The 56,324-nt window shown below is 70.6% G+C and carries 52 protein-coding genes and 1 pseudogene (2 of these 53 cut by a window edge); 22 read left to right on the top strand and 31 right to left on the bottom strand.

Translation table 11 applies throughout. The features are described 5' to 3' along the window. Window positions 1-341, bottom strand: partial view of an aldehyde dehydrogenase family protein gene (locus ACIBVL_RS33260; protein WP_399103074.1) — the 5' portion only. It extends 1,150 nt beyond the left edge of the window; 341 of the gene's 1,491 nt are visible here — the first part of the coding sequence; its start codon is at window positions 339-341; its stop codon lies beyond the left edge, outside the window. A 97-nt stretch (window positions 342-438) separates the two neighbouring features. Further along, window positions 439-1,581: an acyl-CoA dehydrogenase family protein gene (locus tag ACIBVL_RS33255; protein ID WP_399103071.1), complete on the bottom strand. Its 1,143-nt coding sequence runs from the start codon at window positions 1,579-1,581 to the stop codon at window positions 439-441. 85 nt (window positions 1,582-1,666) lie between these two features. Between ACIBVL_RS33255 and ACIBVL_RS33250 the strand changes: the two genes are divergently transcribed. The 6 genes from ACIBVL_RS33250 to ACIBVL_RS33225 are packed head-to-tail and all read left to right on the top strand — an operon-like array spanning window position 1,667 to window position 7,027. Continuing rightward, complete coding sequence (locus tag ACIBVL_RS33250) at window positions 1,667-2,422, top strand: SDR family NAD(P)-dependent oxidoreductase (RefSeq protein WP_399103068.1); 756 nt, start codon at window positions 1,667-1,669, stop codon at window positions 2,420-2,422. Window position 2,423: 1 nt separating this feature from the next. Next, window positions 2,424-3,203 (top strand): enoyl-CoA hydratase/isomerase family protein, encoded by a 780-nt coding sequence (locus ACIBVL_RS33245; RefSeq protein WP_399103066.1) that lies wholly within the window; start codon window positions 2,424-2,426, stop codon window positions 3,201-3,203. Between the two features lie 37 nt (window positions 3,204-3,240). Beyond that, complete coding sequence (locus ACIBVL_RS33240) at window positions 3,241-4,395, top strand: CaiB/BaiF CoA transferase family protein (RefSeq protein ID WP_399103063.1); 1,155 nt, start codon at window positions 3,241-3,243, stop codon at window positions 4,393-4,395. 23 nt (window positions 4,396-4,418) lie between these two features. After that, the gene (locus ACIBVL_RS33235) at window positions 4,419-5,330 is read left to right on the top strand and encodes an SDR family NAD(P)-dependent oxidoreductase (RefSeq protein ID WP_399103061.1); all 912 of its coding nucleotides are present in this window, start codon (window positions 4,419-4,421) and stop codon (window positions 5,328-5,330) included. Beyond that, on the top strand, window positions 5,327-5,839 hold the full coding sequence (locus tag ACIBVL_RS33230; protein ID WP_399103059.1) for a DoxX family protein: 513 nt from the start codon (window positions 5,327-5,329) through the stop codon (window positions 5,837-5,839). Before ACIBVL_RS33235 ends, ACIBVL_RS33230 begins: the two co-directional genes overlap by 4 nt. 30 nt (window positions 5,840-5,869) lie before the next feature. After that, a complete protein-coding gene (locus tag ACIBVL_RS33225) occupies window positions 5,870-7,027 on the top strand; it encodes an acyl-CoA dehydrogenase family protein (RefSeq protein ID WP_399103056.1) in 1,158 nt (385 codons plus the stop codon). A gap of 56 nt (window positions 7,028-7,083) precedes the next feature. Here the strand turns inward: ACIBVL_RS33225 and ACIBVL_RS33220 are convergent, their stop codons facing one another. From ACIBVL_RS33220 to ACIBVL_RS33190, 7 genes are read right to left on the bottom strand one after another with little or no spacing between them, the layout of a single operon-like run. After that, complete coding sequence (locus ACIBVL_RS33220) at window positions 7,084-8,199, bottom strand: acyl-CoA dehydrogenase family protein (protein ID WP_399103054.1); 1,116 nt, start codon at window positions 8,197-8,199, stop codon at window positions 7,084-7,086. Beyond that, entirely contained in the window at window positions 8,196-9,443 is a 1,248-nt protein-coding gene (locus tag ACIBVL_RS33215) for an acyl-CoA dehydrogenase family protein (protein ID WP_399103052.1), read from the bottom strand. Before ACIBVL_RS33215 ends, ACIBVL_RS33220 begins: the two co-directional genes overlap by 4 nt. 16 nt (window positions 9,444-9,459) lie before the next feature. Further along, window positions 9,460-10,608, bottom strand: a complete 1,149-nt coding sequence (locus tag ACIBVL_RS33210) for a thiolase family protein (RefSeq protein WP_399103049.1) — start codon at window positions 10,606-10,608, stop codon at window positions 9,460-9,462. Further along, the gene (locus ACIBVL_RS33205; protein WP_399103047.1) at window positions 10,605-11,078 is read right to left on the bottom strand and encodes a Zn-ribbon domain-containing OB-fold protein; all 474 of its coding nucleotides are present in this window, start codon (window positions 11,076-11,078) and stop codon (window positions 10,605-10,607) included. The genes ACIBVL_RS33210 and ACIBVL_RS33205 overlap by 4 nt, the downstream gene beginning before the upstream one ends. A gap of 1 nt (window position 11,079) precedes the next feature. Then, complete coding sequence (locus tag ACIBVL_RS33200) at window positions 11,080-11,991, bottom strand: SDR family oxidoreductase (RefSeq protein WP_399103045.1); 912 nt, start codon at window positions 11,989-11,991, stop codon at window positions 11,080-11,082. Between the two features lie 23 nt (window positions 11,992-12,014). Continuing rightward, a complete protein-coding gene (locus tag ACIBVL_RS33195; RefSeq protein ID WP_399103043.1) occupies window positions 12,015-12,725 on the bottom strand; it encodes a hypothetical protein in 711 nt (236 codons plus the stop codon). Continuing rightward, entirely contained in the window at window positions 12,725-14,047 is a 1,323-nt protein-coding gene (locus ACIBVL_RS33190) for a phenylacetate--CoA ligase family protein (RefSeq protein ID WP_399103041.1), read from the bottom strand. The genes ACIBVL_RS33195 and ACIBVL_RS33190 overlap by 1 nt, the downstream gene beginning before the upstream one ends. Before the next feature lie 161 nt (window positions 14,048-14,208). Here ACIBVL_RS33190 and ACIBVL_RS33185 point away from each other — a divergent pair, with 161 nt between their 5' ends. From ACIBVL_RS33185 to ACIBVL_RS33160, 6 genes are all read left to right on the top strand, one after another. Then, window positions 14,209-14,970, top strand: coding sequence for an electron transfer flavoprotein subunit beta/FixA family protein (locus tag ACIBVL_RS33185; protein WP_399103332.1), 762 nt, complete (start codon window positions 14,209-14,211; stop codon window positions 14,968-14,970). 59 nt (window positions 14,971-15,029) lie between these two features. Then, window positions 15,030-15,992 (top strand): electron transfer flavoprotein subunit alpha/FixB family protein, encoded by a 963-nt coding sequence (locus ACIBVL_RS33180; protein ID WP_399103039.1) that lies wholly within the window; start codon window positions 15,030-15,032, stop codon window positions 15,990-15,992. Between the two features lie 96 nt (window positions 15,993-16,088). Next, window positions 16,089-17,168, top strand: a complete 1,080-nt coding sequence (locus ACIBVL_RS33175) for an amidohydrolase family protein (protein ID WP_399103037.1) — start codon at window positions 16,089-16,091, stop codon at window positions 17,166-17,168. A gap of 37 nt (window positions 17,169-17,205) precedes the next feature. Continuing rightward, window positions 17,206-19,701: a GNAT family N-acetyltransferase gene (locus ACIBVL_RS33170; RefSeq protein ID WP_399103034.1), complete on the top strand. Its 2,496-nt coding sequence runs from the start codon at window positions 17,206-17,208 to the stop codon at window positions 19,699-19,701. Further along, window positions 19,698-20,672 carry an LLM class flavin-dependent oxidoreductase gene (locus ACIBVL_RS33165; protein ID WP_399103031.1) on the top strand — a complete coding sequence of 325 codons (975 nt, stop codon included), beginning with the start codon at window positions 19,698-19,700 and terminating at the stop codon, window positions 20,670-20,672. The genes ACIBVL_RS33170 and ACIBVL_RS33165 overlap by 4 nt, the downstream gene beginning before the upstream one ends. A gap of 76 nt (window positions 20,673-20,748) precedes the next feature. Beyond that, window positions 20,749-21,264, top strand: coding sequence for a PaaI family thioesterase (locus ACIBVL_RS33160; RefSeq protein WP_399103029.1), 516 nt, complete (start codon window positions 20,749-20,751; stop codon window positions 21,262-21,264). Window positions 21,265-21,364: 100 nt separating this feature from the next. Here the strand turns inward: ACIBVL_RS33160 and ACIBVL_RS33155 are convergent, their stop codons facing one another. The 4 genes from ACIBVL_RS33155 to ACIBVL_RS33140 all read right to left on the bottom strand — a co-directional run bounded on the left by ACIBVL_RS33155 (window position 21,365) and on the right by ACIBVL_RS33140 (window position 26,188). Beyond that, the gene (locus tag ACIBVL_RS33155) at window positions 21,365-22,516 is read right to left on the bottom strand and encodes an acyl-CoA dehydrogenase family protein (RefSeq protein ID WP_399103026.1); all 1,152 of its coding nucleotides are present in this window, start codon (window positions 22,514-22,516) and stop codon (window positions 21,365-21,367) included. A gap of 332 nt (window positions 22,517-22,848) precedes the next feature. After that, entirely contained in the window at window positions 22,849-23,685 is an 837-nt protein-coding gene (locus ACIBVL_RS33150) for an ABC transporter permease (protein WP_399103024.1), read from the bottom strand. Beyond that, window positions 23,682-25,244, bottom strand: coding sequence for an ABC transporter permease subunit (locus ACIBVL_RS33145; protein ID WP_399103021.1), 1,563 nt, complete (start codon window positions 25,242-25,244; stop codon window positions 23,682-23,684). Before ACIBVL_RS33145 ends, ACIBVL_RS33150 begins: the two co-directional genes overlap by 4 nt. Further along, window positions 25,241-26,188 carry an ATP-binding cassette domain-containing protein gene (locus ACIBVL_RS33140; protein WP_399103019.1) on the bottom strand — a complete coding sequence of 316 codons (948 nt, stop codon included), beginning with the start codon at window positions 26,186-26,188 and terminating at the stop codon, window positions 25,241-25,243. Before ACIBVL_RS33140 ends, ACIBVL_RS33145 begins: the two co-directional genes overlap by 4 nt. A gap of 125 nt (window positions 26,189-26,313) precedes the next feature. Between ACIBVL_RS33140 and ACIBVL_RS33135 the strand changes: the two genes are divergently transcribed. The 3 genes from ACIBVL_RS33135 (at window position 26,314) to ACIBVL_RS33125 (ending at window position 28,775) form a co-directional block, all read left to right on the top strand. After that, window positions 26,314-27,567 (top strand): sensor histidine kinase, encoded by a 1,254-nt coding sequence (locus tag ACIBVL_RS33135; protein ID WP_399103017.1) that lies wholly within the window; start codon window positions 26,314-26,316, stop codon window positions 27,565-27,567. Continuing rightward, entirely contained in the window at window positions 27,564-28,241 is a 678-nt protein-coding gene (locus ACIBVL_RS33130) for a response regulator transcription factor (protein ID WP_399103014.1), read from the top strand. Before ACIBVL_RS33135 ends, ACIBVL_RS33130 begins: the two co-directional genes overlap by 4 nt. 207 nt (window positions 28,242-28,448) lie before the next feature. Beyond that, window positions 28,449-28,775: a hypothetical protein gene (locus tag ACIBVL_RS33125; protein WP_399103012.1), complete on the top strand. Its 327-nt coding sequence runs from the start codon at window positions 28,449-28,451 to the stop codon at window positions 28,773-28,775. A 211-nt stretch (window positions 28,776-28,986) separates the two neighbouring features. Here the strand turns inward: ACIBVL_RS33125 and ACIBVL_RS33120 are convergent, their stop codons facing one another. Continuing rightward, complete coding sequence (locus ACIBVL_RS33120) at window positions 28,987-29,910, bottom strand: RNA polymerase sigma-70 factor (RefSeq protein WP_399103009.1); 924 nt, start codon at window positions 29,908-29,910, stop codon at window positions 28,987-28,989. 143 nt (window positions 29,911-30,053) lie between these two features. Beyond that, window positions 30,054-30,527: a carboxymuconolactone decarboxylase family protein gene (locus ACIBVL_RS33115; protein ID WP_399103007.1), complete on the bottom strand. Its 474-nt coding sequence runs from the start codon at window positions 30,525-30,527 to the stop codon at window positions 30,054-30,056. Window positions 30,528-30,704: 177 nt separating this feature from the next. Here ACIBVL_RS33115 and ACIBVL_RS33110 point away from each other — a divergent pair, with 177 nt between their 5' ends. Next, window positions 30,705-31,082 (top strand): DoxX family protein, encoded by a 378-nt coding sequence (locus ACIBVL_RS33110; RefSeq protein WP_399103005.1) that lies wholly within the window; start codon window positions 30,705-30,707, stop codon window positions 31,080-31,082. Here ACIBVL_RS33110 and ACIBVL_RS33105 read toward each other — a convergent pair. From ACIBVL_RS33105 to ACIBVL_RS33065, 9 genes are all read right to left on the bottom strand, one after another. Continuing rightward, window positions 31,028-31,342, bottom strand: a complete 315-nt coding sequence (locus ACIBVL_RS33105) for a cupin domain-containing protein (RefSeq protein WP_399103003.1) — start codon at window positions 31,340-31,342, stop codon at window positions 31,028-31,030. The two genes, ACIBVL_RS33110 and ACIBVL_RS33105, sit on opposite strands and share 55 nt — an antisense overlap. A 416-nt stretch (window positions 31,343-31,758) precedes the next feature. Then, a complete protein-coding gene (locus ACIBVL_RS33100; protein WP_399103001.1) occupies window positions 31,759-32,178 on the bottom strand; it encodes a hypothetical protein in 420 nt (139 codons plus the stop codon). Between the two features lie 108 nt (window positions 32,179-32,286). Continuing rightward, a complete protein-coding gene (locus tag ACIBVL_RS33095; RefSeq protein WP_399102999.1) occupies window positions 32,287-33,003 on the bottom strand; it encodes an RHS repeat-associated core domain-containing protein in 717 nt (238 codons plus the stop codon). 131 nt (window positions 33,004-33,134) lie between these two features. Further along, window positions 33,135-34,727, bottom strand: coding sequence for an ATP-binding cassette domain-containing protein (locus tag ACIBVL_RS33090; RefSeq protein WP_399102996.1), 1,593 nt, complete (start codon window positions 34,725-34,727; stop codon window positions 33,135-33,137). Beyond that, complete coding sequence (locus tag ACIBVL_RS33085) at window positions 34,724-36,436, bottom strand: ABC transporter ATP-binding protein/permease (RefSeq protein ID WP_399102994.1); 1,713 nt, start codon at window positions 36,434-36,436, stop codon at window positions 34,724-34,726. Before ACIBVL_RS33085 ends, ACIBVL_RS33090 begins: the two co-directional genes overlap by 4 nt. 10 nt (window positions 36,437-36,446) lie before the next feature. After that, window positions 36,447-36,677, bottom strand: coding sequence for a hypothetical protein (locus tag ACIBVL_RS33080; RefSeq protein WP_399102992.1), 231 nt, complete (start codon window positions 36,675-36,677; stop codon window positions 36,447-36,449). Further along, window positions 36,674-37,675 (bottom strand): cytochrome d ubiquinol oxidase subunit II, encoded by a 1,002-nt coding sequence (locus ACIBVL_RS33075; protein WP_399102989.1) that lies wholly within the window; start codon window positions 37,673-37,675, stop codon window positions 36,674-36,676. The genes ACIBVL_RS33080 and ACIBVL_RS33075 overlap by 4 nt, the downstream gene beginning before the upstream one ends. After that, window positions 37,672-39,069 carry a cytochrome ubiquinol oxidase subunit I gene (locus ACIBVL_RS33070; RefSeq protein ID WP_399102987.1) on the bottom strand — a complete coding sequence of 466 codons (1,398 nt, stop codon included), beginning with the start codon at window positions 39,067-39,069 and terminating at the stop codon, window positions 37,672-37,674. Before ACIBVL_RS33070 ends, ACIBVL_RS33075 begins: the two co-directional genes overlap by 4 nt. A 26-nt stretch (window positions 39,070-39,095) precedes the next feature. Next, entirely contained in the window at window positions 39,096-40,574 is a 1,479-nt protein-coding gene (locus ACIBVL_RS33065; protein WP_399102985.1) for an MFS transporter, read from the bottom strand. A gap of 97 nt (window positions 40,575-40,671) precedes the next feature. Here ACIBVL_RS33065 and ACIBVL_RS33060 point away from each other — a divergent pair, with 97 nt between their 5' ends. Further along, on the top strand, window positions 40,672-41,181 hold the full coding sequence (locus ACIBVL_RS33060; protein WP_399102982.1) for a MarR family winged helix-turn-helix transcriptional regulator: 510 nt from the start codon (window positions 40,672-40,674) through the stop codon (window positions 41,179-41,181). A gap of 218 nt (window positions 41,182-41,399) precedes the next feature. On the opposite strand, the pseudogene ACIBVL_RS33055 reads toward ACIBVL_RS33060, so the two are convergent. Beyond that, window positions 41,400-41,520 (bottom strand): annotated as a pseudogene (locus ACIBVL_RS33055) (ArsR family transcriptional regulator); the annotation flags it as partial. Window positions 41,521-41,690: 170 nt separating this feature from the next. Here ACIBVL_RS33055 and efeU point away from each other — a divergent pair. Together efeU and efeB are read left to right on the top strand one after the other, a co-directional pair. Next, window positions 41,691-43,721 carry an iron uptake transporter permease EfeU gene (efeU, locus tag ACIBVL_RS33050; RefSeq protein ID WP_399102980.1) on the top strand — a complete coding sequence of 677 codons (2,031 nt, stop codon included), beginning with the start codon at window positions 41,691-41,693 and terminating at the stop codon, window positions 43,719-43,721. A gap of 56 nt (window positions 43,722-43,777) precedes the next feature. After that, window positions 43,778-45,055, top strand: a complete 1,278-nt coding sequence (gene efeB, locus ACIBVL_RS33045; protein WP_399102977.1) for an iron uptake transporter deferrochelatase/peroxidase subunit — start codon at window positions 43,778-43,780, stop codon at window positions 45,053-45,055. Between the two features lie 628 nt (window positions 45,056-45,683). On the opposite strand, the gene ACIBVL_RS33040 is transcribed toward efeB, so the two are convergent. The 3 genes from ACIBVL_RS33040 to ACIBVL_RS33030 form a co-directional block, all read right to left on the bottom strand. Continuing rightward, window positions 45,684-47,117, bottom strand: a complete 1,434-nt coding sequence (locus ACIBVL_RS33040) for a glycoside hydrolase family 43 protein (RefSeq protein ID WP_399102975.1) — start codon at window positions 47,115-47,117, stop codon at window positions 45,684-45,686. A 628-nt stretch (window positions 47,118-47,745) separates the two neighbouring features. Next, complete coding sequence (locus tag ACIBVL_RS33035) at window positions 47,746-48,282, bottom strand: hypothetical protein (protein WP_399102972.1); 537 nt, start codon at window positions 48,280-48,282, stop codon at window positions 47,746-47,748. Window positions 48,283-48,754: 472 nt separating this feature from the next. Next, the gene (locus ACIBVL_RS33030) at window positions 48,755-49,621 is read right to left on the bottom strand and encodes a hypothetical protein (RefSeq protein ID WP_399102970.1); all 867 of its coding nucleotides are present in this window, start codon (window positions 49,619-49,621) and stop codon (window positions 48,755-48,757) included. A 1,180-nt stretch (window positions 49,622-50,801) separates the two neighbouring features. Here ACIBVL_RS33030 and ACIBVL_RS33025 point away from each other — a divergent pair. Together ACIBVL_RS33025 and ACIBVL_RS33020 are read left to right on the top strand one after the other, a co-directional pair. Continuing rightward, the gene (locus tag ACIBVL_RS33025; protein WP_399102968.1) at window positions 50,802-51,011 is read left to right on the top strand and encodes a hypothetical protein; all 210 of its coding nucleotides are present in this window, start codon (window positions 50,802-50,804) and stop codon (window positions 51,009-51,011) included. Window positions 51,012-51,524: 513 nt separating this feature from the next. After that, window positions 51,525-53,096 carry a class I adenylate-forming enzyme family protein gene (locus ACIBVL_RS33020; protein WP_399102965.1) on the top strand — a complete coding sequence of 524 codons (1,572 nt, stop codon included), beginning with the start codon at window positions 51,525-51,527 and terminating at the stop codon, window positions 53,094-53,096. A 79-nt stretch (window positions 53,097-53,175) separates the two neighbouring features. Here the strand turns inward: ACIBVL_RS33020 and ACIBVL_RS33015 are convergent, their stop codons facing one another. From ACIBVL_RS33015 to ACIBVL_RS33005, 3 genes are all read right to left on the bottom strand, one after another. Further along, entirely contained in the window at window positions 53,176-54,276 is a 1,101-nt protein-coding gene (locus tag ACIBVL_RS33015; RefSeq protein WP_399102962.1) for a thiamine pyrophosphate-binding protein, read from the bottom strand. Beyond that, entirely contained in the window at window positions 54,273-55,517 is a 1,245-nt protein-coding gene (locus ACIBVL_RS33010) for an MFS transporter (RefSeq protein WP_399102960.1), read from the bottom strand. The genes ACIBVL_RS33015 and ACIBVL_RS33010 overlap by 4 nt, the downstream gene beginning before the upstream one ends. Window positions 55,518-55,591: 74 nt before the next feature. Then, window positions 55,592-56,083, bottom strand: a complete 492-nt coding sequence (locus ACIBVL_RS33005; RefSeq protein ID WP_399102958.1) for an RrF2 family transcriptional regulator — start codon at window positions 56,081-56,083, stop codon at window positions 55,592-55,594. Window positions 56,084-56,251: 168 nt separating this feature from the next. On the opposite strand from ACIBVL_RS33005, the gene ACIBVL_RS33000 reads away from it, so the two are divergent. Beyond that, on the top strand, window positions 56,252-56,324 hold the 5' portion of the coding sequence (locus ACIBVL_RS33000) for an SRPBCC family protein (RefSeq protein WP_399102955.1). The gene runs 473 nt beyond the window's last position; only the first 73 of its 546 coding nucleotides appear in the window; the start codon lies at window positions 56,252-56,254; its stop codon lies off the right edge, out of view.

The raw sequence follows: 56,324 nt of genomic DNA, 5'->3' as shown, positions 1-56,324 counted from the left end.
CAGCCGCCGACGCACACGCCGTTCTCCAGCGGGCAGATCGCCGCGAAGTCGGGGATGTGGTCGCGCAGCAGCCCGGCGAAGCAGGTGAGCAGCCGGCGGCGCTCGGCGGGGCGCATGGTGCCCCACACCTCGAAGGCCTGGCGGGCGGCCGCCACTGCCTGGTCCACCTCGGTGGGCCCGGCGAGCGGGATGTACGCCTGGATGAGGCCGGTGGCCGGGTTGCGGTGCTCGTAGAGCCCGCCGCTGGTGTCGGTGACGTCCTTGCCGCCGATGACCAGACGCGGCCGCGGCAGGTCGTGCTCCGCTCTGTCCTGGTGCAGCTCCACATCGACCGTGACCACGGGGTACCTCCTAGAGACCGCGCAGCACTGCGCACATCAAGGCTAAATAGCTAACCTATTTATCCAAGGTAGTCAATAAATCCAGGACAGGCCGTGCCTACAGACCCAGCGACCGCCCGATGATCTCCAGCATGATCTCCGAGGTTCCGCCGAAGACCCGCTGCACCCGGCTGTCGCGCCAGATGCGCGCGATCTCGTACTCGTTGACGTAGCCGTAGCCGCCGAAGAGCTGCATGCAGCGGTCGATGACCTCCCAGCCGGTCTCGGAGGTCCAGTACTTGGCGGCGGCGGCCTCGTCGGCCGTCAGCTCGCCCTGGAACAGGGCCATGATGCAGCCGTCCACGTACACGCGGGCGGCGTTCAGCTTGGCCCTGATGTCGGCGAGGGCGAACCGGTTGGCCTGGAACTCGCCGATGGGCTGACCGAAGGCGGTGCGGGTCTTGGCGTAGTCCAGCGCCAGCACGTGGGCCCGCTCAGCGGCCGCCAGCGAGGAGACGGCGATGGCCAGCCGTTCGGTGGGGAGGTTGCCCATCATGTGGTAGAAACCGCGGCCCTCCTCTCCGATGAGGTTCTCCGCTGGGACGCGGACCTCATGGAAGAACAACTCGGCGGTGTCCTGGGCCTTCATGCCGACCTTGTCGAGCTTGCGTCCGCGCTCGAATCCCTCGGCTCCGCGCTCGACGACGATGAGGCTGATGCCCTTGTGGCCGGCCTCCGGATCGGTCTTGCAGGCGACGATCACCAGGTCGGCCAGGATGCCGTTGGTGATGAAGGTCTTGGAGCCGTCGATCACCCACTCGTCGCCGTCACGGCGTGCGGTGGTGCGGATGCCCTTGAGGTCGGACCCGGCGGACGGTTCCGACAGGGCGAGCGCGCAGATCGTCTCGCCGCTGATGACACCGGGCAGCCAGCGGGCCTTCTGCTCCGGGGTGGTGAGGTTCATCAGGTAGGGCGGGAGGACGTCGTTCTGCAGCCCGAGTCCGATGCCGACCGAGCTGGTGGCCGCCATCTCCTCCGCCATGATCGCGTTGTAGCGGAAGTCCCGGATGCCCTGGCCGCCGTACTCCTCGGGGAACTGCCAGCCGATGAGTCCGGCCTTGCCCGCCGCCGCCCAGGCGGCCCGGCTCACCTGGCCGTCGCGCTCCCACTGCTCGGCGTACGGGGCACATTCGCGCAGGTAGAAGGTGCGGGCGGTCTCGCGGAACAGCTCGTGTTCCTCGGTGAAGATCGTTCGGCGCATGCTCGACTCCACTCACACATCTCGCTTATTTAGCTGAAGTAGTTATACGATAGCGCTGTATCGGGACCTGGGCGAGGGAGGGCGCGTGAGCGTACGGGACAAGGTGGCACTCGTCACCGGAGCGGGACGCGGCATCGGCGAGGCGATCGCCGACCGCCTCGCCGCCCAGGGAGCTGCGGTCGCCGTCTGCGACCTGGACCCGGAGGCCGCCGCCAAGGCCGCGGGCCGGCTAGTCGAGCGGTACGGAGTGCGGGCGTCAGGGGTCGGCGCGGACATCTCCGACAGCGCGGCCGTGCACGCGGCCGTGGAGCGGGTGATTGGCGAGCTCGGACCGGTGGACGTCCTGGTCAACAACGCGGCCGTCGACGTCATCGGCCGCTTCGTCGACAGTGCCGAGGGCACCTGGAACCGCATCATCGACGTCAATCTGCGCGGCACGATCACGGTGACCCGGGCCGTACTGGACTCGATGATCGAAAGCGGTGGCGGCCGGATCGTGCACATCGCCTCGGACGCCGGCCGCGTCGGCTCCTCCGGCGAAGTGGTGTACTCCGCCACGAAGGGCGGGGTCATCGCCTTCGGCAAGGCGCTGGCCCGAGAGGTCGCCCGGCACGGCATCACCGTCAACAGCGTCTGCCCGGGTCCGACCGACACCGCGCTGCTCGGACAGGTCGCCGACTACAGCCAGAGGATGTACGACGCGACAGTGCGGGCCATCCCGCTGCGCCGCGTCGCCCAGCCCGACGAGATCGCGGGTGTGGTGGCCTTCCTCGCGTCCGACGACGCCGCCTACATGACCGGGCAGACACTCTCGGTCAGCGGCGGCCTGACGATGGTCTGAGGTGAACACCGTGCTGCGCACCGAACTCCGCGACCGAACAGCCGTGTTGACCCTCGACCGGCCGGGGCAGCTCAACGCCATCGGCTCCGAGACCGCGGACCAGCTGAAGCAGACCCTCGCCGACATCGGCGACAACGACGACGTACGCGCCTTGGTCATCACCGGTGCGGGCCGGGCCTTCTCGGCCGGCGCCGACCTCGGTGAGATCGAGTCGTTCACGGCACCCGGGCAGTTCCGTGCCTTCGTGGGGCGTCTGACCGAGGCGTTCGCGCTCCTGGAGGACTTCCCCAAGCCGTCGGTCGCGGCCGTTCACGGGTTCGCCTTCGGCGGCGGCCTGGAGCTTGCCCTCGCCTGCGACCTGCGGGTGGCCGAACGCGGCACTCGGCTGGGCCTGCCCGAGATGAAGCTCGGCGTGCTGCCGGGCGCGGGCGGCACCCAGCGGCTGCCCCGCCTCCTGCCGCCGGCGATCGCCAAGCAGCTGATCCTCACCGGCGAGCCGATCGACGCGGAGCGGGCCCACGCGCTCGGGCTCGTCAACGAACTCGCCGAGCCCGGCGGTGCGCTCAAGACCGCCGAAGCCCTGGCCGCGAAGCTGACCGCCGGAGCCCCGCTCGCGCTCGCGGCGGGCAAGCGGCTCATCGACTACGGGCTCGGCATGGACCTGGAGGCGGCGATCGCGTACGAGCGCGAAACCGTCTCGGTGCTGTTCAGCACCGAGGACCGGGCCGAGGGACTCAAGGCCTTCCGGGAACGCCGACCGGGCGACTTCCGCGGCGTGTAGCAGGCGTACAAGCGCCCGATGATCTGGAGGTGGGCCCGTGCGGCCACTGGAGGGCTATTCCGTGGTCGAGCTGGGCATGTGGGTGGCGGCACCGGCCGCGGCCACCATGCTCGCCGACTGGGGCGCGGACGTGGTGAAGGTGGAGGCGCCGACCGGCGACCCCAACCGGTACACGCTCAAGCACGTCGGGCAGGACATCGACAGCGCTCCACCGTTCGAGACCGACAACCGCGGCAAGCGCGGGATCGTCCTCGACCTGCGCTCGCAGGAGGGCAAGGACGTACTGGAGCGGCTACTGGAACGTGCCGACGTGTTCGTCACCAACCTGCGCCCGGGCGCCCTGGAGCGGCTGGGCCTGTCCCCGGACGAGCTGCGCACCCGCCATCCCCGCCTGGTCGTCGGCACCTTGACGGGCTACGGCTGGACGGGCGCCGAGCGCGACCGGGCCGGGTACGACGTCTCCGCGTTCTGGGCCCGGCCCGGCATCGCGGCCATGCTCAATCCCGCCGGAGAGCCGCCGCCCGGCATCCGGCCGGGCCTGGGGGACCGTACGGCCGCGGCCAACCTGGTCGCCGGAGTGCTGGCCGCGCTGCTGCGCCGCGAACGCACCGGCGAAGGCGGGGTGGTGGACGTCTCGCTGCTGCGGTCCGGCACCTACGCCAACGGCAACGACCTCGCGCTGCAGAACTACTTCGGCAAGCGCGGCCGGACCCGCCACCGCACCGAGCACGAGTCACCGCTCTACAACTCCTACCGGGCCGCCGACGACCGCTGGTTCTGGCTGGTCGGCCTGGAGGGCAACCGACACTGGCCCGGTGTCGTCAAGGCCCTCGGCCGCGAGGACCTCCTCACGGACGAGCGGTTCGCGACCGCCAAGGCCCGGCGCGGCCACGTACGCGAACTGATCGCCGTGTTCGACGAGGAGTTCGCGCAGCGGCCGCTCGAGGAGTGGGCCGAGCGCTTCGACGCCGAGGGCGTGTGGTGGGCGCCCGTGCAGACCCTGGCGGAGGTGGCGGCCGATCCGCAGGCGGACGCGGTCGGGGCGTTCGTCGAACAGCCCGGTATGGGTGACGCGCCGCCGTTGCGGACGGTGGCGACTCCCGTCGCCTTCTGGGGCGTCGACGAGAAGCCGCGCGGCGGCGCACCGACGCTCGGCGAGCACACCGACGAAGTGCTCCGCGAACTCAACTGAACTCTTACATCTGGAGGTACGGCGTGGGCATCCTCGACGACAAGGTCGCCATCGTCACCGGCGGGGGCAGAGGGCTCGGCCGGGCGCACTGTCTGGCGCTCGCCGAGGCCGGCGCGACCGTGGTGGTGAACGACCTCGGCTCGGGCCTACACGGCGAGCAGACCGGCGACTCCCCCGCCGACGAGGTCGTCGCCGAGATCACCAAGCTCGGCGGCCGGGCGATCGCCAACCACTCCTCGGTGACCGACTGGGCGGCGACCGGGACGATGGTCGCGGACACCGTCGCGGAGTTCGGCCGCCTCGACATCGTCGTGAACAACGCGGGCATCGTGCGCGACCGCATGCTGTTCTCGATGACCGAGGCCGAGTTCGACACCGTCATCGCGGTGCATCTGAAGGGCACCTTCGCGCTCACCCGGCACGCGTGCGCGTACTGGCGCGAGGCGTCGAAGCGGGGTGAGCGGGTCGCCGGCCGCGTGATCAACACGACCTCCGGGACCGGCCTGTTCGGCAACCAGGGGCAGTCCAACTACGGGGCGGCGAAGGCCGGGATAGCCGGGCTCACGGTCCTCACCGCCCTGGAGATGCGCCGCTACGGGGTCACCGCGAACGCCATCTCGCCGATCGCGGCCACGCGGATGACGGACGGGCTGGCCGTCGGCGAGTCCCTCCAGGCCACCGAGGGCTTCGACCCGCGCGATCCCGCCAACGCCTCCGGGGTCGTCGTCTACCTGGCCTCCGACAGCGCGGCCTGGCTGACCGGCCAGGTCCTGCGCATCGAGGGGAACCGGCTGAACCGGCTGCAGGGCTGGACGGTCGCCGCCGTCCACCCGAGCAAGTCGGGGCAGGCTCTCACCTACGACGAACTCGTCGACGCGGTACCGCAGTTGTACGGCTCCGTGCCCGCGGGCCGGGCCACGGGTGTCGGCCAGTGAAGGGCCACGACACCGCCGCGCTCGTGCTGCGCGCGACCCTCGGCCCGATGCTCTTCGCGCACGGCTGGAACAAGGTCGCCGGACCGGGCGGGCTCAAGGGCACCACGGGCTGGTTCGAGGCGCTGGGTCTCAAGCCGGCCGAGGTGCACGCCCGCATGGCGGCCGGCACCGAGATGGCCGCGGGCGTCGGTATCGCGCTCGGCGCCGCCAACCCCCTCCCTGCGGCGGCAGCCGTCGGCCTGATGACCGTGGCCGCTCGCACGGACCACCGCGGCAAGGGCTTCTTCGTCTTCAAGGGCGGCTGGGAGTACGCCGGTGTCGTGGGCGGCGCGGCCGTCGCGCTGGCCGCGCTGGGCAACGGGCGGTACTCGCTCGACGGTCTGCTGCGACGCCCACACGGGGGCAGCCGACACGCGTTGCTGGCGGCCTCGATCGGCACGGCGAGCGCGGCGGCACTGCTGGCGCTGTGCTACCGGCCCGAGAAGAAACCCGACGAGACAGATCAATGAGACCGATGAGGGCAACAAGGGAGAGTCGACATGGACGCGGCTGACTTCAGCGCGGTGCTGTCCGAGGTCCGGCGTTTCGTCCGGGACCGTGTCGTGCCGCTCGAGGCGGAGATCGACGAGAAGGACGAGATGCCCGCGGACATCCGCGAGGCGGCCAAGAAGATGGGTCTGTTCGGCTTCGCGCTGCCCGAGGAGTACGGCGGACTGGGTCTGTCGATGTTCGAGGAGGCCCAGCTGATGTTCGAGCTGGGCTACACGACCCCGTCGCTGCGTTCGATGTTCGGCACGAACAACGGCATCGCGGGCCATGTCCTCATGGTCGGCGGCACGGAGGAACAGAAGGCGCACTGGCTTCCGAGGATCGCCTCGGGGGACGTTCTGGCCTCGTTCGCGCTCACCGAGCCCGAGGCGGGCTCCGATCCCTCGACGCTCACCACGAGGGCACATCTCGACGGCGACGAGTGGGTGATCAACGGCGCCAAGCGCTACATCACCAACGCCCCGCTCGCCGACGTCTTCATGGTGTTCGCCCGCACCGACCCGGATGCCCCGCGCACCCGCGGCATCTCCACCTTCCTGGTGCCGGCCGGTACCCCGGGCCTCACCGTGGCGCCCAAGGACCACAAGATGGGCCAGTTCGGTGCCTGGACCGCGGACGTGTTCTTCGACGACGTCCGGGTCCCCGTATCCGCCCTCGTCGGCGGGGACGCCGGCCTCAACCGGGGCTTCGCCACGGCGATGGGCTGCATCGCCCACGGGCGGGTGCACATCTCCGCGCTGATGGTCGGCATGGCCGAGCGCCTGGTCGACGAGTCGGTCGGCTACGCGAGCACCCGCAAGCAGTCCGGGAAGCTCATCGGCTCCTTCCAGCTCGTCCAGGGCCTGATCGCCGACTCGCAGACGGACTACTACGCCGGCCGCGCCACCGTCCTGGAGGCCGCCCGCGCCTTCGACGCCGGCACGGACACCAAGATCGGCCCGTCCTGCACGAAGTACTTCGCCAGCGAGATGGTGTGGCGGGTCGCGGACCGCGCCGTGCAGATCCACGGCGGCGCGGGCTATATGCGCGGAGTCGCCGTCGAGCGCTTCTACCGCGACGCCCGGCTGTTCCGCATCTACGAGGGCACCAGCCAGATCCAGCAGGTCATCATCGCGAAGGCGCTGCTGGGCGAGGCGGCGCGCGGCTGAGCGGCACATAGGTGAAGGCCCCGGATCCCCCGGGGCCTTCACCTATGTCGCGTCTGTCAGATTCCGAGCCGGTCCAGCAGCCGCTCGTGGTACACCGCCGGGCCGCCGAAGAGCAGTTGTGAGGACTTGGCCCGTCGGAAGTACAGGTGGGCCGGGTGTTCCCAGGTGAAGCCGATGCCACCGTGGACCTGGATGTTCTCCATGGCGGCGACCATGTACGCCCGTGAGCAGCAGGCGTGGGCCACGGCCGCGGCGACCGGGAAGTCCGGGGAGTCCTCGTCGGCGAGCCGGGCCGCCTCGCGGGAGGCCGCTTCGGCCAGTTCCACCTGAACGAGCATGTCGGCGCACTTGTGCTTGACCGCCTGGAAGGAGCCGATCGGCCGGCCGAACTGATGGCGGACGCGGGCGTAGTCCGCGCTGGTCTCCAGGCACCGGCGCGCCCCGCCCGCCTGCTCGGCGGCCAGCCCGACCGAGGCGATGTCCAGGACCCTGGCCATGGTGCGTCCGCCCGCCCCCTGCGTCCCGACGAGTGTCGCCGGCACGGCGTCCAGGGTCAGCCGGGCCATGGCCCGGGTGGCGTCCAGTGCCTCCATCGGTTCCGCCGCGAGTCCCGCGGCGTCCCGCTCCACGGCGAACAGGGTGGGTCCGGCGACGGTACGCGCGACGACGAGGATCAGGTCGGCCGTCGTACCGTCGATGACGAAGCACTTGCGGCCGTGTACCGTCCAGCCGCCGTCGCCGTCCGGCACGGCACGCGCGGAGACCATGGCGGGGTCCCAGGAGCCGTGGTCCTCGGCGACGGCCAGGGTGGCCGTGGTCCGTCCCGTCGCGATGCCGGGGAGCAGGCGGGCACAGGCCTCCTCGTCCCCCGAGGCCAGCAGTGCCTGGGCGCTCAGGAGGACGGTGGCGAAGAAGGGGGCGCAGAACAGCGCGCGGCCCATCTCCTCCAGGACGACGCCGAGTTCGACGAGGCCGAAGCCGTCGCCGCCGTACTCCTCCGGGATCGCCAGGCCCGGCAGGCGCAGTTGGTCGGCCGCCTGGGACCACACCGCAGGGTCGAAGCGCGGCTCGCTCTCCATGAGCTTGCGCACCGCTTCCTCGGGCGACTTGGCCTCCAGGAACTCTCGTACGGACGCCCGCAGTTCCCGCAGTTCGCTCTCGTCGGCGGTCACGACCGCACCTCCTTGGCAGCGGTGGTCACCGGTTCCTTGGGCAGGCCGAGGACGCGTTCCGCGAGGATGTTCTTCATGATCTCCTCGGTGCCGCCGAGGATCCGCAACGCCGGGGTGGCCAGGAGCAGTTCGGTCCAGGCGTACGTGCCCCACTGGCCGGTGTCGGCGATGATCCGGGGGCCGAGCACGTCGGACACGAAGTGCGCCGCTCGGGTCAGGTTCTGGCCGTACATCAGCTTCGAGACGGACATCTCGGGGCCGGGCACGACTCCGCCGCGAAGCTTGCGCAGGGCGCGGGCGTTGAGGTGTTCGGTGGCCAGAGCGTCGACGAGGAGTTCGGCGAGGCGGGCACGCAGGGCGCGGTCGTCCCAGGTCCAGGTGGCCCGCATGAGCGCCGAGAGGTGGTCCGGGGACAGGGCGGCGGCCACCGGGCCGGCGCCCTCGCTGCCGACCGTCGCGCGCTCGTTCATCAGTGTGGTCAGGGCGACGGTCCAGCCGCCGTCGACCTCGCCGAGCCGGTGGTCGTCGGGGATGCGTACGTCGGTGAGGAAGACCTCGTTGAAGTCCGCGCCGCCGGTCATCTGCCGCAGCGGCCGGACCTCGACTCCGGGGGCGTCCATGGGGACCAGGAAGGCCGTGATGCCACGGTGCTTGGGCGCGTCGGGGTTGGTACGTGTCAGGGCGAGGCCGATCTGGCTGTGCTGGGCGACCGACGTCCACACCTTCTGCCCGTTCAGCACCCAGTCGTCGCCCTCGCGAACCGCCCGGGTGGCCACGCTCGCCAGATCGGATCCGGCGCCGGGTTCGCTGAACAGTTGGCAGGCGATGGCGTCCCCGCGGTACATCGCCGGCAGCCAGCGGTCCTTGATGTGGGGCTGGGCGTGGGCCAGGATCGTCGGCCCGATCATGCCCAGGCCGATCACGCTGAGCACCCCGGTGTCGGCGACGTCGTACTCCGACTCGATGGCGTCGTAGAGCAGGTCGTGGACGGGCGTCAGGCCCCGGCCGCCGTACTCCACCGGTCCGGTGATCCAGCCGAAGCCGTTCTCGTGGCGGATCCGCTGCCACTCCCGGGCGCGTTGCACGAACTCCCGCTCCTCCTCGGGCGGGAGGCTGCTGAAGTACGCCATCGAGTCGTCGCCCTCGCCCCAGGTGACGGCGGTGCGGTCGGGGGCCTTCGCCACGTGCTCGTCGAGGAAACGGCGCGCCTCGGCGGCGAAGTCCCGCATGTCGTCGGATTCCATCGCGTTCGCTCCGCTGTCAGGTCGAGAGGATCGTCACCGCCGACGCGCCGGGCGCGCCGTACAGGTGGGTGTAGCCGACGCGCGGTGTGCCGGGGATCTGGCGCGTGCCCGCCGTACCGCGCAGCTGGAGGACGATCTCGTGGATCTGGCGCAGTCCGGACGCGCCGATCGGTTCCCCGTTGCCGAGCAGTCCGCCGTCGGTGTTGACCGGGAGCCGCCCGCCGATCTCGGTGGCGCCCTCGGCGATGAGGCGTTCCTGCTCCCCGTCCTTGCAGAGGCCGTTCTCCGCCATGTGGATGATCTCCGACCCGGCGTCGGTGTCCTGGAGCTGGGCGACGTCGACGTCCTCGGGGCCGATGCCCGCGCGTTCGTACGCGTCCCGGGAGGCGTCCACGCTCGGGCTGTCCACGGGCTCCCCGACCGGGAACGACGGGCTCTGCACCTCGAACGCGCCGAGTCTGCGGCTGCGCAGGGCGGTGGCGCGGACCCGTACGGGTGTGGACGTGTACTTGTGGGCCTGGTCGGCCCGGCACATCACGATCGCCGCGGCGCCTTCGTTCGGGCCGCAGTACATGAACTGGCGCAGCGGGTAGTTGAGGACCGGGGAGGCGAGGACCTCCTCGGGCGTGAGGGGCGTGCGGCGCCAGGCCTTCTCGTTGCCGGCCGCGTTGCGGAAGTTCTTCGAGGCCACGCGGGCGAGCGTCTCGTGGGAGATGCCGTGCTCGTGCATATAGCGGTTGATCTTCATGCCGAAGAAGTGGGTGGTGAGGAAGAGCCCGGTCTGCCCGTACCAGGAGGGGATGCCGGCCACGGACGGGTCGGCGGCGAACGCTCCGCGTGGGTGCTTGTCCAGGCCGATGGCGATGGTCAGGTCGTGCTCGCCGGTCTCGATCGCGCGGGCGGCCAGCGCCACCGCCGTACCGGCCGTCGCGCAGCCGTTGAAGACTCCGCGCAGGGGTACGCCGGTCAGGCCGAGCCGGCCGACGATCGCGTCCGGGTTGGCGACCTCGTAGCTGCCGATGTAACCGCCCTGGATCTGAGGCCAGTTCACGCCCGCGTCGGCGAGTGCCAGCCGTACCGCGTCCGCGCCCATGTCCAGCGCGGGCTTGCCGGGGAAGCGGCCGAAGGGGTGCAGGCCCACCCCGATGATGACGGCCTCGGTCATGACGCCTCCTCGTTGCCGGTGGACTCTTCGATCCGGGTGGACTCTTCGACCGGGGCGAACGCGAAGGTGACGACCTCGGTGCCGTCGTCCTGGAGGGTGTAGGGCACGAGCGTCAGGCGCATGTCCTGCCCGATCCTCAGCTTCTCCGGGTCGGCTTCGGTCAGTCGCGCCTCGACCAGCAGTTCGCCGGGGAGCTCGATGTATCCGACGGAGTACGGCTCGAAGCTCTCGGGGCCGTCGTACGGCGGGGACGGGGGGCGGAAGTCCTGCGTCGTGTACGTCCACAGCGTGCCGCGGTCCGCCAGGAGCCGTTCCCTCGACTCGTCGCTCGCGCACCGGACGCAGGTCGCGGCGGCCGGGAAGCTCACCAGGCCGCACACCCTGCACTCGGAACCGATCAGCCGGAGGGGCGCAGCGGCGGGCGGCCAGGTGAACAGGCCCTCGGCGACCGGGCGTTGTGTCGTCGTCATCTCAGGCCCCGTTCCGGTTGCCCAGGGCGTCGGCGTTCGGAGCGGCCTTGGCCACCAGGTTCGGGACGACGGAGGACAGCTCCTCCGGCGTCCAGCGGGTGTCGGCGGTCGCGGCCGGGCCGTTGACCCAGCCCTCCAGGACCGTGATCCGGTTGCCGACGACGCCGAAGACCCGGCCGGTGACCTCGCGGGAGGCCGCCGAGCCCAGCCACACCACCAGCGGTGAGATGGCCTCGGGGGTCAGGTCCTGGCTTTCGGCGGCCTGCTTCATCATCTCGATGTCGTCGGTCAGCCGGGTCAGCGCGGTGGGCGCGATGGCGTTCACCGTCACGCCGTAGCGGGCGAGTTCGGCGGCGGCGATGAGGGTGAGGCTGGCGATGCCGGCCTTCGCGGAGCCGTAGTTGGACTGGCCGGGGTTCCCGAAGATGCCGGACGGGGAGGTCGTGTTGATCACCCGGGCGTCGTTGTCCTGACCGGACTTGGCGCGCTCGCGCCAGTACGCCGCCGCGTGGTGCAGGGTGGCGAAGCTGCCCTTGAGGTGGACGGCGATCACACTGTCCCAGTCCCGCTCGGTCATCGACACGATCATCCGGTCGCGCAGGATTCCGGCGTTGTTGACCAGTACGTCGAGACCGCCGTAGGTGTCGACGGCCTGCCGGACGAGCCGGCCGGCGCCCTCCCAGGTGGAGATGTCGTCCGTGTTGGCCACCGCCTCGCCACCGGCCGTGACGATCTCGTCGACCACGCTCTCGGCGGGACCGGCGGAAGCGCCCGCGCCGTCCCGCCCGCCGCCCAGGTCGTTGACGACGACCTTCGCCCCGTGCGCGGCGAACGCCAGGGCGTGCGCCCGGCCGATCCCGTTGCCGGCGCCGGTGACGACCGCGATCCGGCCTTCGACCACTCCTTCAGACATGCTCAATTCCTCCATCGGAAAGGTCAGTTGGCCTCGGCGAGCAGGATTCGCGGATTGTCGCTGCCGCAGCCGCAACGGCCGGTGACGACGCGTCCGGTGATGCCGAGAGGTGTCTCGGGCAGGGGCGAGGTGCCCCCCTCCCCCGCGGCCACGGTCAGCTGTCCGTCCCGCTCGCCGAACCGCCATGCGGCGGCGTTGACATGTGCGCCATTGCGCTCGGGGCACTCCAGTGCGAGAGCCGGACCCACCGCCGAGATCACGGAGGCGGTCACCCCGACTCCGCGCAGAACGGGTACGGCGGTGGGCCGGGCCAGCACGACGGGCGTGGACCGGAACATCTCGCCGATGTCGGCCGTGCCGGCGAGTCCTTCCAGCGTCTGGGCCGACAGGCCGATCACGGCGTGCGGGGTCAGTTCGCGGTGGAAGACGGCGGTGCGGCGGTGGTCCCAGCCCATCGCCTCGGCGATGCCGTACGGCACCTTCAGCGTGCGCAGGGCGCCGATCACCGCATGCCCCCAGAAGCCCTCGAAGCCGGAGGCGGTCAGCAGGGCCCGCTGTCCGGCGGCGAGGCCGTGCTCCCGCAGCCGCGCGGTGGCCCACTCGGTGTCGCGGGCCAGTTCCGCCCAGGTCAGCTCCAGGTCCCGGACGCCGTCGGCGGTGGGGAAGCGCAGGAGGTAGGCGAGTTCGGGGCGGTCGAGCGTCCTGGCACGGGCCAGGGTGTCGGCGCGGGCCATCAGCTCTTCACCACCCGGGGGAACTTGGCGACACTGGTCATGGTCTTCAACAGGTCCTCCTCGGTGCGCATGTCGAGCACCGGCTTGACTCCGGTCCGCTCGCGCACGGCCTCGCTCAGGCGTCCCGCCAGCGCGTCGACGTCGCCGGTGAGATGGGGGTCGTAGCCGACGCGCAGCCGCAGTTCGTCGACCTCGCGCCGGTCCCGGACGATCTGGAAGACGCCCGCGACCGTCTCCGGCTGGTCCTCGACCGCCTGCCAGACGTCCCGCAGGACGACGGAGCGTCCCCGGACCACCGTCTCGTCGCCGCGCCGCCCGGCCACCCACATACGGGCGTGGGTGCGGCCGCAGCCGCAGGTGTCGCGGGAGAGGCGGACGAGGTCCTCGCTGCGGTAACGGATCAGCGGCGCGGCCCGGTTGTCCAGGTCGGTGGCGACCAGTTCACCGAGGTCGCTCTCGGGGACGTCGCGCCAGCCGCGCTCGTCGACCTCGACGCACTCCGCGAAGACGGTGTCCTCCCACAGGTGGAAGCCGTCGTGCTCGCGGCACTCCCAGGCGGTACCGGTGTCGGCGGCGCTGGTGTACTCGTAGACGTCGATGCCCCAGTCGTCGCGGATCCGCTCACGCATCTTCCGGCTGAGGGGCTGGCCGGCGCAGGAGGCGCCCTTGAGGGAGGAGAAGGCCTCCCTCAGGTCGGTCTTCTCGGCCAGGTGTTCCAGCTCCACCATCTGCGGATACATCATCTGCAGGTACGCGGGGCGATAGGTGCGCAGGGCCTCGACGACCTCGGGCATGTTGCCCATCCAGGTGTCGACCTCGATGACCACCGCGCCCAGCGCCTGGAAGCCGGCGTCCATGAAGTTGCGGAAGGTGCCGGGCGGGCTCAGGACCCGGTCGCCGGGTCTCAGGCCCAGCTCCCACAGGTCCCGTACCTGTGCGGTCACCAGGGGCGGGGCGTCCTGCCAGATCTCGGCGAAGAACTCCGGGTCGCCGGTGGTTCCGGAACTGGAGGAGACCGAGGTCAGCTCCTCGACCGGGACGCAGAGCAGGCCGGCGAAGGGATCGCCGGTGCGACTCCGGTAGGCGCGGATCATGTCCTTGGTGATGAACGGGACGCGTGCCCGGAAGTCCTCCAGGGAGCGTATGTCCCGCGGGTGGGTGCCGTGTTCATCCCACAGCTCGCGATAGAAGGCCGAGTGGGCGTAGGCGTACTCCACGAGTTCCAGGAGCTGTTTCTCCTGCCGTGCGCGCAGTTCCTCGCGCGGCATGGTCTCCACCTGGGGCTCGAAGTACCTGTCAGCGGTGTCCCTGTCACCGACCATGGCGCCTCCTCGCGGCTCAGTGCCCAGATCTTCCAGCTATCAGCGCAATCAGTCAACCAATTCGACGGATTGAACGCGAGACTCGCGCTCCCGTCGGCCTATATAGTTAACTATTAGAACTCATTGAACCACAGGAGGGCCCCGTGAAGATCGTTGTCTGCGTGAAGCATGTCCCCGACGCCACGGCGGACCGCACCTTCACCGAGGACGGCACCACCGACCGGGCGTCGGTCGACTCGCTGCTGTCCGAACTCGACGAATACGCCGTCGAGCAGGCGTTGCGCCTGGCCGAGTCGGACGCCGACGTCGAGATCAGCCATCTCACCGTCGGACCCGACGACGCGCGCGACGCCCTGCGCAAGGCCCTCGCCATGGGCGGTGACGCGGCGATCCACGTCAGTGACGAGGACATCGAGGGCAGCGACGCGTTCGGTACGTCACTGGTGCTGGCCAAGGCGATCGAGTGGCACGGCTTCGATCTCGTGCTGTGCGGGATGGCCTCGACGGACGGAACCATGGGCGTGCTGCCCGCGCTGCTGGCCGAACGGCTCGGCGTCCCGGCCGTCACCCACCTCGAGGACCTGGCGATCGAGGACGGAACCGTCACCGGCCGCCGCGAGAGCGAAGGCGCCACCGTCCGGATACGGGGCGCCTTGCCCGCCGTCGTCTCGGTGACCGACCGTTCCGGGGACGCCCGATACCCCTCCTTCAAGGGGATCATGGCCGCGAAGAAGAAGCCGGTGGAGACCCTCGGCCTCGCCGACCTCGGCATCGAGGCCGCACAGGTCGGCGTGGCCGGGGCACGGTCGGCCGTGGACACCGCGACCCGGCGCCCGCCGCGCACCAAGGGCGAGATCGTCGCCGACGAGGGGACGGGCGGCGTCGGACTGGCCGCGTTCCTCACGGCCAAGAAGTTCATCTGACCGCGCCCCGCCCTGACCTGCCTGCCCCGCCCCGACATACCTGAAGGAGTTGCATCACCGTGGCAGAGATCCTCGTCCTCGTCGACCACGTCGACGGTGCCGTACGCAAGCCGACCCTCGAACTGCTCACCCTGGCCCGCCGCCTGGGCGAACCCTCGGCCGTCCTCCTGGGGCCGGGCGCGGACAGCGCGACCGAGGTGCTCGGCCGGTACGGCGCCCAGAAGATCCACGTCGTGGACGCCCCCGAGATCGACGAGTACCTCGTCACCCCGGCCGTGGACGCCCTCACACAGCTCGCCGAGCGCACCGGCCCGGCCGCGATCCTGCTGACGTCCGGGCCGGACGGCAAGGAGATCGCCGCGAGGGTCGCCCTGCGGCTCGGCTCCGGACTCATCACCGACGCCGTCGATGTCACCGCGGGACCCGACGGACCGGTCACCGAGCAGTCGGCGTTCGCCGCGACGCACCAGGTCACCGCGCACGTCACCCAGGGCGTGCCGGTGATCACGGTCAAGCCGAACGCCGCCGCCCCCGAGGCCGCCCCCGCCGAGCCCGTCGTCGAGAAGCAGGACGTCACCTTCGGCCCGGCCTCGCACGCCGTCCGGGTCCTGTCCCGCACACCGCGGGAGCGGGGCGACCGGCCCGAGCTGACCGAGGCCGACATCGTCGTCTCCGGCGGTCGCGGGGTGAACGGCGCCGAGAACTTCGCGCTCATCGAACGGGTCGCCGACACGCTCGGCGCGGCCGTCGGGGCGTCCCGAGCCGCCGTGGACGCCGGCTGGTATCCGCACAGCCACCAGGTCGGCCAGACAGGCACCCAGGTCTCCCCGCAGCTCTACCTCGCCGCCGGCATCTCCGGCGCGATCCAGCACCGGGCGGGCATGCAGACGTCCAAGACCATCGTCGCCGTCAACAAGGACGCCGACGCACCGATCTTCGAGCTCGCCGACCACGGGGTGGTCGGGGACCTCTTCGCGGTGCTGCCGCAGCTGGTGGACGAGATCGAGCGGCGCCGGAGCTGATCTTTCACGGCCGGCCTTCCCTTCAGCCACCCATACAACTAAAATCGCTAACTGATTGCATCCATTGAGCTTGCAACCGTGACCCGAAGGAGCGTCATGACGAAGATCTGGGTCAACTCGGGGGACTCCCACGTGATGGAGCCCGCCGACGTGTGGACCGAGCGGCTGTCCGCGCGGCTGGGCGCGCGGGCGCCGCGCAGTGAGCGCGGCGAGAAGTACGAGATGCTCTACATCGACGGCGAGCGCATCGACCGCCAGCTCGGCGACTTCATGGACGCGATGCGCCCGCCGGGCGCCTGGGACCTGAAGGTCCGGCTCAAGGACCTCGACCAGGAGGGCGTGTGGGGCCAACTGGCCTTCCCCTCCATGGGGTTCTGGCTCGTGTCGATAACCGACCGGGAGCTCGCCCGGGAGACGGTACGGGCCTGGAACGACTGGGCCCACGAGGAGATCCTCCGCAAGAACAAGCGCGTCATCACCACGGCCTGCGTCTCGACGGCCGACATCGACGACGCGGTCGCCGAGGTCGAACGGGTGGCGGAACTGGGCTTCCAGGCGGTCTTCCTGCCCTGTTCGACACGACCGGGCGAGGAATACGCCCTGGACCGCTGGGAGCCGTTGTGGAGCGCGGTCGAACGGGCGGGGCTGGTGCTCGGCTTCCACATCGGCACCGGCGCGCAGAACGTCGTCTTCCGCGGACCCGGCGGCGCGGTCGTCAACTACATGGAGACGACCTATCCGGGCATGCGCGTCGTGTCCCACATGGTCGCCGGCGGCGCCCTGGACCGCCACCCCGACCTGAGGATCCTCATCGCGGAGGGCGGGGCGGGATGGGTGCCGGCCATCGGCGACCGCATGGACGAGGCCTACCGCCAGCACGGCATGTTCGTCCGGCCCAAGCTGAGCCGGCTGCCCAGCGAGATCATCAGGCAGCAGGTGTACGCCTCCTTCCAGCACGACAAGAGCTCGGTGGAGATCGTCGAGTCGACCGGCTACCGCAACGTGATGTGGGGCGACGACTACCCCCACCTGGAAGGCACCTACGGCCACACCCAGTCCACGCTCCACGACCTGTTCGACGGCGTGCCGGACGACATCCGCGAACGCGTCACGCGCGGCACCTTCAACGAGCTCTTCCGGCTGCCGGAGCAGACTCCCCAGGAGGCGGCCGTCTGAGCGGCGCCGACGGCTCGAGGCTTCCGGACGAATCAACGTGACCACTCCCCCGTACTCCTCGGACTCCCCGCACCCTTCGGACTCCCCGCGCCCCTCGGGCCCCGCGCATCCCTCGTATCCCGAGGACCTGGAACGGCCCGGACTCGTCAGGACCGGGCGGTCGACCTTCGTCCGGCCGATCCGGCCCCAGGACGCCGACCGCCTGGTCGCCTTCGTCGGCACGCTGTCCCGGGCCACCCTGGCCTACCGCTCCCTCGGCCCCGTGGTCCGCGCCCGCGACGACGTCATCCGGCGTGGTGCCCACGTGGACTACCTCAACGAGCTGGCGCTCGTCGCCCTGGCCGGGGACGAGATCGCCGGCCTGGTGCGCTACGTCCGCGACCCGGAGGAACCGGAACACGCCGAGGTCACGTTCACCATCCGGGACGACCACCAGAGCGAGGGGTTCGGCAGGCTGCTCCTGGAGCACATCGCCGCCGCCGCGCGGGCACGAGGCATCCGCGTGCTGGAGGCCGACGTCCTCGCCGACAACGCCCGGATGATCAACGTCTTCCTCGGCTCCGGCTACCGGACGGAAGCCGGTCCGCCCGGCCAGATCATCCACTTCGAGATCGCCGTCGATCCGCAGGCCCAGGCCGTGGCGCGGGCCGAGCGCCGCGAGCAAACGGCCGTACGGCGCTCGCTCAGGCCCCTGCTCGAACCTCGCTCGGTCGCCGTGATCGGCGCCAACCGCGCCCCGCTGACGATCGGCCACGAGATCGTCGCCAACCTGCTGCGGGGCGGCTTCGCCGGCAGCGTGTTCCCCGTCAACCCGCGGGCCGAGCAGATCGCCGGGGCGCGGGCGTACGCAAGCGTCCGGGACCTGCCCGAGCCGCCGGACCTGGCGCTGGTGGCCGTCCGGGCCGAGGCCGTGCCCGCTGTCGTACGGGAGTGCGCGGAGGCCGGGGTCAAGGCGGTGGTCGTCGTCTCGACGGGCTTCGGAGAGACCGGAGTCGAAGGACGGGCCGGCGAGCTGGAGCTGGCGCGTTTCGCCCGGGCCTCCGGAATGCGGCTGGTGGGCCCCAACTGCATGGGCGTGGTCAACACGACCCCCGGGGCGCGACTGGCCGCGACCTTCTCGCCCGCCCTGCCGACGCCCGGCCGGGTGGCGATGTCCAGTCAGTCCGGGCCGCTCGGTCTCGCGGTGCTCGACTACGCCCGGCGGCTGCGACTCGGCTTCTCGGGCTTCGTGTCGGTGGGCCACGCCGTCGACGTCTCCACCGACGAACTGCTCCAGTGGTGGGAGGAGGATCCGGGGACCTCGGTGATCCTGCTGCACGTCGAGACCTTCGGCGACCCGCGCCGGTTCGCCCGCGTCGCCCGCCGGATCGCACCGCGCAAACCCATCGTCGCGGTCCATCCGGGCCACGCGGACTCTGCGGTGAGCTCGCTGTTCGCGCAGTCCGGTGTGATCCGCACCCGCAGCCTCCAGGAGCTGTTCGACGTCGCCCTGCTGCTGGCCCACCAGCCTCCCCCGCCCGGCAACCGGGTCGCCGTGATCACCAACGCGGGCGGCCCGGCGGCTCTGACGGTCGGCGCGTGCGCGGCGAGCGGTCTGTGCGTGCCCGCGCTCGGTGACCGCACCCGGCAGACGCTCCGTCCGGTCCTCGCGCCCCACGCCGACGTCTCCAACCCGATCGACCTGACGCCCACGGCCACCGCCGCCCATTACCGGCAGGCCCTGGAAGCCGCCCTGGCGGACGACGGCATCGACGCGGCCGTCGTCCTGTTCATGCCGCCGCTGGCGGACAAGCCCGACGAGGTGGCCTCGGCGATCCTCGACGCGGCCGCGGCCCGGCCCGACAAACCCGTGCTGGCCAGCTTCCTGGGCGGCGCGGGGGTCGCCGACCTTCTGCACCGGGGCGATCTGGTGGTACCCACGTACACCTTCCCCGAGGCCGCCGCCACCTCGCTCGGGCACGCCGCGGCCTACCAGACCTGGCGAAGCACCCCCGCGGGCGTCGTACCCGACCTGGCGGAAATCGACACCGCGCGCGCCCGGTCGCTGATCACCTCCTGTGCCCCCGGCCCGGTCCCCGCAGCGGTCGCCGCCGACCTGCTCGCCTCGTACGGGATCGCCGTGCGCGGGGGTGTACCGGGCCCCGGATCGGAAGCCGCACCGGACGCGTTCCTCACCGTCCGCGCCGACCCGGTCTTCGGCCCGGTGGTCGCCTTCGGCCTCACCGGTGACTACGCCGACCTCATGGCGGACGTCGCCCACCGCGTCACCCCCCTCAGCGACCGCGACGCCCGCGAGATGGTCCGATCGCTGCGGGCCGCCCCGCTGCTGGACGGCCGGGCCGGGGGTCCGGGGGTGGACCTCGCGGCCTTGGAAGAGACCGTCCTGCGCATCTCGGCGATGGTCGAGGACCACCCCGAGATCGAGGCGCTGGAACTGCGCCCGGTACGGCTCCTGCCGCCCGGGGACGGAGTGGTCGTCGCGCAGGCGACGATCCGACTGGCCGACAGCACAGCAGCAGGAGGTTCCTCATGAAGGTGGGCGTCTACTTCGACCTGCGCAACCCGCCACCGTGGCAGAGTAGTTGGTCGCGGGTCTACGGCTTCGCCCTGGAGATGTGCGAGGAGGCGGACCGCCTCGGCCTCGACTCGGTCTGGTTCTCGGAACACCACGGCTTCGAGGACGGCTACCTCCCCCAGCCACTCACCATGGCCGCCGCGGCCGCCGCCCGAACCCGCCGGGTCCGCCTGGGCACCGCGGTCATCCCCGCACCGCTGCACGCGGCCCCCGAGATCGCCGAACAGGCCGCCCTCGTGGACATCATCAGCGACGGCCGCCTGGACCTCGGGCTCGGCACCGGCTACCGGGTACCCGAGTACCGGCTGTACGGCGCCGACATCGCCAAGCGCTACACCACGACCGATCAGCGGGTACGGGAGATCCGCGGCCTGTGGGCCGAATCCCTGGTCACCCCGGGCCCGGTCCAGAATCCGCTGCCGATCTGGCTCGGCTACCAGGGCCCGCAGGGCGCCCGCCGGGCCGGCCGGCTCGGCACGGGGCTGCTGTCGCTCAACCCTGCCCTGCTGGCGCCGTACCGGGAAGGGCTCGCCGAAAGCGGGTACGACACGGCGGCGGGCCGCATGCAGGGCTCGTTCACCACGTTCGTCACCGAGGACCCCGACGGCGACTGGCCGGTGGTGCGCAAACACCTGGCGTACCAGTGGGACAGCTACCGCCGGTACATGGTGGAGGGCACCGACCAGCCGCTCCCCCGCCCCATCGACCCCGAGAAGTGGCGGGAGACGGGACTGAGCGCGACCGGTGTCGGTCAGTTCCTCTACGGCACTCCGCAGGAGGTCGCCGATGCCATCAAGGCCTACGTGGCAGGGTTGCCGGTGGAGGGTGTGTTCCTGTGGGCCTCGCTGGCCGGGATGCCCGAGGACATGGTGGGCCGGCAGGTTCAGCTCATCGCCGGGAAGCTGCGCCCGCTGCTTGCCGATGTCTGACACTCCGACGCCTGACAATCCGATGCCTGCCACTTCGATGTCCGACACTCCGACGCCCGACACGAGGAGTCACACCATGTCCACGACGCCGCCGACCGGGCCCTGGGCGGGGGCCGATTTCCAGGAGCCGCCGCGGACTCCCGGCGGGGTGGCCCTGTGCGGGGCGTGCCGCGCCGCCGGTTCCTGCCGGTTGGGAGTGGAGCAGGAGCGGCTCGACGAGGAGGGGGCGGCGCGGTTCGAGCTGTCCTGCCCGCGAGACCAGGAGGGCGGGCCCGATGTGGCGCACGGCGGCTGGACCGCGGCCGTACTGGACGACTGCCTCGGCCATCTGCCGCTGCTGCACCGGGTGTTGAGCGTGACGGCGGAACTGACCGTGAGCTTCGTGAAGCCGGTGCCGGTGCAGCGGCCGCTGGAGGTCCGGGCCTGGGTGGAGAAGCGGGAGGGCAGGCGCTGGTACATCGCGGGCGAGATGGTGCTGCTGCCGACGCGGGCCGTGCTGGCCCGGGCCTCCGGGATCTGGGTGACCCGGGACCAGGGCCACTTCGCACGGCACCAGGAGTGGCTGGCCGGTCAGGACGGCGGGGCTCAGTAGGCACGGCCGGCAGGCCGGGGGGCGGAGCTCAGAAGGGACAGCCGGCAGGCCGGGGAGGCGGAGCTCAGAAGGGACAGCCGGCAGGCGGGCGTGGCTGGGCTCAGTAGGACCTGAGCCCCATGCTGCGGGCTATGCCGTTACGCTGGATCTGACTCGTGCCCCCGGAGATCGTGGCGACGATCGACTCCCGGTACCGGAAGCTCATCACGCTCTCCGTCGAGAACCCGTGACCGGCGCAGACCTGCATCCCGAGCCGGGCGGCTGCCACGTAGGTCTCCGAGCCTTTCAGCTTCGCCATCGACCCTTCACGTGTGCAGGGCTTGCCCTGGGCGAGCAGCCAGGCAGCCCGGTAGGCGAGCAACCGGGCTGAGTCGATCTCGGTCTGAAGGTCGGCCATGGCGTGTGCGAGGGCTTGGAAGTTGCCGATCGGCCGGCCGAAGGCGTGTCGGTTGCGGGCGTAGTCGAGCATCTCGTCGAGCGTGGCCTGCGCGGCGCCCAGATAGCCCCCACTGATGATCACCTTCTCCAACTCGATGTTGGAGAGCATCACCTTCCAGCCCTCGTCGCGCGGGCCGACGAGATTCTCCTTCGGCACCAGGGCGTCGTTGAAGAAGACCTCGTTGGTGCCCAGGATGTGCCGGGCCAGCGTCGGTGTCCGGCGCACCTCGACGCCCGCGGTCGTGGGATCGACGAGCAGCAGGCTGATGCCGCCGTGCTTGGGCTCGCGGGGCCCGGTCCGCACGTACGTGGCGATGGTCGTGTCGGGCAGGCCGCCACCCGTGCACCAGGCCTTCTGACCGCGAACGAGGAAGTCGTCCCCGTGGTCCTCGGCGGTGGTGCGCAACGCCGCGGCGTCGGAACCGCTGTCCGGCTCACTGAGGCCCACGGCGAGCCGGTGGCGGCCCGTCATCACCTGCTCGCGGACGAAGTCGCGCTGCGCCTCGCTGCCCCACCGGAACACCGTGATGCCGGGGATGAGCACCCCGATGTAGCACATGGCCACGTCGAAGCTGGCCCGACCCAGCTCCTCGGCGATCAGGATGAGCTCCAGCGGGCCGCCACCGTCACCGCCCTCGTCCTCGGCGAACGGGAGCGAGAACCACCCCAGCTCGGCCATACCGCGAAACAGCTCGGGCGGTACGACCCCCTCCTCGTCCCACTGCTTGGCCTTCTCGGCCGGGCACACGTCGGCGACGAACTTCCGAGCCGTCGCACGCAACAGGTCCTGCTCATCGGTCAGCCCGAAGTCCACGGCCACTCCTCGCCAACGCTAGGCTATTCATCTATCTAATTGTTCTATGTTAGCGGATAGAGGGCGGGGCGACAGTACCGCCACACGAACGCTCCTCGCTCGTGTTCGCGCCTTGCCCGAGGACACCACCGCGCAGGGGGCTCGCCGCGCGAGGTGTCACGCCGGGACGCCTCCGGGCGGAGCGCTCAGCCAGCAGCACGGGGCCCCTGGTGTCGCTGTCTTCCGTGCCGATGTCCGGGCAGGCCAACTCTGTCGTGAAAGCCGGCCCCTGGGATCGGCGCCGGGCCGGGGAGGGGCCCGAAGCCACCGTGCTCGCGGACAGCTCGATTCGGCTACGCGTCGCGCCTGTGCAGCAGCAGGCTGCCGACCAGCAGCGCGGCCGCGGCCCACGTGGCGAGCACGCCCAGGCCGGCCCATGGCCCGATGGGCAGCTCGTGCAGATGGACGGTGGCTTGGATCGCGAGCCCGGCGGTCATGGGCGAGATCTGCTGGAGGTGGCGCTGCCACTCCGGGTCGTTGACCACCCGGGTGACGACCGGGAAGAGGTAGAGCAGCCCGAGCACGATCCCGATGGCGCTCGCCGCCTCCCGTACCGCGGTCGCCACGCCGAGGCCGAGCAGGGCGATCAGGACGAGGTAGAGAACCGAGCCCACGGCCGCGCGCAGGGTCGGGCCGTCGGCCAGGGAGAGCGGGGCATAGCCGTGCGCCTCGGTGAATCCGTTGCCGGGCAGGATGTAGCGGCCGACGAGGAGGGAGACCAGGACGGCAGCCGTCCCGGAGGCCAGGACGACCGTGGTGAGGACCGTTGCCTTGGCGGTAAGGACGGTGATCCGGTTCGGCACTGCCATGAGCGTGGTGCGGATCATCCCGGTGCCGTACTCGCCGCTGACGGCCAGCACCGCGAAGACGGCGATGACCGCCTGCCCGACGGTGACGCCGGTCAGGGCGAGCTTGACGGCATCCTGGCCGCACCCCGCGTCCGGGCACTTCACGGCCTTGGCAGTGCCGCAGCCGACGGCCACGGTCAGCGCGACGGCGAGCAGGAGCAACCTGCCCATTTCCTCTGCGGTGCGCAGCTTTGTCCACTCCGCGCGCAGGGCGCGGCCGAAGTCCCCTCGCCACGCGCCGTCCGCCGTGCTCGTGAGTCGTGCACCGCTCAGGAAACTCATACGTCCCTCCCGCGCAGCCGCACCACGGCCAGACCGAAGGCGAGCGCGGCGTATCCGCACAGCACGGCGAGGCCGGCCCAGGGCGCCAGCGGGTAGTAGCCGGTCGACGGTTCGTACACGCTGAGCACCTGTGCGTACTGCGGCAGGGTCTGCTGGATGGCGAAGCCGGCAGCCGGGGTCACCCGCAGCAGCCATTCCGAGACGCCCGGGGGCAGTACGCCGGAGGTGGCAAGCAGGAAGGGCAGCACGATCGACGCGATGACCAGGGCGACAGCCGTGCCGCTGCGCCGCAGCAGGGCACCGACGCCGAGAGCGAGCACGGCGGCGGCCGCGCAGAGCAGGCCGGTGCCGACCATGACGCGCACTTCGGTCGCCGACGTGGCGGGGAAGACATGGAAGCCCCTGCCGAGCGCGCTGCGTTCCCCGATGGGAACGGTGATCGCGGCGGCCACCAGGCCCATGGCGAACGCGACGGCGCCGGCCACCAGCGCCTTGGCACCAAGCACCCGGCCCCGCAGGGGAGTTGCCGCCATGGTCGTACGCAGCAGACCGCGCCGGTACTCGCCAGTGATGAACACCGTGCCCACGGCGATCACCACGATCAGCCCGGCGAAGGTGCCGACAAGGAAGTTCTCGACGGAGAAACCGACGCCCATGACGGGCCCGCCGACGACCGGTGCAATGTCACCGGCCCCGGTCACGGTGAACCCGCCGCCGTCGGTCTGGGTGAAGCCGCCCTTGGTGGTGTTCGTGTAGCTGCCGGAGGTGCCCGCGTCGCCGCCCACCTGTGTGCCGCTCCACGCCCCCTGGGACCAGTCGCCGGTGAGAGCGGGGCGGCCGAAGGTGCCGGTGGCCACGGCAGGGCTGAAGCCCGCGCCCGCCGCCGTGTCCTGCTTCGCCTCCGGTGACGTCGCGAAAAGCCCGGCCTGCACGGTGCGCGCAAGTCTCGGCAGCTTCGCATGGCCGACCTTGGTCCAGTGGGAGCCGTCGGTGGAGGTGGAACCGGTGAGACTGTCACCGGAGCGGACCAGGCGCAGCCAGCGCGGGGACTCCTGGGAGACCTTGCCGGAAGGGCCCGCCGTGTCGTGCGTGTAGTTGTACTGCATGCGTACGCCGTGGCCGCCGGTGGCAATGACCGCCGCGTACGGGGATCCCTGGGTGAGGCTTTCCTTCACGATGATCCCGGCCTTCGCCCAGGGCTGGGCGCCCTGGGCCGCCTTGCCGGTCCCGGTGTCGGCCACACCAGTCAGCGACCGCAGGGGAACGGTGAGGGCGCCGTCGCCGGTGAGCGTCTTGTGGATGAAGTAGAAGCTGTCGTTGACGGCCTCGCCGCCGGGGCCCTTCGGGTACGAGGCGGAGTCGGCGCCGCGACCGCCGGGGGCGGGGGCGGCCGTGCCGAGCAGGCCGACCACGATCGTCACCAGGAGCGCCCCCGCCATGGCGAGGACCCAGCCGCGTACCGTACGGAACTTCGTCCACTCGGCGTGCAGCGTCCTGAGGAACCCGCTCCGCTCAGCGCGCCTCGTGGCCGGGGGGCGAGGGGTGAGGGTGGCTGTCATCGCGTGGCCTCCCTCGCCGGGATGCCCCGGTACTCCACCGCGTCCCGGGTGAGCTCCATGTATGCCTCTTCGAGCGTCGCCCGATGCGTGGACACCTGGGAGAACGGCACCCCGTTCCGGGCGAGCAGGGCCACGATCTCCTCGTCGGGCAGGCCCGTGACGCCGAGGGTGTCGGGGCCGGTGGCGAGAACGGTGGCGCCCGCGCCGTGCAGGACCTGGGCGGCGCGCGGAGGCGCGGAGGTACGCAGGGTGACCCGGCCGCCGGATGCCTCGGCGAGCAGCTCGGACACGCTGGCGTCAGCGACGACCCGGCCGCGGCCGATCACCACGAGATGGTCCGCGGTGTCTTGGAGTTCGCTCATCAGGTGACTGGAGACCAGGACGGCGCGGCCCTGCCGGGCCAGCGACGACAGGAAGCCGCGCATCCACACGATGCCGTCGGGGTCGAGGCCGTTGAACGGCTCGTCCAGCATGACGACCGGCGGGTCACCGAGCAGCGCCGCCGCGATCCCCAGGCGCTGGCGCATGCCCAGCGAGAAGCCGCCGGCCTTGCGCCGGGCCGCCGTGCCCAGGCCAGCCTGATCGATGACCTCGTCCACGCGCCGGGCCGGCACGCCCTGTGAGTGGGCCAGCCACAGCAGGTGGTTACGGGCGGTGCGGCTCGGCTGCAGCGCGGAGGCGTCGAGCAGTGCCCCCAGATGCCGAAGCGGGCGACGCAGGGTACGGTATAGCACCCCGTCGACCAGGGCCTTTCCCTCCTCAGCCGCGTCAAGGCCCAGGATCACGCGCATGGTGGTGGACTTGCCCGCGCCGTTCGGGCCGACGAAGCCGGTCACCCGTCCGGGCCGCACGGTGAACGTCATTCCGTCCAGAGCCAGCTGTGGCCCGAAGCGTTTACGCAGACCGATGACCTCGATCGTCGCCTTCGTACTCTCATCGCTCATGGGCCCCACCCTGTGACGGATCGAGTTACAGGGACCGAACGGCCGCTGTCATCTCGCTGTTAGGCGCCTCGGCTTAGCCTGGCCTGGTACGTGTCCTGGTGCGGTGGTGAGAGGGGAGCATGCGGATGAAATGGGGTCCGCCCCGACGGCTCGCGGGCCTGACTGCCCGGCTCGGCCTGCGCCGTGGCACTGCCCGCACCCGCTTCACCGCCTTGTATGTGACGCTGTTCCTGCTGTCGGGAACGGCGCTCCTCGCCATCGCGGCCCTGGTGGCATCCGGAGGATCGAGGGTCAGCCAGACCGCCCCCGGCAGCGGCACCGATCAGCCCGCCGCGGCGGCACAGGCCCAGGGCCGCATCGACGAGCTGGAGCAGCAGTTGGCCCAGGCGCACGACACCCAGTCCCGGCAGATCCTGATCGGCTCCGCCATCGCCCTCGGCGTCATGGCGGTGCTCTCGGTCGGCCTCGGCTGGTTCGTCGCCGGCCGGGTGCTTCGCCCGTTGCGCGTGATGACAGCGGCCACCCGCCGGATCACCGCCGACAGCCTGCACGAACGCCTGGCCATCCGCGGCCCCGGCGACGAGGTGAAGGACCTCGCCGACACCATCGACGACCTCCTCGGCCGCCTGGAGGGCTCCTTCGACGCCCAGCGCCTCTTCGTCGCCAACGCCTCCCACGAGCTGCGCACCCCGCTCACCACGATGCGGGCCTCCCTGGACGTGGCCCTCGCCAAGCCGGGCCCGGTACCCGAGACCACGGCCACGCTGGCCGCCCGGATGCGCGCCGAACTCGACCGGGTGGACCGGCTGCTGGAGAGCCTCCTCGTCCTGGCCCGCACTCAGCACGGCGAGTTCACCGACTGGGCGCGCCTCGCCCTCGGCCAACTCGCGCTGACCGCCCTGAGCGGACGGGCAAAGGACATCGCGGCCAAGGGTCTGACCGTGCGTGAAAACCGGATCGACGACTCCGCGTGGGTGTGGGGAAGTGAGACGCTGCTGCGCCGCGTGGCCGACAACGTGGTCGACAACGCGATCGCGCACAACGACCCTGGGGGCTGGATCAGGGTCGTGGTACGGGCCGAAGGAGACGACGCAGGCGCAGTGTCCCTCGTCGTCGAGTCCAGCGGGCCGGTCCTCGACCAGCGGCGGGTGGCGGACCTCGCGCAGCCCTTCCGCCGTCTTGGCGCCGACCGGACCGGCACCGGCCAGGGCAGCGGCCTCGGCCTCTCCATCGTCGCGGCCATCACTCAGGCCCACCACGGCACCCTGGACCTGCGCGCCTGCCCCGACGGCGGCCTGCGCGTCACCATCACCCTCCCCCGTAAGGACGGCAGGGCGACGGCGAAAGTTCCCAACACAGAGACGGGCGTGGCGCGTTGAGAGTCCTGGTGGTCGAGGACGCCCGCCCCCTCGCCGAAGTCATTGCCGAGGGACTGCGCGACCAGGGCATGGCCGTGGACGTGGCCCACGACGGGCTCGACGCCGCGGCCAAGCTGGACGTCAACGCGTACGACGTCGTCGTGCTCGACCGCGACCTGCCCGGCATCCACGGCGACACCCTCTGCCAGATGATCACCGAGGGGGACGGCCGCGTGATGGTCCTGATGCTGACCGCCGCCGTTTCTCCCGGGGACCGCGTCAGCGGCCTGACCCTGGGCGCCGACGACTACCTCGCCAAGCCCTTCCACTTTCCCGAACTCGTCCTGCGCATCCGCGCCCTGGCCCGCCGCCGCCCCGCCGCCCGGTCCCGCACCCTGAGTGCGGCGGGCATCGAACTCGACCCGATGCGCCGCACCGCCGGCCGCGACGGCCACCAACTCGACCTCTCCGTCAAGGAATTCGCGGTACTCGAAGCCCTTCTACACGCGAGCCCCGCCTTCCTCAGCACGGAAAACCTCCTCGAACAGGTCTGGGACGAACACGCCGACCCGTTCACCAACACCGTCACGGTGACCATCAGCCGCCTGCGCCGCAAACTCGGCGACCCGCCGGTCATCGCCACCACACCCGGCGTGGGATATCGGATCATCGACACAGGCGCCCCACCCGACTGAGCAGCGGGCCGGGGCCGGCGGGCCGTGAGCGGAGGCCGTGCTCAGTGCACCAGACTCCGGTCATCTGTGCAGCCGACTTTGCGCGAGCAAGATCGACAACCGGCCGCCGGAGCCCGCCCGACCCCAGATCGGTTCTCAGAACCCGTTCTCACTCAAAAGCGGGACGGGCCCCCTTCTGAGACTTGCATTGTGCGAAGATCCGGGCCCATGGCGGACCCTCAGCAACCCTCGCCAACCGACCGATCGGACGCCGACGACGTCGAACAGCACGCCTGTCCGAAGTGTGACGCGCAGCCCGGCTCGCCGTGCCGCTCGCGCGGCGGCGCGGTCGCCACCGCCTACCACACCCGCCGCTTCACCCTGGTGCCCCGGCTGAAGAAGGCGCTGCGGGTGCCGACCCCGGCCGACCGCACCCCGGGCCGACCGTGGCGGCCGGGCACCCCGCCCCCGGTGCCGATCGACCCGGACCTGCCGAGCGCGGACATCCGCATCGGCTACGCCCGCTGCTGCCACCGCATCCTGGAGCTGTGCTAAACGACGAAGATCAATCTCAGCGCCAACCACGGTTCGATTGATCCCCGGAGCCGAAAGCCGGTAATCGACATCGCTGCACGAGATCGGCACTCTTGCGTGACTGCCTTCTTCGCGGCGACGGCGTGCACCACGCGATGCGCCGCATCGCCCGCCTGCACGACCTCAACGTCACCGGATTGGCGAACGAGGCGGCCCACGGCCGGTCCCGGGGTCACTTCATCTGTCGGCGGGCTTTTTTCACCTCGCCGTCGATGGCCCAGGCGTCGGCAACCGGTCCGAGGTGGCCGAGCTTGTCGGGATTGATCACCGAGCGGATGGTCTGGATCTGCCCGTCGAGCACGTCGAGGGCCAGGGCTTGGAGGACCTTGCCGTCCCCGTCTCGGAAAATGGCGCCGGGCTGGCCGTTGACCTCGTGCGGCTCGAACGTCACGTCGATCCGTGCCAGCAGCGGGAAAACGGAGGCCAGCAGCCGGGCCACGTTCTCGGCGCCGATGACGGCCCTGGCCAGCTGCGGGGCCTTGCCGCCGCCGTCCCCGACCATCTGCACGTCGGCGGCCAGCAGATCCCGCAGGCCGGCGACATCACCTTCGCGGAGGGCGTCGAAGAACCGCGTCGCCAGCTCCTGCCGCTCCTGACGGTCCGCTTCGAACCGCGGCCGCCCGGCCTCCATGTGCCGCCGCGCCCGTACCAGCAGCTGCCGGCACGCCGCCTCCGAACGCCCCACCGCCGAGGCGACGTCGTCGAACCCGAAACCGAACACCTCCCGCAGCACGAACACCGACCGCTCCAGCGGGCTCAGCCGCTCCAGAAGCAGCAGCGCCGCCATCGACACCGAGTCGGCCAGCTCCGCCGAGCGCGCCGGATCCTGATACGGATCACTCAGCAGTGGCTCGGGGAACCACGGGCCCACGTACTCCTCCCGCCGCACCCGCGCGGAGCGCAGCACGTCGATCGAGATCCGCGTCACCGTGGCGGACAGAAACGCCTTGACCGACGTGGGAAGGGTCGTCGAGCCATCGAAGCGCAGCCATGTCTCCTGCACCGCGTCCTCGGCCTCGCTCACGCTGCCCAGAATCCGGTAAGCGATCGAGAAAAGCAGTGGCCGCAGCTCCTCGAACTCGTCGACCTTGTTCACGCCGCATCCCCCTTGAGGTCTTCCCGCCCGGCCGTATCTCCCGGCGCGGGCCAGTTCTGGTGATCTTGCGGTCCGTCAGCGGGGCTGTGCAACGCCCCCCGCGCCGGGGTGACAGCGCCCCGAGCGACTCATGGATGGCCAAATCAGTGGAACTGCCCGACCTCGTAGTCGCCGGCCGGCTGCTGGGCGATGATGTTCAGCCGGTTCGCCGTGTTCATGAAAGAGACCAGGACCACCAGGGCGGTGAGCTGCTCCTCGTCGAAGTACTTTGCGGCACGCGCCCAGACCTCGTCGCTGACCCCGCCGGCCGCGTCCGCAACCCGGGTCCCCTGCTCCGCCAGCTCCAGCGCGGCACGCTCGGCCTCTGTGAAGACCGTGGCCTCTCGCCACGCCGTCACCAGGTTCAGCCGCACCGAGTTCTCGCCGGCCGCGGCGGCCTCCTTGGTGTGCATGTCGATGCAGACGGCGCAGCCGTTGATCTGGCTCACGCGCAGGGCCACGAGTTCCTGTGTCGCAGCCGCCAGCGGCGAGTCCTTGAGCGTCTTGCCCGCCGACATGAGGTGCTTGAGGGCTTTTGCGGCGGTCGGGCTGGCGAAGTAGTTCAGTCGCGCTTCCATGGTGTGCTCCTCCGTGCTCGTCGGTGGCTACACCCCCTGGGACGAGACAGCCCGACGACCTGTGACACGGACGCGTGTGATCCACGTCTCCCCGAACTCGGATGTTCGCAGATGTCACATGCGGGGGTGCTGTCTCGTCCCAGGGGAAGCAGGTAATCCTCGATCAAGGCGCTGATGATGAACCTCGCACTCTGGATCATCGCCGGACTGATGGCCGTCGTCTGCCTGACCGGCAGCTCCAAAATGTTCGTGCCCAAGGAGAAACTGGCCGCCATGGGCGGCACCGCCACCCGATGGGTCGAGGACTTCAGCCCCGGTGCTCTCAAAATCATCGGCGCCATCGAGCTCCTGGCCGCGGCGGGCGTGATCCTGCCCGCCGCGCTCCACATCGCACCGGTCCTGGTACCGCTGGCCGCCACCGGACTGGTGCTGCTGTTCACCGGCGCGCTGACCATGCGCCTCCGCCGTGGCGAGAGAGTCACGATCGCGGGCGACCTGGTCTACCTCGCCCTGTCGCGGCCCCACAAAAGCACATGCGGGCGGTCGCCCGGGTAGCGGACGAAGTCGCCTGCCGACAGGTCCACCGGAGCGTCCGCGGGGCCCACGCGCACCCGGCCGCTGATGACGTACAGGTGCTCCAGGGTGCCCACCGGGTGCGGTTCGGACGGCTTGCCCGCGCCCTCCAGGCCCCTGCTGATGCGCACCGGATAGTTCTCGATGACACCGGATCCGTAGACGTGGTCGGCCAGGGACAGGCCCCGCTGCTCTCGGAGAAGGCGCACATTGCGCGCCACCACGGCGTTTCCTTCGGACACGGCACCACTGTAAGCGCAGGCAGGAAAGCGGCCGACGCCAGTCAGGTCGGCTTACGGGCACGAATGAAGAACAGGGGGCGACAGGAAGGTCCCAGCAAACCGTGCAGCCAGAACGCCGGTGCGTGCCGCTGATCCCCCGCAGAGCCTCCCATAGCACGGTGCGATGGGCAGCCGGCTGGCATCGCGTCCTCCCAACGCGTGACAGTGCCGTCGCATGATGTCCGTGCCTTGCCGGCGGCAGGAGCCGACACGATCGAGGCGGCCCCTGGTGGGCCAGTGCATCAGGGGTACCCGTCGGCGGGTGAGGCTGATCGGCCGCAGGCCAGGAATGCCGCACAGGCCGTGGTTTTCGTGGTGAAAGGGTGGTGTGGATCAGCTCGTGGTGGCGAACAGCAGCGGCGACCGGGTGGGCGTGTTCACCGGCTCCTGCGCCTGACGGCCATCCGGCGTGCCGTCACTGTCCCCGGCTGGGCCCGCATGTGCGGGGGAACGAGGAAACGGGGCCGGTTGAACCAGATGATCGACAGCGTCAGGCCGACGCCCGTCAGGACGGACACGATCAGCGCGAGGATCAGCACTCCCTCCCACGTCGGGAGAGCCGACCTGTCGCCGGGAAGCGACATGACGGCGGCCATCGTCACCCCCATGACGTAGTGGACAGCCCCCATGACGCCGAACGCCCGCTCCAACCCGGTCTTGAAGTCGTCCGGAGCCAGCATGAAGCGCATCCGGTGGGCGTACGAGTACCCCTCACGCCGGCTCCGCCCGGCGAATCGAAGGAACAGGGTCCCTCCCACCGCGCAGTACGCGAGCCCGAGCCAGTCCACAACGTTCATCGGGGCCTCACCAGTGGAAGATGTCGGACACGGTCCCGATGCCCTTGTTGAGGACGTCGTCACCCACGTAGGCGATGCCGGCTCCGATCACCGCGCCGGCCACGACACCTACCGGGCCTGCCCAGACGCCCAGCTCGGCTCCCGTCTCACCGCCCACCAACATAGCTCCCAGGCCGCCCCCGACAGAACCGCTGAAAGTGGCTGGGAGGCCGCGCGGTACACCTTGTTCAGCAGGGGCCCTGGGACAGGCCGCGGGCGGCGGGGATGAGCGAGGTCGCCACTCCGGCACCGATGTCGGTGAGGTTGGCGGCGGTGCATCGGGAGCCGGTGCAGTACGGCGAGATGTACCACGGCACCCCTCCGTTCTGGGCCGCTGGAGCTGTGGCTGCCGCAGGGGTCGATCAGGACGTAGTCGCAGCCGTTGCCGGGGATGCCGCGGGCGGGGGCGTAGGAGGTCTTGCCGACGCCGTTGGAGTTGATGGGGTAGCCGCCGCCACCGCCTGAGCTGCCGCCGCCACCGGAGTTGCCCCCGCCGCCACCGCCACCGCCGCTGGTGACGTGCCCGCCATGGCCGTCCGTCTCGGCGACGCACCTCTCCACCTCGGCGACCGTGCCGTTGCAGGTGGTGTCGGGGTCGTAGAGACGCTTGCCGGTGGGGTCGCTGTTGGTGACCGGGTCGTCGTCGGCGTAGCTTAAGCCGTTGAGCTCATGCGGGCTGGTGGCCTCGAACAGCGGGTCGAGGCTGACGAACCGGCCGAGCACGGGATCGTACTGGAAGGTCGAGTCGGCCAGGGCTCCGGCCGAGCGAGCGGCATGGTGGGGCACCCGCTCGGCCGGTGGCTCGGCACGCGTGCACGGCCGACCGGGGGGTCAATCGCCCACACGGCCGTGACCTGCCACTCCGCCTGATCAGAGGACGTCGAGTCAGCCCTGGAGGCTCCGGGGCCGGGTTGTGGTCATGGTGCCTCCTGGGAGGTGTGGTCGAGCGGCAGCCTGCTCACGTGTCCGGCCGACTCGAGGCAGACCGGTACCTCGTGCAGGGCGAGGACGACGGTGGTGTCGGGCAGGTTCGCGAGGATGCCGAGTACATGTCGGGCGGTCCGCTCGTCCAGGCCCGTGGTCGGTTCGTCGACGATCAGGACGTGCGGGTGGCGGGCCAGGGCCCGGCCCAGGTAGACCCGGCGGAGCTCCCCGCCGGAGAGCTGCCTCCCGCCGGGGCCGACGGGGGTTGCGGCGGTGAGTCCGCTGTCGCTCAGCCGTAGTTGGGCGAGGCGTTCGCCGATCTCGTCGTCGGTCAGGGTCGGGTCGGCGAGGCGCCAGTTGGATCCGAGCGTGCCGGTGAAGAGATGGTCGTCGGCGGCGACGGCCACGACGGCGGGCCGGTCCTCGCCGCCTTCGGTTGCTTGCCGCAGCGACGAGGCGAGTGCTCGGAGCAGCGTGCTCTTGCCGCTGCCGGAGCGGCCGGTGACGACGAGCATCCCGCCTCGGGCCACGGTGGCGCCGAGGACGCGCCCCGGCCGAAGGGCCATCGGCGGAAGGCGGTAGTCGGCGAAGCCGATGCCCTGCTCGGTGGACCATGACCGTATCCCCGCAACGGTGGGGTCTCTCGCGGTGAGCGGCACACCTGTCGTGAGCCTGCGGTGGGCGGCCTTCGCGGTGGCTCGGGCTTCGGCGGCGGGCGCCAGCTGTTCGGCCTGGGCCAGCACGCCGAGGGACAGCAGGGCGACGAACACGAACGTGGGGGCGTCCGGTGCGCCGCCGGTGGCGGCCGTGGCGGTCAGCGTGGCCGTGCCGATCAGACCGACGGTCAGCGTGGTCCGGTGCCTGCGCCGGCCGGCCGCTTCCCGCGCGGTGTCGAGTCGCGTGAGCCTCGCCGTCGTACGCGCCGCGAGCTGCTCGGCGGCGCCTAGTGATGCCATCTCCGTCCATGCGTCGACGGCGGTGACGAGTTCGGCGCGCAGGGCCTTGCGGGTGTGCTGCTCGGCTTCGCGGGCGTTGCCGGGCGCACGGTGGGCGGTCACCGCCATGAGGACGACTCCGGCCGCGAGTACGGCCGCCGGCACGACGGACGCGGACGCCGCTACGGCGAGCACGGCGCCGGCGGTCAGCGCGGCGGTGACGGCGACGGGGGTCGTGGACTCGATCAGTGCCATTCCGGCGCTGTCGGCGTCGGCCATGCTGCGGTCGAGCAGTTCACCCGACCACAGGCCGTCCGCCTGTGCCCGGCCGGTGGCCGCGGCCCGGCCGAAGAGACCGGCCCGAGCCGTCGCAACCCGCCGTAGGGCGGCCGCGTGCAGCACCAGACGCTTGCCGTGGTTCCCGGCGACGCGGGCCAGGGCGAAGGCACGCACACCGCCACTGGGGGCGACGTAGGAGAAGGAGCTGAAGGTGGCCGCCCCGGCGACGGCGCAGGTGCTGATGAACCAGCCCGACAGACCGAGCAGTCCGGCTGAGGACAGTTCGGCGAGGACCGCCAGCGCCAGCCCGCCGGCCGCAACCCAACTCCTACGCCGGCCATGGGGGTTCGGGCGACGACTGCTGCTGCTCATCGCGCGATCACCGGCCTCGCGTCGTGCAGAACGCCGTCGTCGAGCGCGAGCACCGTGTCGGCCGCGGCGGCCAGTGGGAAGGAGTGGGTGGCGATGACGACGGTGCAACCGTCGGTGGCTCTCCGCAGGGCCTCGACGACCTCGCGTTCGCTGTCCGCGTCGAGGTGGGCGGTCGGCTCGTCGAGCAGCCAGAGCCGGGCTCCGCGCAGAAAGGCGCGGGCGATGGCTATCCGGCGGGCTTCACCGGTCGACAAACCCCAACCGCCTTCGCCGAGACGGGTGTCGAGTCCCGCGGGGAGGCCCTCGATCACGGCGCTCAGCCCGGCGGCGTCGACGGCCCGCCGCATCTCCTGCTCGGTGGCGGCCGGGTGGCCGAGGCGGATGTTGTCGCGGACGGTCGCGTCGAGGAGCACGGTCTGCTGTCCGACCCAGGCGCATCCGCCGAGAGCCGGCCTCTGTCGTACGGACGTGGTCTGCCACCGGACCTCTCCGGCGGACGGTCGGCGCAGGCCGGCGATCAGCGACAACAGTGTGCTCTTTCCGGAACCGGAGGCACCGGTGATCGCGGTCCAGGTGCCCGGCGCGAACTCGGCGTCGGCTTGGAGGGTGTCGTGGTCAGCGCCGCCGTAACGGAACCGGACCGCTGTCAGCGACACACCGACCGCCTCGGCCCATTGCGGACCGGTCGCCCGGGTCGCCTCGGAGGGGGTGTCCTTGACGATGTCCCGGATGGCTGCGGCCGCGATCACGGCGCGTTCCCGCTGATGGAAGGCGGCGGCCCTGGCGCGCATCGGGGCGAAGTACATCGGACACACCAGCAGCACCAGCAGACCAGTGAACAGATCGAGGCGTGGCGCGTGCGGAACCTGTACATAGCCGAGCAGCGACAGGCCGATGTAGGTGGCGTTCACCGCGATGGAGAACGTGATGACGAGGTCCATGATCATCCCGGACAGGAAGGCCCGGCGCAGCACGCTCATGGTCGCCTTGTTCAGCCGCTCGGCGGCCGTGGCCAGGGTTCGGCCGCGCCGCCCGACCGCGCCGAGCTCGCGCAGCGTCCGCATGCCGCGGAAACTGTCGAGCACTACGGCGTTCAGGTGCCGGGTGGCGGCCAGTTGACGGTCCGCGCCGTGCTGGGCGAACAGTCCCGCCAGGCGCATGTTGAGGGGCAGCAGCGCGGTGGTCAGGACGAGCACGATCGCGGCCGGCCAGTGCACCGCGGCCGTGACCGCCAGTACGGCGATCATCGACAGCGGTGCCGACCGGCTCAGGGGCGCGGTCTGCACATGGAAGTCGGCGACGTCGTCGGCCAGATCGACCATCGCCCACGCGGCCTCGGCCGGACCGGTCTCGCCGACCCGCCCGGCGGCCGGCAGCAGAGCCCCCGTCAGCTGCTGCCGCAGACCGGTCGCGACGGCACGCGCGCCCCGCGTCGCGAGCGTGCCGGCCGTCCAGCCGGCGCCCACCGCCAGCGCGCTCGTGACGGCGAAGGCCACCAGGCCCCATGTCTCGTGCGCCGCGGCCCGGTCAAGCACCGCCTGGGCCGCCCAGGCGAGGGCGCCCCAGCGGGCGATCGTGAACAGCGTCTGAAGCGTCTGAAGGCCACCTGACAGGCCGAACCAGTACCGTCCGGGCGCTGCGTACGCGGTGAGCCAGGCGTCGTCGTCCCGCCGCTTTCCGGCGGCATCCGGCTCAGCCGCCTCACACATCTCATTCGTCTCATTCGTCGTCATGAGGACGCCGCTCGTCGACGATCCACGCGATGCCGCCGGTCAGAGTGATGGCGATCATGCCCAGGGTGGTCAGCAGCTGCGAATGGATCTGCCGGTAGCCACCGAACATCCCCTGGCAGACGAAGTAGGCGAGCAGTCCCAGCACGGTCCAGACGACTGCGGAGACCAGCCGCAGCACGATACGGACCGGTGTGGGCAGTGAGCTCCGGGTGGTCATGAGCGCGCCCCTTCGGCGTCGGGCTTTCCGGCGAAGGACCGGTGGGCGAACACGTTGTAGGCCAGTACCAGCGGCATGTTCAGGCCGATGCCGACGAGGATGAAGACCATCGTGGAGTGCGGGCCGACCGCGCCGCCGACGGTGAGACCCGGCGGGAGGAGCACCGGGTAGCGGGCCACACCGAGTGCCAGGAACACGGACACCGTCGCGATCACGAGCCCGCCGAGCGGCAGGGTGTCCGCCGCCCCTGACTGCCGCTTCCACGGGAACGTGACGAGCGAGGTGCCCGCTCCCACTGCGGCGAACAGCAGCAGAACGGCGAACGCGAAGGCGCGGCCCGGGCTGTCGAGGTTCAGCGGTGCCGCCGTGGTGTCGACGGTGACCAGGACGAGGACCAGCAGCACTCCACCGACCGCCGTGGCGAGGGCACCCCGTCGTGCCGCCGACTCCCGTAGCGGCCCGGACGACTTGTGCTTGGTGTAGGCGTAACCGAGGGCGATGTAACCGATGGTGACGGTGAGTCCGGTAAGGACGCAGAACCAGCTGAAGGCCCCGAAGGCCGACCCGGTGACGGCGTCACCGCGCAGGTGCACGGCAGACGTCAGGGTGCCCAGGACGAAGCCCTGCCCGAACGAGGCCAGCAGCGACGCCACACCGAAGGCGGTCGTCCAATGAGGAGCCGGTGGCGCCTGGGACGCCATCTCGACGCTCACGCCGCGCACGACGAGGGAGAACAGCACCACGATCATCGGCAGGTAGGCGTGCGGCAGGAGTGTGCCGAAGGCCAGGGGGAAGCCCGCCCAGAGCGTGACGCCGAGCAGGATGAGCCAGGTCTCGTTGCCGTCCCAGCCCACCGCGACGGACTCCAGCATGTGCCGCCGGTGGGCGGGGTCGCGTTCGAAGAGGGTGGCCACGCCGACGCCGAGGTCGTAACCGTCGAGCACGACGTACATCAGAAGGCACAGGAGTACGGTCGCCGACCAGAGGGTGGTGGTCATCGGGCCGCCGCCTCCCTCGGGCCGACCCATGCGGACAGCCCGTCAAGCGGAACGGGCCCGGCCTGGGGCGGAGGCTTCTGAGCGGGGTCGTCGCGTTCCGGGCCGATGCGCAGGGTGCGGACGATGTAGGCGACGTAGGCCACCAGCATGATCAGGTAAAGCACGGAGAAGCCGATCACGGAGAACAGGACTTCGCCGGGTGCCAGGTGGGACACCGCGGCCGAGGTGCGGAGCTGCCCGAACACGATCCACGGCTGCCGGCCCGCCTCGGCGGTGACCCAGCCCCCGAGGATGGCCAGGATCCCGACCGGTGTCGTCCACAGGACGAACCGGTGGAACCGGCGCGCGGTCCACAGGCGCTTGCGTATGCGCAGAACCGTGGCGGCGAACGCCGTGCCGAACATCAGCACCGCCGCCAGGAACATGACGCGGAAGCCCCAGAAGGTCGCGGCCATGTCGGGCCGGTCGGCGGCCGGGGTGAGCTTCAGGCCAGGCATGGCCGTCTTGCAGGTGAGGTCCTTGGCGATGAAGCTGCCGAGGCAGGGGATGTCGAGTTCCGCGATGTTCCGCGCGGCTTGCTGGTCCGGGACGGAGAACAGGACGAAGCCGGTGTCACCGTTGTCCCAGTTCCCCTCGATCGCCTCCAATTTGGAGAGTTGATAGGGCAGTTCGTGCCCGGCCACGCCGTCTCCGAGGTACAGCTGAACGGGCATCAGCACTGCGGCGATCCCGAGCGCTGTCGACATCGAGCGGCGGGCGAAGCCCTTCGCGCGTCCCTTGACCAGGTACCAGGCCGAGATCCCGGCGACGAAGAAGCTCGCCGAGATCAGCACTGCGGCCAGCATGTGCGGCCAGCGCCAGACGAACGACGGGTTGAAGAGGACCCGCATCCAGTCCGTGGGCTCGAACCGGCCGTGGACGACCTTGAATCCGGCGGGTGTCTGCATCCACGAGTTCGCCGCGATGATCCACGTCGACGACAGGACGGTGCCCACGGACACCATCACGGCGGACACGAACATCGTGCCCTTGCGCACGCGGCCGTCCCCGTAGAGCAGGACGCCGATGAAGCCGGCCTCGACGAAGAAGGCCGTCACGACCTCCATGCCGATGATCGGCCCGATGATCGGGCCCGTCTTCGCGCCGTACACGCCCCAGTTGAGACCCATCTGGAAGGTGATGACCGCTCCGGCGACCACGCCGATCGCGAAGCCGACGGCGAAGATGCGCCGCCAGAACCGGAACATCTGCAGGTAGACCGCCCTGCCGGTACGCCAGTACAGGCCGTAGACGACCGACAGGAAGATCGAGGGTCCGACGGTGATCGCCGGGAAGGTCATGTGGAACATGACGGTGATGGCGAACTGCCATCGCGACAAGTCGAGAAGACTCATCACAGCTCCCTCTCGTAAGGGCTGGTTCAGGCGTCGACGACGGGAGTGGTGACCGACGTGGCCTTGGCGAAGCGCGGCAGGGCGACGGCACCGACCGCGAGGAGGGCGACAATGCCCATCTGCACGTACTCGACTCCGGCGAAGGCGTGGACGACGCTGTGCGGCGCCAGGACCAGATAGAGCGTGCCGAGGGTGGCCACGCCGAGGGCCAGTCCGCTCTGCTGCAGGGTGATCAGCACGCCGCTGCCGATACCGGCCAGATGCGTGGGGACGTCGACGAGCACGCTGCGGAACAGGCCGGCGAAGAGCATCGACTGCCCGGCACCGACGAGGGCGAGGGGTACGGCCATGGCCCACAGGCTGACGTGCGGCCAGTTCCCGAGCAGAACGGTCACCAGGGAGACCAGCCCGGCGAGTTGTACGACGGCGCCGACGGACAGCGCCGCCCGGCCGAACCGGGTGATCAAGCGGGGCGCGAACAGGGAACCGGCGAAGAAGAGCAGGGCCATCGGCAGGATCGTCAGCCCGCTGTGCAGGGCGTCTGCGTGCAGGCCGTTCTGGACGGTGAGGGCGAACACGAACATGAACGCGCCGAAGCCGATACTGAAGGCGAACACCATGGCAAGGCCCCGGGACATCGACGGAAGGCGCAGCAGGGACGGCGGCAAGAGCGGGACCTCGCCCCGCCGTTCGGTGCGCTTCTCCACGACGTAGGTGGCGGCGCCCAGGACGACCGCGACGGCGAGCAGCAGCCAGGTCCACCAGGGCCAGCCCAGGGAGTGCCCCTCGGTCAGCGGCACCAGCAGGGCGGTCAGGGTGGCGGCGAACAGCACCGTGCCGGGCAGGTCGATGCCGACGGGGTGGTGCGAGCGGGTGTCGGGCACGATCCGGGCCGCGACCAGCAGCACGACCACGCCGATGGGCACGTTGACCAGGAAGATCGGGCGCCAAGAGGTGCCGGCGATGTCGGCACTGACCAGCAGGCCGCCCACCAGCTGCCCCACGACGGCGGCGATGCCGGAGGTCGCCCCGTACAGGGCCACGGCACGGGACTTGCGTTCGCCTTCAAGGACCTGATGGAAGGTCGCCAGCACCTGGGGGATCAGCAGGGCGGCGGTGGCGCCCTGAACGATGCGGGCGGCGATCAGCGCCCCCACGCCGGGTGCGACACCGCAGGCCAAGGAGGCCAGTACGAAGCCCACCAGCGCCCCGACGAAGACACGACGGCGACCGTAGCGGTCGCCCAGCCGGCCGCCGAGGACCAGCAGGGTCGCGTACGCGACGCCGTACCCGGCGATCACCAGTTCCAGGGCCGACGCGGAGGCGTGCAGGGAGGCATCGATGCTGGGCAGGGCCACGTTGGTGATGAAGAAGTCCATGATCGGCAGGAACGCGCCGGCCAGCAGGACGAACACCCCGAACGGGTGCAGCCCGCCCGCGCGGGCCATGGCGCGGGGCGAGGCCGTCGCGACCTGGTCCTGCCCGGAGGAAAGGGTTGTCGTCATGACAGATCCTCAAGAGTAGTTATGCGCTCATAACTATGAGGGCATGACGAGTATGATGCCATAACTAGTTCCTCGGCAACCCGCACCGGGAGATGTGATGCACGACAAAGCACAGGAGACGGACCCGGCGGCCGGACCGGAAGAAGACCAGCGCTGGGCCGAGCTGGCCGACCTCGTGCTGATCATCAGCCGGGAGATCCAGTTCCGCCGCTACACGGACGAGCGGGCCGTCCACCTGTCGCAGTCCGAGGGCATGGTGATGCGCTACCTGAAGCGCGACCCCGCCGCCCCGCCCAGCCGCATCGCCGCCGCGACCGGGCTGCAGCGCACCAACCTCTCCACCGTGCTGCGCGGGCTGGAGGACAAGGGCTTCATCGAGCGGCGCGCCCACTCGGGCGACGGTCGTGGGGTGACGGTCCACTCCACGGAACGCGGACGCAGCAACACCGTCCTCGTGCGGAAGGAATGGGCCGCGACCGTCTCCGCAGCCGCCGACCACGACACCCGGCACCTCGACGCGGCCCTCTCTGTGCTCGCCGCCGTGGAAGCCGGACTGACCAGGGGGCGGCCACGAACCCGCGCCACACCTCCCACACCAGGGACCTGACCTTCTGACGGCCGCGCCGCGACCGACCTCAGAGAGGCATTGCACACCGCGGAGCCCTCGCCGTCGGCGACGACGTCTCAGGCGGTCGTCCGCCCCAGCAGCGCTCATCGCGAAGACGCTCGCGGCCTGACCGCCGGCCACCCTCGGGGCACCGCAAGCGGCGTCCGAGCGGGCCAGTGACTCCTTCATTCGCGTTTCAGCAGGTCAGCGCCACCCGCGGTGCGCGAGACGCCGAAGGCGTCGGCGAGATCGGCCGGATAGGCGGGAGCTTCGCGCAGGGCGAGCAGGATGCGGCAGCGAAGCGGGCCTGCCCAACGCACGACCGAACCGCACCAGCACCTCGACGTCGCAAGCACGGTGCCGTCAAGCCGCCCCCTTCGCTTGCCGGACATTCCGCGGCACCTGAGGATTTTGGCCGCGGAATTACTCCCCCACGACTGATTGATGGCATACCCGCAGTCATGATGGTCCGCGTCTTGGTTAGGTATGCCTACGCTAATGAGGGCCGCATGCGGGATGACGCGTTTCCGAGCTTCCTGATCGGACTGCGGGAAGGACTGGAAGCCGGGCTGATCGTCTCCATCCTCGTCGCCACTCTCGTCAGGGCGGACGCCCGCTCCCGCCTGCCGCAGGTGTGGACGGGCGTGCTCGCGGCGATCGCGCTCGCGATGAGTTTCGGATCGGTCCTGACGTTCACCGCGGCGTCCCTTTCCGCGACCGCTCAGGAGGCATTCGGCGGCACCCTCAGCGTGATCGCGGTCGCGTTCGTCACCGCCATGGTGTTCTGGATGCGCCGCTCGGCCCACAGCCTGTCCGGCGAGATCAAGGAGAAGGTGGCCGGTGCGCTCACCACGGGTGCGGGCGTACTGATCGTCACCTCCTTCCTCGCCGTGGGCCGGGAGGGCCTGGAGACCGCCCTTTTCCTGTGGACCACCGCCCAGGCGTCCGGGGAGTCCGCGGGCCCCCTGACGGGCGCCGCGATCGGCCTCGTCCTGGCGTCCGCCCTGTGCTGGGGTCTGTACCGGCGGGTGCTGAAGATCAACCTGACGAGGTTCTTCACGGCCACCGGCGCCATCCTGATCGTCATCGCGGCCGGCGTCCTCGGCTACGGCCTGCGCGACCTGCAGGAGGGCGGTGTGCTGCCCGGCAAGTCGGCCTACGCCGTCGACCTGAGCGGCAGCGTCGACGCCGGTTCCTGGTACAGCACGCTCGTGCAGGGCGTGTTCAACCTGACGCCGACCATGACCTGGCTCCAGCTCGTCGGCTACGGCGGCTATCTCGTCATGGTCATGACGCTGTTCGTCCGCGGGGTGCGTGCCACGGCACCAGGGCCGCCCCGTGAGAAGACGGCCCCCGCGCAGGACGCCACGCCGTCCGCGCGGCGCCGCCCCGCCTGGGTGGTGCCGGTCGCCGTCGTCACCGTCCCGGCCGTGATCGCGGGCCTCGCCGTCGCCCTCGGCCGCCCCAAGCCCACAGCGGCGCAGACCGTCGCCGTCTCGGAGACGGACTGCGGCAGGGGATTCTCCGCACCGAAGCCGGGCCGGCAGACCTTCCAGATGCACAACACCGGCGACAAGACCGCCGAGGTGTACCTCGTCGACCCGGCCACCAACGCGGTCTACGGCGAGATCGAGGGCCTGGCCCCCGGCACCACCCGGGCCCTGGTCGCCACCGTCGCCGGCGGCACCTACGCGTGGCGGTGCGTCCCCACCGGCGGCGGCGCGGTCACCTCCCGGGCCGTCCGGGTCACCGGCTCAGGAACGGCGAAGGCGGTCGTGCCGGTCTCCGCACAGGACCTCGCCGGCCCGCTCGAGCAGTACAAGGCGTACGTCAACCAGGGCCTCGGCACCCTCGTCGCCCAAACCCGCACTCTCGCCGCCGACATCAAGGGCGGCCACCTCGGCGAGGCCCGCACCGACTGGCTCGCCGCCCACCGCACCTACGCCTCCCTCGGCGCCGCCTACGGCACCTTCGAGGACTTCGACCAGAAGATCAACGGCAGGGCCGACGGCCTGCCGGCCGGTGTCCACGACAAGGACTTCACCGGCTTCCACCGCATCGAGTACGGCCTGTGGCACGACGAGTCGGCGACTTCGCTCACCGGCCCGGCCCAGCAGCTGGTCACCGATGCCGCGGGTCTTCAAAAGGCGTTCCCCCACCAGGACTTCGACCCCGGGGACCTGCCCCTGCGCGCCCACGAGATCCTCGAGAACACCCTGCAGTTCGAGCTGACCGGCGACACCGACGAGGGCAGCGGCACCACCCTCGCCACCGCCGACGCCGACCTCACGGGCACCCGCGAGCTGCTCACCGTACTGAAGCCGCTGCTGACCACCCGCTCCCGGCACCTGCTGCCGACGGTCGACGCCGACATCGCCCGCCTGCAGAGGCTCCTCGACGCCGCCCACCACGCCACCGCCTGGACCCCCGTCGAACAACTCGACGGGACAACCCGCGCGCGCCTGAACGGGACCACCGGCCAGCTCCTGGAGGACCTCGCCCCGGTCCCCGACCTGCTTGAGATCCGGAAGTCCGCCTGATGACCAGCCGACACCACCGAAGCGACGCCCCCGCACGCGCCGAAGGGAACGCCCCCATGCCGTCCGCCGAACCCTCCACCCCGCACGGCGGTTGTCCCACCGGTGCCGGGCGCCGCTCCTTCGTGAAGACGGCCCTCGGCGCAGGCACCGCCGGAGCGGTCCTGGCCGGCGGTGGGCTCGCGTTCGCGGAGAGCGGCGGCGGCACGGCCGCGACGCAGACCGAGAACGCCGCCGAGGTTCCCTTCCACGGCGCCCACCAGGCGGGCATCGTCACGCCCGCCCCCGCGGCCGCAACCTTCATCTCCTTCGGCGTCATCGCCGAGGACCGCAAGGAACTGGCCGAGCTGCTCAGGACGATCACCGCCCGCGCCCGCTTCCTCACCTCCGGCGGCACCCCGGCCGACCTCGGGGTGGGCGCACCGCCCTCCGACAACGGCATCCTCGGCCCGACCGTCCCCGCCGACGGCCTCACCGTCACCGTCGGCGTGGGCGCGTCCCTCTTCGACGACCGCTACGGCCTCGCGAGGGCCAAGCCCCGCCGTCTGACGCCGATGCGGACCTTCCCCAACGACAACCTCAGGCCGGCCGAGTGCCACGGCGACCTGTCTCTCCAGATCTGCGCCCACCGCCAGGACACGGTCCTGCACGCGCTGCGCGACATCGCCAAGCACACCCGCGGCGCCATGCAGATCAAATGGCGCATCGACGGCTTCCAGAACGCGCCACGCCCCACCGGCACCCAGCGCAACCTGCTCGGTTTCAAGGATGGCATCGCCAACCCCGACGTCACCTCGGCCCGCGAGACCAACCGCCTGATCTGGGTCGGGGACGGCGACGGCGAACCCGCCTGGACGAAGGGCGGCAGCTACCAGGTGATCCGCATCATCCGCATGCTGGTGGAGTTCTGGGACCGGGTCTCCCTCAACGAACAGGAGCTGATGTTCGGCCGCCGCAAGGACACCGGCGCCCCGCTCGACGGCGCCCGGGAAACCGACACACCGAACTACGCCAAGGACCCGCACGGCACCGCGATCCCCCTCGACGCCCACATCCGCCTGGCCAACCCGCGCACCGCCAAGACCGACAACTCCCGCATCATGCGCCGCGGCTACAACTACGACCGCGGCATCGACGACGTCGGCAACCTCGACATGGGCCTGGTGTTCTGCTGCTACCAGCAGGACGTCAAGCGACAGTTCGAGGCCACCCAGACCCGTCTCATCGACGAACCCCTCGTCGACTACATCTCCCCCACCGGCGGCGGCTACTTCTTCGCCCTGCCCGGGGTACGCGACACCAAGGACTGGCTCGGCCGCGGCCTCCTCTCGACCTGAAGCCCGCGCCTCCGGCCCACCGTCGAGCAGCTGCTCGATCAACTCGGCGGCCTTCGCTCGCCCCGCCCGAGCGAAGCGACGTGCACTGTAGGGTGTCGGACCACCCGATCCGCTTGTGCATCGTCCCCGCCCACCGTCTGGTGCCGCCGAAGTCCCGGCGGGCAGCGCCTGGGCATCGGCGACTGCAAGCGACGGGTCCTCGGGATGACGACCATGCCGCTGGCAGAACCGGCCGGCCCCCGGTGGCCTCCGCGTTCCCTTCGCCGCCACCGTGCCTGACCGTCCAAAGGCCACGGTCGCGCGGATTCGGCGATCCCCGGGGACGCCCGTTGTCGATTGTCGGCGACGCCTTGCGCTTCCTACGGTGGCCGCATGCGCAGGGACAGGGGGCGACACCCGCTGTGGGTGGCGGCGACGGTCGCGGGACTGGCTGCCGCCGCCCATGGAGGCGGGGCACGGGCGCGTGAGGCGGCAGCCGAGCACTGACCGACCGGGGTACAGCCCGCCGCACCCCGGTTCGGGAACCCGCTCCGGGATGGCTCGCGGGTTGGGATGCCGGCGCCCTCCCCGCTTGAGGCGGGCGGCGGGTGGGAGGACACCCCGTGAGGGCGCCGGCATACCTGTCGGGTCAGCTCGTCACGCGGAAGGTGGCGTCGCTGCGCCCCGTCGCCGTGGTGATCGGGTCGAGCTTGAGTTCGTACGCGTAGTGGCGGATGTACCGGTCGGGGTAGTTGTACGACTGGAACGACGACCATGTCGCGTCGGCGAGGCCTGCGACCCGGCGGAAGGTGGCGTCCTGGGCGAACTGGGTGGTGCCGTCGTTGTAGACGAGCTGGAAGTCGAATGCGGAATGCCGCAGGAAGTACCCGGGGAAGTTCACCGACTCGAAGGAGACGGTGCCGGTGCCCGCCAGGCCGGTTCTCATCCGGAACTGGGAGTCCTGGCTGGTACTGACGTTCTGGTCGATGCGCACGTCGAAGTTGGTGTGCCGCACGTACCGGTCCTGGAAGTTGAACGACTGGAGCCGGTTGGCCGTCGTGTTGGGCCAGCGGGCGAGGACGCGGCTCTCCTCGGCGGCCGTCAGGTTCATGATCCAGCCGTGGCGCTTCTTGGTGCCGCCCATGTCGTAGCTTCCCGATGCCGGGACCTGGTAGGCGCTGGGATTGGACGGGTCGGTCGTCGTGACCGGCATGTAACCGCCGTTCGAGGCGTACTGGTCGAGGTAGAGGGCCCACTTGTTGCTGCCGTTGAACTTCATCCACATCGGGCCCTCGACCTGTGAGCCGGTGAGGCCGATGCCGGAGAGGTTGCCGAGGTCGGTCCACGTCCCCAGGATCGAGTTGCTGCCTTCGAGCGTGATCTGACCGTCGCCTGAGGCCCGTACATAGCGGTAGTTGCCGACCCCGGTCGGCACCTCGATGATCTGGGTGTCGATGATGCCCTGGGTGCCGGGGCGGTCGATGTAGAGCTGCGGAGTGGTGATGGTGCGGAAGTCCGAGGTGCGGGCGTAGTAGATGCGGTGCTTCAGCACGCCGTTGAGGGTCGCGTTCGTCGCCCAGTACAGAACGTAGTCGTTGGTCGCCGGGTCCCAGATCGCCTCCGGCGCCCACGCGTTGCGCCCGTCGGGGATCGCGCCGGCGACATTGAGCAGCCACGGCTGCGACCAGGTGACCAGGTCCGTCGACTCCCACACCACCAGGTTGCGGCTGGCGTTGGTCTGCGCGTCACCCCATGACTGTCCGCAGCCGATGCACAGATCGGTCGCGATGATCCAGTACTTGCTGCCATCAGGGGATCTCACGAATGCGGGGTCGCGCACCCCCTTCGTACCGACCGTGGAGCGCAGGACCATGCCGCCGCCGTTGAGGTCGTTCCAGTGCAGACCGTCCGTGCTGTGCGAGAGGTACATCTGCTGATTGGTCGACCCCTCCCCGGTGAAGTGCACCATCAGGTAGCCCGGGTCGGCGGCAGCGGCCCGCTCGGGTGTGGTCAGGGCTTGGGACGTGAACAGTAGGCAGGCGGCGACCAATATCGCCGCCAGCCGGCCGAGGAGCCTGGCCATGTGCGTCTCCTGTCGTACTACGGGTGCCATGATCGACTGAAAGTGGGGTCGAGGGCGAAGCTCGCGGCCACTGTGCCTGCAGGAGCCTGCGGGACAGGACCTGCAGTCGCGTGGCGGGGAAGGCCGCGTTGGGCCCATCAACGGCCGGGAGCCGGATTCATCGCCTGAGCGCAGCGACCGGAGACGCCGCAGCGGCGGGCCGAGGGACGAGTGGAGTCAGCAGGGCCGGCCGATGCGTGCGGTACACGGGCTGTCTCCTTTGACGGCCATGCGTTCGAGATTTCGAACACCGTACGTAACTTCGACAGGAAGATAAGTTTCGGCCAAGAGCACGTCAAGGGAACCGGCCAGTTTGCTGACACATAATCCGTGAGCGCACGAAGCGCCATGCCCAGGCCCCTGGCGCCGGGGCCGCCTTCAGCGCAACCCCGTGCTCCTGGTCGATCGAGGCGCGCGGTCACGCCACCTGGCCCGGGCGGACGACTTCGATGCTCAGTTCTTCAGCGTTCACATGCCAAGGGCCCGACATCGGATCGGGCTGCGACGGGTCCACACGGTGGTGCCGAGCAGGGGTCCACTCGCGAGGTGGCTGGCTTCGATCGGCCTGCGAGCGGCACGCGCTGCCTGCTCACATGTCCGGCAGAACAAGGAAGACTTCGGAGAACTTGAGGCCGTGCCGGTCGGTCACCAGCCCACACGGGCAGCCCAGGGTCACCACAAGCCAGTCGCAGGTCACGGTCCATGGGCCGTCCGCATTCGCGCAGCTGGAGCAGCGGACGGTCTTGGCCGTCCACACGTCGTGGGCAGGTCTCTCGTAGTGCCGGAACCGACCCTCGTACCGGACCTGCCAGGAAACGGCTGCGGGCGTCCGCGAACTGGTCCCGGACGGAATCGGGGCCGCCAGTGCGGCGAACAGCGCGATCAAGTCGGGCAGGAGGGCTTCGCCCGCATCGGCCAGCGGGAGCGGCAAGCCGTCTGCCGTGCCCTGGCCAGTCGGGTAGCGCGGAGCCGCCGCAGCGGCCGGCGGATTCGGGGTGGCGAACCACGGCAGGAAGGCGCGAGCGACAGCGGCCAGGAGGGCGGCAGCTGGTGGACTGACCTCACCTGCATCCAGGTGGTGAACCGCGGTGCGCCAGATCCGCTGGAGCCGCCGGTCTCGGTCCACGGCCCGCGCCCGTGCACTGCCGGCCCTGCGGGCGGGGAGCGGGGCGGAGAGGCGGGCAAGGACCCTGGCCGCCGCGGCCGTGTCCGCGGCGGCGGGGAGCCATTCCCCGGCAGCCAGCAGCTGCCCGGCGCGGCCCGACTCGCGTCTCAACGCACCTGTCAGCAACCGTGGGGGACTGGAGATCGTCACTGGAGTCTCTTGCCTGCCAGACACTGCATCCCCCGTTCGTCGCGTGTGCCGTCACCTGAGCCGCGGACATCACACCACACGTCCACGCGGGAGTGGACGTGCACGCGGTGGCCTCAAGACATACCGATGCAGAGGGGTCCGAAAGGCACCGGAGGGGAGCGTGTACGGCCACAGCTCAACGCATGAGGCTGCCCGAGCGGCCCTCGCATCGTCGCCGAAGTCCGCTACCAATCCGAAGCACGGTGCCGCGCCTTGCGCCCTTCGCTCTTTCCAGGGCTGGATGTCAGCTGCTGAGGTCGAACACGCCCCACGTAGTGAACGGCCCGGCCTGGACGTAGATCCTGCTTCCTCGGCTGACGACCCGCCGGCGGCCGGGGGCAGGGCCGTCGGGCAGGGTGAGCAGGCCGACGTCCGTGGGCTCGACGGATGTTTCGGTGATCTCTCCGTGGGCGAGTCGGTCCCGCTCCTCGCCGTAGCCGCCGTAGAAGGCCACCCGCTCGCCGTGGACGGCCACCGCATGGGCGCCCCGTACCCGGTTCGCCCACACTCTCACTGGCCGGTCGGAGCGGTTGGGGCGTATCTCGACGAGCGGGAAGTCCGTGTACGGGCACGCCCAGGCCGCGGTGCCCGACACGTTCAGGGCGTAGCAGTCGAAGAGACCCGGGATGGGGGCGCCGTCTGACGTCCAGACGAGCTGGCCCGTGGCGCTCCAGCGGCGGATTCCCACCGGGTTCTCGTCGAAGTGCCCGACCCAGATATGGCCGGACTCGTCCACGAGCAGGTGCTCGATGGCGTCCCCGACGGAGAAGGACGAGGTCTCGCGGCCGAGCGCGTCGAAGATCTGGACCTGGTTCGCGTCCTCGTGCCTGCGGGTGCGAGCCGCGGCGACAACGAATCCGCCGTCCGGCAGACGGTCAAGGTGCGGCCAGCGGGCTCGCACGGCGCTCAGCTCGGTGAGTTCGATGTTGCCGTCCGGATCCAGGGAAACGACCAGCGCGTCGAAAGGCAGGAGGTCGACGCCGGGCTGCGGAGCGCGTTCGGCAAGCAGCCAGTGGGCGGTGCCGAAGACGTCGACGGTGCTGGTCAGGACGTGGCGGTGGTGGTGTGCTCGGGGGAGGTGGGCGTAGGGAACGAGGGCAGTCTTCTGCACGGGCGGCTCTCCTGGTGGGCGGTCACGGCGTTCGGGCGCTGTCGTGAGCGGCGGTCGGCGGCGCGCGAGCGGCGGAGAGCGGAGCGGAGCGCCTAGACGGCATGGCCCTTTCTGATCGTCATGAGGTGATCATCGTCGACATACGAGCTCGTGACAAACCCTTTCGGCGCATCGCCCCCCATTGATCGGATACTGCGAAGGCATGAACGCATTCGCAGTACCACCGAGACCACCTCTCTCCAGAGGGTGCATCGAGCTGAGCGTTCGACCAGCAGGGCAGTGCCACCACGTGCTGAGCCGCGAGTCAGGAGAACCGGGCGACAAGGCGTACGTTCTCGGCTCCGTGGACCTCGCTGAGACCCCCCAGCCACAGAGGCCGCCTCGACCCGCGCCCTTCCGCCTCGCGCAGGACGACGTCGGCCGATGCCGGGGGCCGCCGGCCTTCGGCAGCTTGACCGCGAGGCACTGCTCGACCCGGTGTACGAAGAACTGCTCGCCCGGGAGTCCCGCGCCTACGCGGCCGGCTGGATGGACGCCCTGACGGAGGCCCGGCGGGGACAGCCAGGGGCCGGCCCTGACCGGCGGGCGCCACACTCGCACTCACAACGGACAGGGCCTCGGGCTCACAGCGAATAGAGCCACAGACAGAGCCCCAGGAACGCCACACCGGCGCCCGCGTTCAGCGCGACGAGCCTGGGTCTCGGCGAAGAAGAACTCGTGTCGTACCGACCGGAATGCCAGAGCATGAAGGCGGCGACGAAAAACACCCCAGAAATCGCCATGGCCCCTGTTCCCAAAAAGAAGTACCAGAGTCTCACGCATCCCCCGTTCAGTCGAGCGTGCCCCGCAAAACCGTACCGGGGGCGCGCAATTCGAACAAGGGCGAGCCATGCCGTCGCACCACCCGATTAGGTCCGCTTTGGCGCTATATAGGAGTGCCTCACGGGTGCGTGCCTCACAGGTGCTCGGCCATCGAGAAGTAGTCATGGGACAGCACACCCCGGACGAGATCTACGACAAGGTCACGGGCGTCGAGTAGAAACTCGACACCCACGCCAAGTCGGCCGTGACGACCACGCATTTCGACGCGAAGATCAAGGAACTCAAGGAGGCGATCGAGAAGGGCGGACAGAACACGGAGGAAGAGGAGAACAAAAGCGGTTGGGACATGGTCAAGTAAATGTCCCCCGGCAAGGAATTCCTCGAGGTCGCCAAGGCCGGGGACTTTCTTGGCAAGTTCCACCTGGGCGCCGCCGCCTCGGGCGCCGCCGTCGGGCTCATCAGTGGCCTGCTCACGAAGTTCAAGGAGATCAGCCTCGCCATCACGGGACGCCAGCGGACGCTGGGCTCCTTCTGGGCGCTGAGGACGCAGAGGCCATTTGCCACCTAACACCTACCTCCACCAGCGCACCGCCGGCTCGCATCAGATCCCTCACAAGGCTCATCCGCCAAGCCGCGATCACCGCCAGCTGCGACGGCACCGAACGCATCATCAAAAACTCACTCGACACCATCCGCCTCGACCATCTCGCCGAAACCCACCAACGCCCCACACACACCCGCCAACCCCACCCGCCGAGCAGGCAGAAAAAGCCCTGAGCAGCACAAACACAAGCCGAACCCTTTCACGCCAGAGCTACCTTCAACGAACCCAGCCCCGCTCAGCACACAACACACAACTCCAGCTCACACACCCCGGCCTCCCCACCAAAGCCGCCCACCCCGCCTCTCAGCGAACCAGCAACACACCAGGCCAGCCGCCGCTCCGTACACCAGTAAGCCTCCCTCCAAGCGTCATTCGCCCTGTAGATCGGCTGAGGCCGGCGCCCTGCGCGGACGAGGAGTTGACACAGTGCGCAGGCCCGCGTTGGCAGCGGGCTGCCGGCGTCCCAGGATGTTGGGCATGTTTCTGCAGCGTGTCGCCAACAAGGGGATCCAGCTGGGGACGGTCTTCGACCGAGCGGCGGCCCGCCATCCGGCGAGTCCCGTCTATCTGGACCACGATCTCGACATCGCGCCCGAACTCGGGCGCCGCCTGACGCTCACGGAGTTGGCGGATCTGATCGACGACTTCGCCTCCCGGTTGTGGGCCGCGCGGGTGCGCCCCGGGGAACGGGTCGTCATCCACAAGTCGGACGGGTTCGACATCTCATTGCTCGCCTACTGCGTCGCGCGGGTCGGCGGTGTGCCCGTGCTGCTCTCCCCGAAGCTGGACGGCGCCACGGTCGCCGAACTTCTGCGGCGGATCGGCCGGCCCACCCTGGTCACGGACGAGGCCAAGCTGACGCGGGACCTGCCGGCCGAGGTCCTCGAGCTGTCGGAACGGGTGCTGGTGGCCGCCGGCAGCTTCCCGGGGGCGGTGTCGCTCGCCTCGTCGGCCGGGTGCGAGCGCGTGCCTGCTGTGACCATGCCGCAGGACCTGCCGGCACTGATCACGCACACCTCGGGCACGACCGGCCTGCCAAAGCTTGCCGTCCAGACGGGCCACACGATTCTGGCTCGCTGCCGTCCGCAATCGGTGCTGCTGGCCCCGGTGGGGCGGCGGGAGCCGATCGCCGTCCACGTCTCGTTCGCGCACTCGCGCATGATCAGCGGAGCGGCGCTGTTCGCGCTGCGCGGCCATCCGCTGATCCTGCTGCGCGACGACGCCCCGGAGAACGCGGCCGAGATGTTCGCACGGATACCGCCGGGCGTCATCGAGGCGCATCCCAACACGCTGCTGCACTGGGAGGTACTCGCGGACCACCCGGCGAAGCCGCTGGCGAGGGTGGCCTGTTTCAGCAACACCTTCGACGCCATCCATCCCCGCACCGTGGCCACCCTGCTGGCCGCCTCGAAGCGGGCCGTGCCGTTCTTCGCACAGACCTACGGTCAGAGCGAGACCGGCGCCATCGCGGCCCGTACGTACACCCGGCACCACCGCTTCGGTGCGGACGGCAGGTGTGTCGGGCGGACCTTCCCGGGGATGACCGACGTCCGGGTGGTGAGCCGCAACGGCCGTCCGCCCACCAAGTACTCGCCCGGCTTCATCGAGGTACGCAGCGGTGGACGTATCGTCACCTACCTGGGCGAGCAGGAACGTTTCGACCAGCAGATCTCGCCGGACGGCTGGTGGCGGATGGGAGATCTCGGCTACCGCACCAGGTGGGGATGCCTGCACCTGCTGGACCGCGAGGTGGACGAGATCCCGGGTATCAGCAGCACGCTGGAGATCGAGGACAAGCTCTTCACCCGCCTGCCGGAACTACTGGAGGTCATCATCGTCCCGGACGAGAGCGGCACGCCCGTGCCGGTGGTGTGCACGCGCGACGATCAGCCGCTCGACCGGGCGCGGTGGAGCCGGGCGGTGGCCGACCTGCCCGCGCTCGCCGAGCCGGCGCAGCGGCGGTTGGACGAGCTGCCGCAGACCGCCACCACCAAGATCAAACGCCTGGAGCTGGCACGGCTGCTGACGCGGCCTCAGGACGGTCGCTGACAGCCGGGCCGGCTTTTCCGCAGGAGGACCGGGCGGGGCCCTGGGCAGGGTCCCGCCCGGCCTGAGAGGCCGTGGCCCGTCACGAGAGGACGACGTCCAGCAGCACCGGCCGGTCCTGAATGGTGCCGGAGCGCCGGATCGCGGCGTCCAGCTCGCCCGGGGTGGTGCAGCGCATGCCGACGCAGCCCATCGACTCGGCCAGACCCACCAGGTCCGCCTGCGGACGGTCGCCGTCGCGGCGGAGCACGGCGACCCTGACGGGGATGCCGTTCAGTGCCCCGGTGGCCAGCTCCCGGCCCGTGGCCAGGAAGCAGTCCTCGCCGGTGACCGCCCAGACTGTCAGGTCGGGGCGGCCGAAGGCGGCGCCCAGGGCGGCTGGGACGGCGTACCCGGTCGGCCCCACGAGTGTGCTGGGGCACTCCTCGGCCCATGGGGCGTGGCCGCCGGGCCCGACCACGTACGCCGTGGGCGGCTCCGCCCCATGGGCCAGGGCGGCCGTCACCGACTCGGGGGTCAGCGGGGCATCCGCGTGGTTGCCCGCCGGGATCGCGGGCACGGCGGGGGCGAGGCCAGGGCGCTGCGCCGGCGGGGTGTACTGGATCCCGGGTGCGGGCACCTGCTGCTGCAGCGCGTCCTTGGTGATGTCCACCAGCACCGGCCCGGACTCCTCGTCGGCGGCCAGCCGAAAGGCTTCCAGCACCCGGTCAGCGATCTCATGTGCGTCGGTGACCAGGACGTTGTGCCGGGTGATCGACCGTGTGATGCCGCAGATGTCGACTTCCTGGAAGGAGTCCCTGCCGAGGAGGGAGCGCGGGACCTGACCTGTGATCGCCACCAGCGGCACGCTCCTGGCGTGGGCGTCGGCGATCGCCGTGACCAGGTTGGTGGCTCCCGGGCCGGAGGTGGCCATGCACACCCCGACCCGGCCGGTGGCCAGGGCGTATCCGGCAGCCGCGTGGCCGGCGCCCTGCTCGTGGCGGACCAGCACGTGCCGGATGGCCGAGGCGTCGAGCAGCGCGTCGTACGCGGGCAGGATCGCGCCGCCCGGCATGCCGAAGACGATGTCGGTGCCCGCCGCCTGGAGCGCGCGCATCAGGCAGTCCGCGCCGGTGACGGGTGGGCCGACGGGGTCCGGGACGGTGCCGGGGGCCGCGGTGGTGGGCGTGTCCAGGACGGTCATCGTCCCTCCTCCTCGCTAATCCGGACGTCGGTCGCACGGGCAGTGACCACCAGCCAGACCAGGGCGACCGCTGCGAGCACGGCTCCCAGCGCATAGGTGAGTCCCAGTCCCGAGGAGAGGCTCAGTCCGCCGATGACCGTGCCCAGGCCGATGCCGAGGTAGATGCCGGAGGAGTTCAGCGACACCACGAGCGGGGCCTCCTGGGGGGCGGCGGCGATCAGCCGGTGCTGCTGCGGGGGTGTCTGGCACCAGCTGCTGGCTCCCCAGGTGAAGGCGAGCACACCGACGAGGGCCGTGAGGTCCTTGGTGGAGGTGGCTGCCATCCAGGCCAGCACGGCGAAGGTGAGCGCCATGACGGCGTAACCGACGGTCAGCACCCGCACTGCTCCGACCCTGTCGGTGGCCTGGCCGGCGAGGAGATTGCCGACCACGGCGCCGAGTCCGTACAGGAACAGCATCACGACCATGGCGGAACCGGGCACGCCCACCGCCCCGAGGGCCGGGACACTGTACGCGTAGGCGGTGTAGCACGCGGCCATGCCGAGGGTGGTCAGCGGCAGCACGGCCAGCACGCCGGGCCTGCGCAGCATGGCCAGCCGGGTGCGCAGCGGCACCCGACCGGCTCCGGGAAGCCGGGGCATGACCAGGAAGACGCCGATCGCGCACAGCACGCAGAGCGTCGCCACTCCCCCGAACGCGACGCGCCAACTCGTCCAGCGCGCCGCGACGTTGCCGAGCGGCACTCCGAGGGCGGTGGCGATGGTCAGTCCGCCGATCACCACGGCCAGGGCCCGCGCGCGCAGTTCGGTACGGACCAGTGCGGCGCTGACCGCCCCCGCGTTGGGCGTGTAGGCGGCGGCTCCGGCGGCGGCGATGACCCGGCTGGCCATCAGAACTGGGTAGTTCGGTGCGAGCGCGGAGAGCAGGTTCGCCAGGCCAAGGACGGTCAACGCGCCGACGAGCAGTGCCCGCCGGGGCAGCCGCGCGGTCAGCGTGGCGAGCACGGGTGACAGGACGGCGTAGGCCGCGGCGAACAGCGTGACGGACTGCCCGGCGGCGGAGGAGGACACGTGCAGCGAGTGGGCCATGGAGGGAAGGAAGCCCGCAGTGATGAAGGCGTCCGTGCCCACTGCGAAGGTGCCCAGAGCGAGCACGAAGGTGGGCGCGAGCCCGCCGTCCCCGGCAGGCGTCTGCTGTGTTGCGGGCTTGGCCCCCGAATCCCTATTCAGGACATTGAACATCCAGAATCTCCATCTGTTGCGGCCCTTCCAGGAAGCGGTGGGATCCGCGGACACGACGGCCGCCGGCCCCTGCGTCACACTCCGGGGCGGGCGCTGATGCGGTCGTAGGTGTGGCGGATCCGGCGCGCGGAGCTGGTCGGCGCCGAGGCCATCAGATCGGCAATGGTCTGCCCGGCGAGCTCGCGCCGCCAGGCCAGTTCCGCTCGGCGCATCGCGGTGGCGATGCCGCACGGTTGCGCGAACTCACGCGCGGAGGTCTCCGCGCCCGCTGCCCCTTGCTGCCGGATCTCCGTGCAGCAGAAGAGCGTTTCCCGTCCCTCCAGGGCGGCGACGACATCCATGAGTGTGATGTCTTCCGGGGCTCGCGCGAGCTGCACGCCACCCCGCGGGCCGGGGATCGAGGTGAGGACCCCCGCTCTGACCAAGCGCTGGAGGCACTTGTTGAGATACGTGGGCGAGATGTCGAAGAGGGCGGCGAGCTTCGCCGACGGCACCGGCCTGTTGTCGAGCCAGGCCAGCGTCAGGCAGCAGTGCAGCCCCCACTCCACGCCTTCACCCATGCGCATACCTGGATACTAACTATCCAGAATCTGGCGCGCCACTCCATCCGGACGCGACCCGTCTGGTGACGTGACGTAGATGGTCGCGGTCAAGGCACCGTGACAGTCAGCGACTTGACAGACCCGGCCGCACACTTTTGACCCCCCTCCCGGCCCATGGCGAGGATTCCTGCCATGGCTGAGACGACGACTTCCGAAACCGCCGCCCTCTTCCGGGTCAGTGCCGAGACGCCGGTGCATGCCGCGC

Source organism: Streptomyces sp. NPDC049687, assembly GCF_044465285.1.
In the GTDB taxonomy this organism is placed as follows: Bacteria; Actinomycetota; Actinomycetes; order Streptomycetales; family Streptomycetaceae; genus Streptomyces.
The sequence above is the reverse complement of the archived record's forward strand: the minus strand, read 5'-3'. Positions and strand labels throughout refer to the sequence as shown.

What these genes read in the sequence shown, in the direction of transcription:
- ACIBVL_RS33140 (WP_399103019.1), bottom strand. Translation starts at nt 26,188, where the DNA reads ATGAGCGATGAGAGTACGAAGGCGACGATCGAGGTCATCGGTCTGCGT.
- ACIBVL_RS33085 (WP_399102994.1), bottom strand. Translation starts at nt 36,436, where the DNA reads ATGTGTGAGGCGGCTGAGCCGGATGCCGCCGGAAAGCGGCGGGACGAC.
- ACIBVL_RS33205 (WP_399103047.1), bottom strand. Translation starts at nt 11,078, where the DNA reads ATGACGACGACACAACGCCCGGTCGCCGAGGGCCTGTTCACCTGGCCG.
- ACIBVL_RS33070 (WP_399102987.1), bottom strand. Translation starts at nt 39,069, where the DNA reads ATGAGTCTTCTCGACTTGTCGCGATGGCAGTTCGCCATCACCGTCATG.
- ACIBVL_RS33135 (WP_399103017.1), top strand. Translation starts at nt 26,314, where the DNA reads ATGAAATGGGGTCCGCCCCGACGGCTCGCGGGCCTGACTGCCCGGCTC.
- ACIBVL_RS33150 (WP_399103024.1), bottom strand. Translation starts at nt 23,685, where the DNA reads ATGAGTTTCCTGAGCGGTGCACGACTCACGAGCACGGCGGACGGCGCG.
- ACIBVL_RS33200 (WP_399103045.1), bottom strand. Translation starts at nt 11,991, where the DNA reads ATGTCTGAAGGAGTGGTCGAAGGCCGGATCGCGGTCGTCACCGGCGCC.
- ACIBVL_RS33075 (WP_399102989.1), bottom strand. Translation starts at nt 37,675, where the DNA reads ATGACCACCACCCTCTGGTCGGCGACCGTACTCCTGTGCCTTCTGATG.
- ACIBVL_RS33005 (WP_399102958.1), bottom strand. Translation starts at nt 56,083, where the DNA reads ATGCGCATGGGTGAAGGCGTGGAGTGGGGGCTGCACTGCTGCCTGACG.
- ACIBVL_RS33025 (WP_399102968.1), top strand. Translation starts at nt 50,802, where the DNA reads ATGTCCCCCGGCAAGGAATTCCTCGAGGTCGCCAAGGCCGGGGACTTT.
- efeB (WP_399102977.1), top strand. Translation starts at nt 43,778, where the DNA reads ATGCCGTCCGCCGAACCCTCCACCCCGCACGGCGGTTGTCCCACCGGT.
- ACIBVL_RS33010 (WP_399102960.1), bottom strand. Translation starts at nt 55,517, where the DNA reads ATGTTCAATGTCCTGAATAGGGATTCGGGGGCCAAGCCCGCAACACAG.
- ACIBVL_RS33215 (WP_399103052.1), bottom strand. Translation starts at nt 9,443, where the DNA reads ATGGAATCCGACGACATGCGGGACTTCGCCGCCGAGGCGCGCCGTTTC.
- ACIBVL_RS33040 (WP_399102975.1), bottom strand. Translation starts at nt 47,117, where the DNA reads ATGGCCAGGCTCCTCGGCCGGCTGGCGGCGATATTGGTCGCCGCCTGC.
- efeU (WP_399102980.1), top strand. Translation starts at nt 41,691, where the DNA reads ATGCGGGATGACGCGTTTCCGAGCTTCCTGATCGGACTGCGGGAAGGA.
- ACIBVL_RS33100 (WP_399103001.1), bottom strand. Translation starts at nt 32,178, where the DNA reads ATGAACGTTGTGGACTGGCTCGGGCTCGCGTACTGCGCGGTGGGAGGG.
- ACIBVL_RS33065 (WP_399102985.1), bottom strand. Translation starts at nt 40,574, where the DNA reads ATGACGACAACCCTTTCCTCCGGGCAGGACCAGGTCGCGACGGCCTCG.
- ACIBVL_RS33115 (WP_399103007.1), bottom strand. Translation starts at nt 30,527, where the DNA reads ATGGAAGCGCGACTGAACTACTTCGCCAGCCCGACCGCCGCAAAAGCC.
- ACIBVL_RS33125 (WP_399103012.1), top strand. Translation starts at nt 28,449, where the DNA reads ATGGCGGACCCTCAGCAACCCTCGCCAACCGACCGATCGGACGCCGAC.
- ACIBVL_RS33225 (WP_399103056.1), top strand. Translation starts at nt 5,870, where the DNA reads ATGGACGCGGCTGACTTCAGCGCGGTGCTGTCCGAGGTCCGGCGTTTC.
- ACIBVL_RS33175 (WP_399103037.1), top strand. Translation starts at nt 16,089, where the DNA reads ATGACGAAGATCTGGGTCAACTCGGGGGACTCCCACGTGATGGAGCCC.
- ACIBVL_RS33145 (WP_399103021.1), bottom strand. Translation starts at nt 25,244, where the DNA reads ATGACAGCCACCCTCACCCCTCGCCCCCCGGCCACGAGGCGCGCTGAG.
- ACIBVL_RS33190 (WP_399103041.1), bottom strand. Translation starts at nt 14,047, where the DNA reads ATGGTCGGTGACAGGGACACCGCTGACAGGTACTTCGAGCCCCAGGTG.
- ACIBVL_RS33110 (WP_399103005.1), top strand. Translation starts at nt 30,705, where the DNA reads ATGAACCTCGCACTCTGGATCATCGCCGGACTGATGGCCGTCGTCTGC.
- ACIBVL_RS33060 (WP_399102982.1), top strand. Translation starts at nt 40,672, where the DNA reads ATGCACGACAAAGCACAGGAGACGGACCCGGCGGCCGGACCGGAAGAA.
- ACIBVL_RS33210 (WP_399103049.1), bottom strand. Translation starts at nt 10,608, where the DNA reads ATGACCGAGGCCGTCATCATCGGGGTGGGCCTGCACCCCTTCGGCCGC.
- ACIBVL_RS33080 (WP_399102992.1), bottom strand. Translation starts at nt 36,677, where the DNA reads ATGACCACCCGGAGCTCACTGCCCACACCGGTCCGTATCGTGCTGCGG.
- ACIBVL_RS33255 (WP_399103071.1), bottom strand. Translation starts at nt 1,581, where the DNA reads ATGCGCCGAACGATCTTCACCGAGGAACACGAGCTGTTCCGCGAGACC.
- ACIBVL_RS33195 (WP_399103043.1), bottom strand. Translation starts at nt 12,725, where the DNA reads ATGGCCCGCGCCGACACCCTGGCCCGTGCCAGGACGCTCGACCGCCCC.
- ACIBVL_RS33020 (WP_399102965.1), top strand. Translation starts at nt 51,525, where the DNA reads ATGTTTCTGCAGCGTGTCGCCAACAAGGGGATCCAGCTGGGGACGGTC.
- ACIBVL_RS33165 (WP_399103031.1), top strand. Translation starts at nt 19,698, where the DNA reads ATGAAGGTGGGCGTCTACTTCGACCTGCGCAACCCGCCACCGTGGCAG.
- ACIBVL_RS33160 (WP_399103029.1), top strand. Translation starts at nt 20,749, where the DNA reads ATGTCCACGACGCCGCCGACCGGGCCCTGGGCGGGGGCCGATTTCCAG.
- ACIBVL_RS33015 (WP_399102962.1), bottom strand. Translation starts at nt 54,276, where the DNA reads ATGACCGTCCTGGACACGCCCACCACCGCGGCCCCCGGCACCGTCCCG.
- ACIBVL_RS33090 (WP_399102996.1), bottom strand. Translation starts at nt 34,727, where the DNA reads ATGAGCAGCAGCAGTCGTCGCCCGAACCCCCATGGCCGGCGTAGGAGT.